This window comes from Rhodococcus sp. NPDC056506 (genome assembly GCF_042794945.1).
Taxonomy (GTDB): domain Bacteria; phylum Actinomycetota; class Actinomycetes; order Mycobacteriales; family Mycobacteriaceae; genus Rhodococcus_F.
On sequence record NZ_JBHTSW010000011.1, the window covers coordinates 1 to 54,817 of the forward strand.

Consider the following 54,817-nt stretch of genomic DNA (forward strand, 5'->3'; position numbering starts at 1 on the left):
GTTTCTCGCCGGCGCGCATTTTCTGTTCCGGTGCTTACTTGCTGGGGTCGCAAACCTTCCACGTGCCGTCCTGGCGTTCGAGGTCGAACGTGCGCCACGACTGCTCGCCGGTGCTCGGCAAACTTGCCTGAACCTGAGCGATCGCGGTGTCGTCGGTGATGCGAACAGCGTCGACGGCTCCGACCCGCGGGATCGTCTTCTGTGCGACGGCATTGTCGTGGACCTGAGCGAACGCCGCGTCGGGAATGGTCCGGTAGTACTCGCCCAGCGCTCCACACGTCGACGTTCGCAGAGTCGCCAGATCGCCGGTTTGCAGAGCGTCGACGTACGTCGAGATGGCGGTCTGAACCTGGGCTTCAGGTGAGCTTTCGCCGCTACCGCTGTTGGACGAGACGAAGACTGCGATGCCGATTGCCGCGAGGACGGCGACGCCGGCCGCAGCCGCCGCGATGTACCAGCCCTTGCCGCTGCGCTTGGTCTTTTCCGGCGCGGCAGGCTCGATGCGAGTCGGCATCGGCTGGGCCGGAGGCGGGGTTGGCGCGACGCCCACCCGTTGAGGCGCGGCGCGCTGCTGCGGTTGAGGCGCGGCGCGCTGCTGCGGTTGAGGCGCGGCGCGCTGCGGCGGTGGTGTGGGGGCCTGCTGCCCTGTCGGGGGCGCCACCTTGGGAATGGCGACGGTTGCCGGCTCCGGCTTGGGCTGGGGTGTCGGTGCCCGTGCCGGTGCCGGTGTTGCCGTGGGTGCCTGAGTTGCCTCGGGGATCGCGACGGTTGGTGCGCTGGTGGCTTTGGCGTCGCCGTCCGCCTTCGAGCCCGTGCCTGCCTTCTGAATCGCCACAGTCGCAGGTTCGACCGGGGCCGACTTCTCCGGCGCACCGTTCGGGGCTGCGCTCTTTTTCGAGTTGTCGTCTTTCGAGTCCGGCACGGGTAACCCTTCGGTCTTATGCGGCAATGACCATGTCAGGGTAACGACCGGTATGTACCCGGCATAACTCCGACCGTCGGCGAGGCGGTCCTGTGGCGGGAAGGCGTAGCGGGCACAATGAGCGCATGACCCAATTCGGTGACCTGCTCGGACCCAAGCCCACTCTGCTTCCCGGCGACGACGACGCGGAATCGGCACTGCTCAACCACGCTGACCCGGCCCAGGTCGCGGCCGACCATCCCACTGCCTCTATTGCGTGGGCCTACCTCGCCGAGGCTGCCCTGGACAAGGGCGAAACCATCACTGCCTACGCCTACGCGCGTACCGGCTACCACCGTGGACTCGACCAACTGCGTCGTAACGGTTGGAAGGGTTTCGGTCCCGTGCCCTACAGCCATGAACCGAACCGTGGCTTCCTGCGTTGCGTCGCAGTCTTGGCGAAGGCTGCGAAGACGATCGGTGAAGCCGACGAGTACGCGCGTTGCCTCGATCTGCTCGAAGACTGCGATCCCAACGCCGCCGAAGCGCTTGGCCTCGGTTAGCAGTTTCCGCCCGAGCCGGGCCGGCATCAAGGACCGGGCTCGCAAATCGGTGCGTCGGCTTCAGACGTCGGCGCTACCGATCATTCAATGTGCCTTGGCGGCCGGATTAGCGTGGTGGGTTGCCACCACGGTGATCGGGCACCATGCGCCGTTCTTCGCGCCGATTGCTGCCGTGGTCTCGCTCGGTCTGTCGCTGGGTGCACGACTACGACGCTCGTTCGAGTTGGTTGCGGGCGTCACGGTCGGCATCGGAATCGGCGATCTGATCATCTCCGGTATCGGGAGCGGACCGTGGCAGATCAGTTTGGTCGTCGTGCTGGCGATGTCCGTCGCGGTGCTTCTCAACAGCGGGCCGATTTTCTCCATGCAGGCGGGAAACTCGGCTGTGCTGGTGGCGACGCTCATCCCGCCGGGTGGCAGCGGCGGTCCGGATCGCATGATCGATGCCCTGGTCGGTGGTCTGGTGGGCATCGCGGTGGTCGCGATCATCCCCACCCACCCGGTACGACGCGCACGCAAGGATGCAGCATCGATCCTCGGAACAGCTTCCGAGGTACTGCAATTGGTGGCAGACGGCCTCGTCGCGAATGACCCGGACCCGATCGTGAAGGCACTGCAGAAGGCGCGCGCAACTCAAGGCGCCATCGACGGGTTGCGCAGTAATCTTCTCGGCGGGCGCGAGATCAGCCGAATCTCCCCGCTGTACTGGAACAGTCGACCTCGCCTCGAAAGGCTCATGGCAACAGCCGATCCCATCGACAACGCGTTGCGCAACATTCGAGTGCTCGCGCGTCGTTCGTTGACGTTGGTCAGAGATGACGAGATTCTCGATCCCCGTTTGGTGGCTCAGGTCGAGCGCTTGTCGAAAGCCGTTGAAGTGCTGAAAGACATGATCCTGGCGGAGCCGGGGGAGCAGCCCGATCAAGCCGAGGCAGCGCGTGTCCTGCGCTCGGTGGCCAAGGAACTGAAACCTGCGATTGTCGAGAACGCGGGCCTGTCCTCGACTGTGGTGTTCGCCCAGATTCGATCGTTGGTGGTCGACCTCCTGCAGGTCGCGGGCATGAAGCGCATCTCGTCGATCGCCACACTGCCGCCGACTGTGCCGCACCCGGCGTACGAGCCGGATCACTGACCTCTGCCCTTTCCCGCTCACTGAGCAACTCATTGTATGTATGCGAATGTATGCATATGCTCTGAGAAGGACTTGGGAGGGAACAGGACAAATGGGAGCAGGGCACGGCCATTCGCATGGCCACTCGGCAGCAGATTCGGTCGGCGTAGGACCGTCACCGCAGCGCATCAGAAAAATGGCGATCGCACTTGCGATCCTCGTCGCGTTCCTCGTGCTCGAAGCCACGGTCGGCATCCTGATCAACTCGTTGGCTCTGCTTGCCGACGCCGGTCACATGCTTACCGACGTGGTGGGTATGGCCATGGGACTGACCGCGTTGCTACTTGCGAAGAAGGGCAGCACCACCGCGGCCAGGACCTTCGGTTGGCATCGCGCCGAAGTGTTGACCGCCATGGCCAACGCGGTGATGCTGCTGGCCGTCGCGGCCTGGGTCTTCTACGAGGCAATCGGTCGGATCGGAAACGAACCCGAGATCCCGGGCGGTGCCCTGATCATCACCGCGGCTGCCGGTTTGGCCGCGAACATCGTCGTGATGCTGATGCTGCGCGGTGACTCCAAGGACAGCCTGGCGGTGCGCGGCGCCTACCTCGAAGTGCTTGCCGACGCCGTCGGTAGCGTCGGTGTTCTGATCGCCGGTGGCCTTGTCCTGCTGTTCAACTGGACGTGGGCGGACGTCGTCGTCGGTGTACTCATCTCGCTCTGGGTGGTGCCGCGCGCGATCAAACTGGCCGCAGCATCGCTGCGCATTCTGACGCAGGCTTCGCCGGCCGACGTCGACGTCGAAGCGGTCGAGGCCGACTTGGCCGCCCTGCCGAGCGTGATGGGTGTTCACGACCTACATGTCTGGACTCTCACCACCGGCATGGATGTCGCCACGGTCCACCTGACCAGTGACGCGAATTCGTCGAACGTTCTGGAATCCGCACGTACCGTCCTCGAGAGTCACGGTCTTTCCCACGCCACCGTCCAGGTGGAATCGTGTGCCAACGGCGAGCACTGCGAGAAGAACGTCACTTGGTGAAGCGGGTGATCTCCTTGCCCGGCTTCCAGAGGTCTACGTACATGTGCTCGTCGTCGACAGTCGTATGCACCACCTCGTTGATGTCGAGAACGAAGAGGTGCAGGGGCTTCGGAACCTCGTAGGTGTAGCTTGCCAGCACGGCTTCGAACTCGTCGCCAGTCACCTCGCGTGCGATTCCGGCGATTTTCGCATCGCCGCCTTCCATCGTGTGCTCGCCGGGATTGCTGTGGAGGGCGTAGCGCCCGTCGCGGATGAGGTCCTTCGCCTTGAGCGCGCCGAACATCGAACCGAGCACCAGACGCCCGTCGAGGATCTCGACTTCGGTGCCGCTGACCCTCGGTGAACCGTCCTTGCGCAGCGTTGCGAGGACGTGATGCTTGTGGGCCTTGAATCGCGCTTGGACCGCGTCGGCGAGGGCGGGAACTTCTTCGGAGAACTGCTTCCAGGTGACCATGACGGTCATTGTGCACCCCTATTCCTGACAACTTCTGTCAGTGATTCTCGGTAATGTTCGCGTCATGAGATCCGCGCGGTTGCTCCAACTCATGTTGCGTTTGCAGGGCAGTCGTGGCGTCGTTGCCGATCAGTTGGCCGACGAGTTCGGTGTATCGGTGCGGACGATCTACCGCGACGTGGCCTCGTTGTCGGCTGCCGGAGTGCCGATCTGGACCGAGAGCGGACCGGGCGGTGGCGTCCGTCTGCTCGACGGTTGGCAGTCCAAACTCTCCGGTATGACGGACGACGAGACGTCCGCGCTCATGCTGTTGGGTGTGCCGTCCATCGCTGCGGATCTCGGGCGATCCGACGCCGTCGGTTCGGCGGGGGCCAAACTGCTCCGCACCCTGCCCGGACCGCTGCGCGAGAGCGCGCGCCTGTGGCAGGACCGAATCCTGGTCGACGTCCCAGGCTGGTTCGGCGGCGTCGACGACATCTCCGCGCTTCCGATCGTCACATCTGCCGTGCTCGACTCGCGTCGGCTGCGGTTCATCTATCGCGATCGGGAGCGGACGGTCGAACCGCTGGGGTTGGTCATCAAAGCCGGCGTTTGGTACCTCGTGGCGGGTTTGAACGGACGTACCCTCTCGTTCCGGGTAGGCCGCATCAAAAACGCCGTGGTAGAAGATGATTCGTTCGCCCGGCCGTTGGATTTCGACCTGGCGTCGTGGTGGGCGGCGTCGATGGCCGAGTTCGACCGGTCGCTGCTCCGTTTCTACTGCCGAGTGCGGGTGTCGCCTGAGGGAAGGCGCCGGCTCCCCGATGTGGTGGGCGAGCTTGCCGCTGCTGTCGAAGTGGGACCAGAGGACAACGACGGATGGGTGAGTGCCGAGCTGAAACTCGAGAGCGAGGATGTCGCGCTCTCACAGTTGATCGGGCTGGGCGTAGACGTCGAGGTGCTCGAACCCTCGTCCTTACGTGAAGGGATGCGCACCGTGGCGGAGCGGATGCTGCTCCGCCACGGTTAGGTGATCAGGCCGTCGCAGAACGCTTTGCAAGCAGACGGGTAATACCTAGTTGAGCTGCAACGATGATCGCACCAACCACCAGGCCAAGCGCTGCCGACGCAAGTGTGTTGACGATCCACGCCAATACACCGCCGACTCCGGCGATGTCACTGACTGCTTCTTCGCCATGATGAACGGCATCGTAGAGCGGGTGGAAGCCCAGTTCGTCGATGCCGACCAACAGGATGTGGCCACCGACCCACAGCATCGCGGCGGTACCCACCACCGAGAGCACTGACATCACGTGAGGCATGCCGCGAACCAGGCCTCGGCCGACCTTGTGGGTGAAGCCCGATGACGTCTCGGCGATTTTCAAGCCGATGTCGTCCATCTTCACGATCAGTCCGACGACGCCGTAGACGACCACGGTGATGACCACGGCGACGACGGCGAGAATTACCAACCGGCTCCAGAAACCTTCGCCCGCGATGGTGTTGAGTGCAATCACCATGATCTCGGCGGACAGGATCAGGTCGGTGCGCACGGCGCCCGAAACCACAGCCTCTTCGTCGCGCGGATGCTCGCCGGCCGTTTCGTGGTGGTCACCGTGGCCGAAGATTGCACCCCAGATCTTGTGCACTGCTTCGTAGCTGAGGTAACAGCCGCCGACCATCAACAGGGGAGTCAGCAGCCAGGGAAGGAACTGACTCAGCAACAGAGCGATCGGCAGAATGATCAGCAGCTTGTTGCGCAGCGATCCGATGGCGATGCGCTTGATGATCGGTAATTCGCGTTCGGCCGCGAGCCCGCGGACATACTGCGGTGTGACGGCTGCGTCGTCGATGACTACGCCCGCAGCTTTGGCGGTCGCCTTACCGGTTGCGGCGGCGACGTCGTCGATCGAGGCGGCTGCCATACGAGCCAGGGCTGCCACGTCGTCGAGCAGGGCGAAGAGTCCGCCGGCCATCACAGACCTCCAGTGGAATCAGTGGAAAAAGGTGGCCGGACCGAACCGGTGACGCAATTACTTGATCGCACGAGGTCTCTATCCATGATCGTCGTAGGTGAGGTCAGGTCACCTGGAACGATACCGGGGGCATCCGTCAGGGACGACCTCGCTCGGTCGATTGCCCTTCGTCACGAAAGGTCTTCCCGACCCGGTGCTCGCATGTAAGACTGCACAGAAGATCGATCGAAACGGGGCACTATGCGTGAACCAGACACTGCACAGGTCGCCAAGACTTTCGACGCAATGGCGGCGCACTACGACCGACAGATCGGGCGCTTCGAACGCTTTGTGCTCGGTGACGCCCGGAAATGGGCTGTGGACCAGGCCCATGGGCGCGTGGTCGAGATCGCCGTGGGAACCGGGCTGAACCTGCCTCTCTACGGGGATGACGTCGATTACGTCATCGGCGTGGATATCTCGAGTGCGATGCTCGACCAGGCCAGGATGAAAGTCTCCGAGGGGGTGAAGACCGAAGTCGACCTACGTCTCGGCGACGTGCAAGCACTCGATGTTCCCGACGAGTGCGTGGACACGTTGGTGTCCACGTACGCCTTTTGCACGATCCCCGATCCGGACCGAGTTGCGAGCGAAGCATTTCGGGTCCTGGTGCCTGGAGGTCGGTTCGTTCTCGCGGAGCACGGGCCGAGCAAGAACATTGTTGCGCGCACATTGATGAAGGCCGTGGAACCGCTTTTCGTACGGTTCGGTGCTGATCACCTCACCCGCGAACCGGTCGGATACCTCGAAAACGCAGGCTTCCTGATCGACGAGGTGCAGCGCAGCGGACGGGGCGGAATCGTGTTTCGGGTGGTGGCGCGGAAGCCGGATCCCGAATGGACGGCGCTCGGTCACTGACGTCCGAGCACCGTCCATGGAGTTTGCTCAGCCCAGGCGCTCCAGGATGGTCGCGTTGGCCAACCCACCTGCCTCACACATGGTCTGGAGCGCGTAGCGCGCGCCGCGCTGTTCCATCGCATTGACCAGGGTGGTCATGATCCGCGTTCCACTGCCGCCCAGCGGGTGACCGAGTGCGATGGCGCCGCCGTGGACGTTCACCTTGGACAGGTCGACGCCGGTGTCCGCTGCCCACGAGAGGACCACTGGGGCAAAGGCCTCGTTGACCTCGAACAGGTCGATGTCCGAAACCGTCAACCCCGCACGGGCCAGGACCTTCTGCGTAGCCGGGATCACCGCGGTGAGCATGTATAGCGGATCGTCGCCGGCGACGGCGAAGCTGTGCAACCGTGCCTTCGGGGTGAGGCCGAGTTTCGCGGCGATCTCACTGGTCGTGATCATCACCGCCGAACTGCCGTCCGAAAGCGGGCTGCTGTTGCCCGCGGTGATGGACCAGTCGATCTGCGGGAATCGCTGTGCGTAGTAGTCGGATTCGAAGGCGGTCCGTAGGCCGCCAAGGGTCTCGACCGTGGTGCCGGGGCGGATCGCTTCGTCGACCGACAGCTGCGGGAGCGTAGCGAGTTCCTTGGTGAAGTACCCACTCTCGGTTGCCAGCGCGGCTTTCCGATGACTCGACGCCGAGAACTCGTCCAGTTGGGTACGGCTCAGTCCCCACTTGGCGGCGATCAATTCGGCGCTGATGCCCTGCGGAACCAGACCGTCCGGGTAACGCTCTTCGAAACCTACCCCGAGTGACTCGCGCCCGACGCTGCTCGAGCCCATCGGCACTCGGCTCATCGACTCGACTCCGGCAGCGACGACGATGTCGTATGCCCCGGCGATGACACCCTGAGCGGCAAAATGAACCGCTTGTTGGCTACTTCCACACTGTCGGTCGACCGTGGTCCCCGGAACCGACTCGGGGTAGCCGGCGGCAAGAAGTGCAGTGCGAGTGACATTCTGGCTTTGCTCGCCGACTTGACTGACCGCACCGCCGATGACGTCGTCGATCAGTGCGGCATCGATTCCGGTTCGCTCGACCACCGCTTTCAGGCTGTGGGCGAGCAGGTCGACGGCATTGATGCCGTGCAGTGCGCCGTTGGCCTTTCCCTTGCCGATCGGAGTGCGAACGGCTTCGACGATAACTGCGTCTCTCATGACAAATTCCTTTCAGGGATGGCGGATTCAGCGGGGACAACTGGGGAGGGTGCAGTAGCCGGGGTCATTCCCAGTGATGCCAGTGCAGAGGCAAGCGCGACAGCGAAGATCACCCACCAGGCCTGACGGAAAGTGTCAGGGGCGACGGAGGAGCCGAGAACCGCGATCAGAACGCTCACGCCGAGAACGGTTCCGATCTGTCGGCTCATGCTGATGATTGCGCTACCGGTGGCTGATCGAGCCGGCGCCAGATCTGCGGTGGCCTGGGACAGAATGGTCGGGAGGGCAAGGCCGACGCCGATTCCGGCGATGATCCAGCCCGGCAAGAGTCCGGTCGCGTAGTTGGGCGTTGAATCGACCGAGACGAGGACCAATACCGTTCCGACAGCCCACAGAATGCTGCCGAGTGCGGCGACGCGTCCGGCCGAGTACTTGCGCGAAAGCGAGCCGCCGGCGATTGCGAACAGTGGAACCAGAAGTGGACCCGGCGAGACGGCGAAGCCGGTTCGCAATGCCGAGTATCCCCAAACTTCCTGCAGCCAAAGGATGTTCGAGAGCAGACCGGCGGCAAATGCCGCACTGAACAAGATGGCGGTGACGTTGGACCAGGCAAATGAGCGGATCTTCAGAAGGTCGGGAGCAATCAACGGAGTGCGATGGCGAGAGTTGCTCCACCAGAACGAGAGTAGGGTGACGGTGGCGACGGCGAAGGCTATCAGAACGCGGCTGTCGGTCCATCCCCAGTCCGGACCCTGGACGAGAGCGAGTGCAAGAGAGCCAATTCCGACTGTGAGCAGGGCGGCGCCGACGAAGTCGATTCCGGCATCGCTGTCTTTGTGTGTCGTGTCGGGGACGAGCCGGACTGCCAAGTAAAGCAATACGATCCCCACCGGAACGTTGATCAGGAAGACCCAGCGCCACGACGCTTCGACGAGAATCCCGCCGACGACAGGCCCGAATGCCGCTGCTGCCGCACCGGCCGCCGCCCAGATGCGCACGCCGGATTGGCGTTTCGCAGCCGGGAGTGCGCTGATCAAGAGGCCGAGGCTGGCCGGGGTGAGCGCTGCGGCGCCGACTGCCTGAACGATGCGGAATGCCACCAGTGCCCACAATGACGGACTGAAAGCGCAGGCGGCGCTGGCGAGGGTGAACAGCGCGAGGCCGGCGATGAAGGCGCGCTTGTGCCCGATCCTGTCCGCCCAGCGTCCGAGGGGTATCAACAGTGCGGCGTAGATGATCGCGTAGCTGTTGAGGATCCAACTGAACTCGCCGAGCGAGTGACCCGGGTAGCTCTTGGCGATGTCGCCGAAGGCCACGTTGACCACGAAAAGATCGAGGCTGGCGACAAACGGCGCCCCCGACAGTATGGCGAGGAGGGGTCCGGTCCGCACCGGCTGGCTATGAAGTTCCATAGTCAGCAATCTAGACTCTGGCTATGGTTATGGCAAGCCAGGGGGTATGGTGAATTGCATGGACGCTGTACGACTGACCGGAGTGCTCGAAGATCGCGACGCCTGGCGGGCCACGCACTGTTCGATCGGGCGGGCCATGGAAGTGGTCGGCACTCGCTCGGCAATGCTGATTCTGCGAGAGGCCTATTACGGCACAACGCGATTCGACGACTTCGCGTCGCGAGTCGGCATCACCGAGGCGGTCGCGTCGGCGAGGCTGAAAGAACTCACTGAGGCGGGCCTCTTCGAGCGTGTGCCGTACAAGGAACCTGGAAAGCGGACGCGGCACGAGTACGTGCTCACTGAGAAGGGTCGTGACCTGCTGCCGGCAGTTCTGGCGCTGATGCAGTGGGGGGACAAGTACCTGCACGGCGGAAAAGGTGGACCGTTGGAGGTGGCGGACGACGCCACCGGCGAGCGCGTTCGCGTCGAGGTGCGCAGTGAGTCGGGACGTGAAGTGCCTTTGGGGGAGTTGCGGATATCTGTCAACAAATCGCGCGGGCGATAGCTTTTGGCGCGCTCGAATATTCATGTACTTCAACGGGTCTCGAGTGTTCTTTGCTTTTGAAGTTGTCCGTTATGTCTCTGGTTATCGAAAGTATGTTCGATTAGACTTTCGGTATGGACAGTCGGGATGCGTGGCAGCTGGATGGTGAGGGCCTCAAGAGTGAGGTTCTGGATCTGGTGCGTGTCCGGCACGAGTTGCAGTCGCGGGTGGTGTTGTTGATCGTGGAGATGTTTTCCCGGGAGACTGTGGTCGGGAAGGGTTTTCGGGCGATCGCGCAATGGCTGCACGGTTCGACGAATTTGGAGCTCGGTGAGTGCAGCCTGCTGGTCAGCTTGGCTCGGTTGCTTCTGCTCGAACCTGTAGTCGCGGATGCTTTTCACCGGGGCGATGTGGATGCGCTGAAAGCCCGTCAGGTCGCGTCGTTTTGTCAGCATCCGCCGAAGAACATGACCCCGGCGGATGTCGACAAGGCCCGCGGGATCCTGTTGGAGTTGGCGTCGAAGAACATTGCCGATTGTGATGCGGTGCGGGCGGCGATCCGGCGGATCGAGAAGCAGTACGGCAAACGTGAGGACGGTGTTACTGTCGGGGAGGATTCGGAGCGCAACGAGTTCTACGCCTCGAAAGGCCTGTATGGGCGCGTGTCGGTGAATGGCGATCTGGATGCCGTGAACGGTGCCCGTCTGATCACGTTGTTGTCGAGCCTGTCGGCGCCGACACCGGAGAAAGACGGCGTCAAGGACACTCGCACTCCGGCGCTGCGACGGGCGGACGGGTTCTGCGAACTGTTGCGCCGGTACGAGCGGGCGGGGTTGGGTCCGATCGAGGGTGGGGTGAAACCGCACATCACGGTGACTGCGTCGGCGAAGGACATGACCGACCTCAAAGCCTTGAAGGATCTACTGCCGTCGACCGAGGAACTGGGATTTGCGTGGACGGATTGGGTGGGGCCGATCAGTATCGACACTGCACGGATGTTGGCGTGCGATTGCACGGTCACTCGGATTCTGTTGGATGAGAATGGTGTTCCGCTCGACTGTGGTAAGGAAGTGCGAACGGCGACGGTTCCGCAGCGGCGGGCGTTGGCGGTGCGTGATGGTGGGTGCGCGTTCCCAGGGTGCGGGACACCATCGGGGTGGTGCGATGCTCACCATATCGTTCACTGGAATGATGGTGGCCCAACGGATCTCGACAACCTGATCTTGTTGTGCGGTCATCATCATCGGACACTGCACCACACGGAATGGCGGGTCGAGATCGGCCCCGATCGGAAGACGGTGTTCTACCCACCGATGTCCGTTGATCCGTATCAGCATCCGATCGGCGGGAACAGTCCACCGACAGCAGCCTGAACCGCGACAAATCAAGACGCGAGCACCGGGGCACAATCATGCCGCGGTGCTCGAGCCTGCGTTCTGGAGCCTTGGTGGCTGGGCCTCAGCTCAGTGACTTCTTGAACCCGACATGGGAGGCGACAAATCCGAGTCGCTCGTAGAAGTCGTGAGCTTCCTTGCGAGTTTGATCCGAGGTGAGCTGCGCCAAGAAGGCGCCGCGCCGGGCACCTTCTTCGCAGGCCCATCGGATCATCGAACTGCCGATGCCCTTGCTGCGGAAGTCCTCCTGCACGCGAACGGCTTCGATCTGCAGGCGAGTCGCGCCCATCCGGCTCATACCCGGAATGAAGGTCAATTGCATTGTGCCGATTACAGCGTCGCCGACCAGAACGGTGACGAGGAGTTGCGCCGGATCCTCGTCGATTCGTTTGAAGGCGTCCTCGTAGATCATCCGGGCCTCGGGGTTGGTCGTCTCCCGGGTGCTCCCGATCGGGTCGTCGGCGAGCAAGTCGATCAGTGCTTCCACGTGTCGAATCTCGGCCCGCGTGAGGGTGTATTCCACTCCGCCGGACTGAAATGACGTCGCAATCATCGATGCTCCCCTGAAGAAGAATGAATGTCTGAAATGTCAGACTCTCACGAGTCTCCTCCAGCGCACTCGATCACGTCCAGAAACGCATGAGGGCGTTACCGAGCATGGCGTAGTAGTCGGACACCCCGCTCAATTCGAAGATCCAGTAGATCGCGTCGAAGAAGACGACATTGATCTGCGGGACAAACAGGAGCGCAACCAACAGGAGCAGCCCGTACGGCTTGAACTGTTCGAGTTGGTGCCGTGTGTTGGGTGCGAGGTACGGCTCCAGCGCGTTGTAACCGTCCAGACCGGGGACGGGGAGCAGGTTCAAGACTGTTGCCATGACCTGTAGGAAGGCAAGAAAACTGAGGCCGGCCCAGAACGTCAGATGTTCGGCCCCTGAGCCGTACGTACGTATGACCACGAGGAGGATCACCGCGGCGACGGCATTCGTGAACGGACCGGCGAGCGATATTCGCGCCTGCACCTTGGGTGGGAACATCCCCGTGCGCAGGTACACGGCGCCGCCGGGAAGCCCGATGCCGCCCAACGCGATGAACAGCACCGGCAGTCCGATCGAGAGCATCGGATGGCTGTACTTAAGCGGGTTGAGCGTCAGGTAGCCACGAGCCTCGACGTCGGTGTCTCCGTGACGCCACGCCAGATACGCATGGGCGAACTCGTGCAAGCACAGCGTGACCACCCAGCCGGCAACCACGAGGACAAAAACACCCGCGCGGCCCGCGATGGAACCCCACGTCGAGTTCCAAGCGACGACTCCGGCGATGACGGTGACGGCAACTACGCCGAGGAAGACGGGGCTGGGTCGAACCGCCGACCGTGCTGCTCCGGTTCTCACCTGACCAACAACCAAGTCTTGTCGTGCCGGTAGAAGGTCGAACGCTTGAGATCGCGCGGGTTGGGCACACCGTCGCGAACCAGGCGAGCTGCGGGCGAGCCCAGCTGTATCGCTCGGCCTTCCAGCCAGCGTCGTCCGCTCCATCGACTCTTACGATCGACAGATGCCTTGATGCCGGGAAGTTTGGGGCTCGGCACGATTCGGATACCGGGGACCGTGCCGGAGAACAGTTTGTTGTCGTCGACGTAGGCCTCGCCGATCAGTTCGGCGGCATCGGCTGGGCCCGTGACGGTTGCTGCGCCGACCAGCGCTATTCCGGCGTCGTCACGAATGAGCGGCACGGTGTGGACTGTGCCTTTCAACGCCGTGCGCGCAGCCCGTGCACCAGTCGCGAGTTTGTACGCGTCGGTCGCATCGGACCTGTTCTCGGTGACGTAGGCGAGTTCGACGTGGAGTCGCTCCAATCGCATCAACCGCGTCAATGCCGCGGCAAACGCGCCGTCGTTGCCCACGACGATCAAGCGCGGCTCCGTCACGACCTGCAGTTGGGACAGTGCCTCGTCGAAGTCTTGCTTCTCCGGAAGCTCGGGGACAGTGAACGACGTGAGTTCACCCAGGGGGAGTGGAACCGGCGAATCGCCACATTTGAGCACCACAGGGGTCAAAGCCACTCCTAGCTCGATCAGACTTCTTCTCGGGTAGTGGGACCTCGCCACCCTTCCCCGAAATGGCCGTCCGAATCACTGCCGACGATCTTAGTGCGAGTGTCTGTGTCGACTCGCAATCGTGATGGTCACCGGCCAAATTCTGGACCGTCAGGTCTGGTCTGGTGCTCTGGGCTAGACTGCTCCTTCGGTCACTGCAACAGTTCGGCGCTGCATCATGTGCGCGGAAGCCAGGCAGTACCAATGCGGCGGGACAACTGCTGCACGTCGACCGTAGGAGACAACGTCATGCCGGCAATCGTCCTGATCGGCGCCCAGTGGGGCGACGAAGGTAAGGGCAAAGCTACAGATCTACTGGGCGAGCAGCTTCAGTGGGTCGTGCGATACCAGGGCGGTAACAACGCCGGACACACCGTGGTTCTGCCGAACGGTGACAAGTTCGCACTGCACCTCATCCCGTCCGGAATCCTCACCCCCGCCGTCAACAACGTCATCGGTAACGGTGTCGTCGTCGACCCGGGTGTGTTGTTGACCGAATTGGCAGGCCTGGAAGAGCGCGGCGTGGACACGTCCCGCCTGCTGCTTTCTGCTGATGCGCACCTGATCATGCCGTACCACGTGGCCATCGACAAGGTCACCGAACGCTTCCTGGGAGCGAAGAAGATCGGCACGACCGGCCGCGGTATCGGCCCGTGCTACCAGGACAAGATCGCCCGTGTCGGTGTCCGCGCCGCGGACGTCCTGGACGAGAAGATCCTGACCCAGAAGGTCGAGGCAGCACTCGAATTCAAGAACCAGGTGCTGGTCAAGATCTACAACCGCAAGGCACTCGACCCGCAGCAGGTCGTCGAAGAGGTACTGACGCAGGCCGAGGGCTTCAAGCACCGCATCTCGGACACGCGCCTGGAACTCAACCTCGCCCTCGAGCGCGGTGAGACCGTTCTGCTCGAAGGTTCGCAGGGCACTCTGCTGGACGTCGACCACGGCACGTACCCGTACGTGACCTCGTCCAACCCCACTTCGGGTGGCGCGGCAGTCGGTTCGGGAATCGGTCCCACCAAGATCACCACGGTCCTCGGAATTCTGAAGGCGTACACGACGCGTGTCGGTTCCGGTCCGTTCCCGACGGAGCTGTTCGACGATCACGGCGCATACCTGGCCAAGCAGGGCGGCGAGGTCGGCGTCACCACCGGACGCGCTCGTCGCACGGGATGGTTCGACGCTGTCATCGCGCGTTACGCGACGCGCGTCAACGGCATCACCGACTACTTCCTCACCAAGCTGGACGTGCTGAGCAGCCTCGACACCGTGCCGATTTGTGTCGCATACGAGGTGGACGGTGTCCGTCACGACGAAATGCCGATGTCGCAGAGCGACATTCACCACGCCAAGCCCATCTACGAAGAGATGCCTGGCTGGTGGGAAGACATCTCGGAGGCTCGCACCTTCGAGGAACTGCCGCAGAATGCGCAGAACTACGTGCTTCGGCTCGAAGAGCTTTCGGGTGCGTTCATTTCCTGCATCGGTGTCGGCCCCGGCCGCGACGAGACGATCGTCCGGCGCGAGATCGTCCGCTAGTTCGCTTCGTCGAAATCCCCGTTCCTGCAAGCAGGAGCGGGGATTTCGTGTTTCACGCCAACTTCGACAGGTGTGCGGTGACGGTCTTCCAGTCGGGAAACTCGGTGCTGCCGAACTTGATCCACTCACCCTCGAATCGGTCTGCGCCGTTTGCTCCGCGGTCGTCGACGAGGAAGTCGCCTCGGTTGAGGTGCTTGTGGTGCGAGAGGATCAGTCGTTTGTATGCGACGCTGCCCTCCTCCATTCCGAGGTGCTCTTGGACCCACAGAACCTTGTCGTGCCAGGCTGTGGCGTTCTTCCACGGCGCCGTCGAGAGGATGTAGGTGTCGAACTGCTGCGCCAATTGGTGGTAGGCGTCGATGGCACCGTCGAGTGGGTCCATCCGAGAGAAGATATGCGGCGCCTCGTCGAGGTCGTTCTTGTACTTCTCTCGGACGCTGTCGGTCAGGCGATCGATGCCCGACTGGAAGTCGACCAGGGTGTTGTCGAGATCGATGTAGAGAATCTTCTTGGAAGCCGGCATGGAAACCCTCTCTGGAGACACTCTGGGTACGCAAAGAGTCCAGTTTTATGGAACTGGACTGAGATCAGTGAATTCTTCCCCTTGATCACAATCGCATAGAGGTCTGACAGGGATGTTCTCGCAGTCTGCAGTCGCGTCGTGGAAGATACCGCCGAGGGGTGCTGCCAGGCGAAACTGCTCGACGCGAATGTAGGTACCTTCACCTTCAGCGGGCGCGAAGAAGTAGACGAGTGCCACGAAGAGTCCGATGCCGATGAGGGTTGCGAAGGTAGTCATGGACATATGATCAACTCGACTGGTATTGAAATACATAGCCAAGTTGTCGATACTGGACTGCATGATGACCCGAGTTCTTGGTGCCCGTTCGCTCGCGCGTGATCTCGGATCCTGGCAGGAGGAGTCCGGACGCAGGCCGGCGTACCGTGCGCTTGCCGACGGTATCCGCCTGCTCGTGCACGACGGTCGCGTTCCGCTCGGCGTCGCGCTGCCCAGTGAGCGCGAACTTGCGACGGTGCTCGAACTTAGCCGAACCACGATCACGTCGTCCTACTCGGTGTTGCGCGACGAGGGGTACCTGATCAGCCGGCAGGGTTCGCGGAGCACGGTGGCCTTACCGGCCGGTGCTCAGCCCAACGGGCTGATGTTCCGCTCCCATCAACCGGGGCCCAGTGGACCCGTCGTCGACCTCAGCTATGCCGCAATGGCAGCTCCCGCGGCTCAAGTCGAACTTGCGTATGCGTCTGCGCTGCGGGAACTTCCGAATTTCCTACCCACGCACGGGATGGAACCGGTCGGAATCGGCGACTTGCGTGACGTGATCGCGCAGCGTTACACAGCGCGAGGTCTGCCCACCACCGCCGAACAGATCATGGTGACCTCGGGCGCGCAGCACGCGCTTCGGTTGTTGCTCTCGGTGCTCACCTCGCCCGGCGAGCGAGTGCTGGTCGATCATCCGACGTATCCCAATGCGCTGGAAGCAATTCGGCGAAACGGTGCTCGACCGGTCCCGGTGCCGGTGCGGCCGGAATTCGCGGCAGCCGGAGCCTGGGATCTCGACGGGATTCGAAGTGCAGCAAGGCAAACCGCTGCCAGAATGGCGTACCTGATTCCCGATTTCCACAACCCGACCGGACTCTGCATGGATTCTGCCGGGCGCGCCGAACTTGCGAAGATCGCGCACGAAACGCGGATGACTCTGGTCGTCGACGAGACGATGGTGGACCTGTGGCTCGACGCACCACCGCCGGCGCCGGTCGCCTCGCACGGGCGAGGCTCCGCGAAAACCGAAGTGGTGACGCTCGGTTCGACGGCGAAGTCGCTGTGGGGTGGACTGCGTGTCGGCTGGATTCGCGCCGACGCCGCCCTCATCACACAGTTGGTCGGAGCGCGTGCCGCGATCGATCTCGGTACTCCCGTCATGGATCAGCTTGCGGCCGCCTACCTGCTCGCCGACGATCGCTCGCTCCTCGAACAGCGTCGCGAAGTTCTGCGTGAACAGCGCGCAGTACTCCTCGGTGCAGTGGCGGAGCGTCTGCCGGACTGGCTCCCCACCATCGGCTCCGGCGGAATGTCGGTCTGGATGCGTATGTCTGCGCCCGTCTCGACGGCGTTGGCGGCGGTGGCACCTAACTTCGGAGTGCTCCTCGCTGCCGGCCCCCGCTTCGGCGTCGAAGGCGCGTTCGAACGATTCATCCGCGTGCCGTACGCGCGTTCCCCTGAGGACCTCGTTCGCGGCGTTGCATCCATCGCCGCTGCATACGACACTCTCGCGACGGATCGCGACACGGCCGACCAACGAATGGTCGTCGTCTGAGAACTGGGTACACACACTGAAAGAGGTGTGAAACCAGGAGGTCAGGCATGACGGTCGTAGACGGTACAGGCGCAGCGGGAACCAGTGCGGCGGAGGCGCTGGCAGAACGATTGTTCGCGGCTACACTCGGCGCGTCGGAGCTGCAGGCTGTGTATCTGGGCGACCGGCTGGGCTGGTACCGCGCGCTGAGTGATTACGGCCCGCTCACGTCGACGGAGCTGGCGGACCGGACGGGGACCGTCGAAAGGTATGCGCGGGAGTGGCTCGAGCAGCAGGCCGTGGCCGGATATGTGGACGTCAATTCGGATGCCAATCGTCGGTACAGCCTGTCGCCGGCCCACGCCGAAGTGTTGGTCGATGATGAAAACCTGCTGTTCCTGACACCGTTGGCGAGGCTGTTCGTCGCGACGACGGGGTCGATGCCACGTCTACTGGATGCCTATCGCCACGGCGGCGGAGTGACGTGGGAATCGATGGGACCCGACGCTCGCGAGGGTCAGGCACTGCTGAACCGGCCGATGTATCTGCAGCAGCTCTGTCAGCAATTCCTGCCGGTAGTCACCGACTTGCATGCCGTTCTTTCGGACGGCGGGCAGGTTGCTGATCTCGGAATGGGGGAGGGCTGGTCGTCGATCGCGCTCGCCCTCGGCTACCCGAAGATCGAGGTGCACGGCTTCGACGTCGACGCGGCCTCGGTGAACGCCGCCCGTCGTAACGCCCACGATCGTGGGGTCGACGACCGCGTGCATTTCTCTTTGGTCGACGTTGCCGGCCAAGCTCCCGAGACGGGCCGAGCCGATGCCGGGACCTACGATGCCGTCTTCGCTTTCGAGTGCCTGCACGACGTACCGGATCCGGTGGGATTTCTGTCCACGGCTCGGGCGATCGCCCAGCCGGGCGCTCCGGTGATCGTGATGGACGAACGAACGGCGGATGCGTTCGATCCCGAGGCGGGCCCGATCGAGCAATTGCTGTACGGCTTTTCGCTGACCTGTTGCTTGCCGGACAGTCTTTCGCATCCGGGGAGCATTGGCACCGGGACGGTCATGAGGCACTCGACACTCGAAAGCTATGCCAAGGCAGCAGGTTTCGAGCGGGTGGACGTGCTGCCGATCGAGCACGAGATGTTCAGGTTCTACCGGTTGGGCTGACGCCCCGTGCGCGGTTAGGGAGCCTGGGGACTCCTTAACCGCGCACGGGGCCGAAGGCCCTAGGTCCAGACCGTGTCGATATCCGTCGCCTCACGCGCCGGGGCGGCGGGCGTCGTGGTGGGCGTGCGCGAGAAGCGCGGTGCCGGTGCGTGCTGGGTGACGCCGTCGAGTTCGATGAGCGAACCACGAGCCGCGATGTGTTCGTTGGACGGTGCCTCGGCGAATGTCAGGACCGGCGAGACGCAGGCGTCCGTGCCGAGGAAGATCTTGGCCCACTCGTCGCGAGTCTTGGACAGGAACTTTTCGGTGAAGAGCTTCTTCATGTCGTCCCACTTGGACGTGTCCATCTGGTGGGGGAGCGTCGAGGGATCGAGTTCGAGGCCATCGAGCAGCAGTGCGTAGAACTGCGGTTCGATGGATCCGACGGCCATGTACTTACCGTCGGATGTCTCGTAGGTGTCGTAGAACGGGGCGCCGGTGTCGAGGAGGTTGACGCCGCGCTCGTCGGACCAGACGCCGCGACCTCGGAATGCCCACATCATGTGCGAGAGCGCCAGGGTGCCGTCGACCATCGCCGCGTCGACGACCTGGCCCTTACCGGACGTCGAGCGCTCGACGAGAGCCGACAGAATGCCGAAGATCAGGAACATGGAACCGCCGCCGAAATCGCCGACCATGTTGAGCGGCGGAACGGGGCGCTCACCCTTGCGTCCGATGGCGTTGAGGACACCGGTCAGTGAGATGTAGTTGATGTCGTGACCGGCGGCGTTGGCGAGCGGGCCTTCCTGGCCCCAGCCCGTCATGCGGCCGTAGACGAGACGCGGATTGCGCTCCGACACCACATCGGGTCCGAGTCCCATACGTTCCATGACGCCGGGGCGGAAGCCTTCGATCAACACGTCGGCGCGGCCCAGGAGATCGAGCACCTTGGCGACGTCTGCCGGGTCCTTCAGGTTGGCCTCGACGATGCGGCGGCCGCGCTTGATCTGGTCGGTTGCGTTCGAGTCCTGCGGGATCTGCCCTGCGCGCTGCACGATGACGATGTCGGCGCCCATGTCCGCCAACAGCGTCGCGGCGTGCGGGCCCGGTCCCAGTCCAGCGAATTCAACGATCCGAATGCCCGCGAGCGGGCCCTTCTTCTCCACAGCTTCTGCAGACACACGCACTCCCAATTCAGACGGTGACAACACTTCTGACCCGACGGTAACCTGTCGGATCGATCAGGTGTGCTCCGGGGCACTGTGTCCGCCGAGGGAGGCGCCGATCACTAGACGGCGGCACCCTCGAACTGGGCGTTGTAGAGACGGAAGTACGCGCCCGCTGCTGCGATGAGTTCGTCGTGTGTGCCCTGCTCGACGATCTTGCCCGCCTCCATCACGACGATCAGATCGGCGTTGCGGATGGTGGACAGTCGGTGCGCGATGATGAAGCTGGTACGCCCGACGCGCAATGCGGACATTGCTTGCTGCACAAGTTGTTCCGTACGTGTGTCGACCGAGCTGGTCGCCTCGTCGAGGATCAGCAGCGACGGCTCCGACAGGAAGGCTCGGGCAATCGTGATGAGCTGCTTCTCGCCGGAACTGATGTTCGACGCTTCCTCGTCCAGCACGGTGTCGTACCCGTCCGGGAGCGTGTGGATGAAGCGGTCGACGAAGGCAGCACGTGCAGCTTCGTGGATCTCGTATTCGCTGGCGTCGAGTCGGCCGTACGCGATGTTGTCGCGGATCGTGCCGCCGAAGAGCCACGTGTCCTGCAGAACCATGCCGACGTGCTTGCGCAGGTCTGCGCGACGCATGTGCGAGATGTCGACGTCGTCGAGAGTGATTCGGCCCGAGTCGACTTCGTAGAAGCGCATGAGCAGATTGACCAGGGTGGTCTTGCCGGCGCCGGTAGGTCCGACGATGGCGACCATCTGCCCTGGCCGAGCCGTCAGGTACACGTTCTCGATCAGCGGCTTGTCCGGCTCGTAACGGAACGAGACGTTCTCGAACTCGATGTGACCGACGTTGCGATGGCGTCCGGCAGGCTCGGGGAGTAGCGGCACGTCGATGTCGGGTGACTGCTCGGGCTCGTCGAGCAGTTCGAAGACCCGCTCGGCCGAGGCTGCTCCGGACTGCAGACTCGTCGACATGGACGCGATCTGCGTGAGCGGCTGACTGAACTGACGTGAGTAGACGATGAACGCCTGAACGTCGCCGAGCGACATGTTGCCGCTGGCGACCTTGAGCGCGCCGACCACCGCGAGCAGCACGTAGGTGATGTTTCCGACGAAGTTCATGACCGGCATGATCAGGCTGGAGAGGAACTGTGCGCCGAACGACGCGTCGAGCAGTTTCTTGTTCTGCTCGGCGAATTCACGCTCGGCTTCGGCCTGGTGTCCGTACACGCGAACCAGATCGCGACCGCTGTAGTTCTCCTCGATCTGTGCGTTGATCTTGCCCGTCTCGGTCCACTGAGCCTTGTACAAGACCTGTGCGCGCTTGGCGACCCTGGCGACGAGCAGTACCGATATCGGCACGGCGATCAGCGCGATCAGGGCGAGCATCGGAGAAATGACGAACATCATCGTCAGGACACCGAGGACGGTGAGCACCGACGTCAGGAGCGAGGTCAACGTCGACGACAATGTCGACGAGATGTTGTCGATGTCATTGGTGACGCGGCTGAGGATCTCGCCGCGGGGCGTCTTGTCGAAGTACGGGAGGGGGAGACGGTGAAGCTTCGCCTCGACCGAGGCGCGCAGGTTGTAGATGGTCTTCTGGACGATGATGTTGAGGAGGAATGCTTCCAACCAGGCCAGTAGCGACGAGAGCAAATACACGCCGATCGCGAGCATGACGACGTTGCCGATGGCGTCGAAGTTAAGACCTACACCGGGAACGACGTCGGTCGAGTTGGCGACGAGGTCGGCGAACGTCGAATTTCCCGATGCCCGGATCGCCTCTGCTGCCTGATCGCGGGTCAGTCCGGCGGGCAGGCTCTTGCCGATGAACCCGGCGAAGATGAGGTCCGTAGCGTGACCGAGGATCTTCGGCACTGCGACGGAAAGTGCGATGCTGGCGATCGTCGCAACGACGACACAGAAGACCGCAAACTTGTGCGGCTGCAGAAGTGAGAGAAGCCGCTTCATCGTCGCCTTGAAGTGGCGTGGCTTGGTGTCCGTCGCGGTCAGCGCGGGCTTCGGCTCTTTGTCGGGATTCTCAGGGTTGCTCGACTTCGCCTCGCCGTCTGTGGATTCCGGTTCGCTCGGGATCTTGGCGAACACCACCGTCGGCGCATCGTCGAAGTACTGGCTGTTGGGACTACCCCATGTCGGGTCCTGCGGGCTGGTCATGCGCTCATCTCCGCGGGAATCTGGGAAGCCACGATCTCCTGGTACGTCGGACAGTTGGCCAAGAGGAACTGATGGTCGCCGAGCCCGACCGGGGCGCCGTCCTCTAGAACCATGATCTGGTCGGCATCGATGATGGACGCGACGCGTTGCGCGACGATGATGACCGTCGAATGAGTCGACACCGTGCGAAGTTCGCGCCGGACTGCAGCGTCGGTGTGCATGTCGAGTGCGGAGAACGAATCGTCGAACACGAAGATCCGGGGTCTGCGGACCACAGCTCTGGCGATGGCGAGACGTTGGCGTTGTCCGCCCGAGAGATTGCCGCCGCCCTGGGCGATCGGAGACTCGAGGCCGTCGGAAAGTTCCCGGACGAAGTCGTCCGCTTGGGCTATGGCGAGGGCTGCCCAGATGTCTTCGTCGGTGGCGGTCGGGTTTCCGTAACGGATATTGCTCGCGATCGTGCCGGCGAACAGGTAGGCCTTCTGCGGCACGTATCCGAAGTTTGCGAAGAGTTCGTCCTGGTCCCAGCCGCGGACGTCCAAGCCGTCGACCAGGACAGCGCCGGCCGTGACGTCGAAGAGCCGGGGGATGAGTGAGACAAGGGTCGATTTGCCACTGCCGGTACTGCCCACGATCGCGGTGACCGTGCCTGGCATGCATCGCATCGAAACATTCGACAGGACCGGCGTTTCTGCTCCCGGATACGTGAATCCGGCTCCACCGAACTCGACAACACCATAGGGACTGGTGGGGCGCAGAGGCTGGGCGGGCGCAGGCACGGTCGGCTCGGTGTCGAGCACCTCCGTGATGCGGTCGGCGCACACGGCCGCGCGCGGAATCACGACGGCCAACATGGTTGCCATGATCACGGACATCAGGATCTGCATGACGTAGGCGAGGAAGGCGCTGATCTGCCCGATCTGCATGTCTCCGGTGTCGACCAGGTGCGCGCCGAACCACAGCACCGCGACGCTCGACAGGTTAGCGATCAACATGACGGTGGGCAGCAGAACCGCCTGGTATCGACCGATGAGGAGCGAGGTGTCGGTCAGTTCTTTGTTGGCTTTGTCGAAGCGGATCGTCTCGTCAGGTTCGCGTACGAAAGCGCGAATGACACGCATACCGGTGAGCTGTTCACGCAGTGATCGATTGATGTTGTCGATCCGCGTCTGCATCGTCCGGAAGTGCGGGATCAGCTTGGCGACCACGACCGAGACGGTGATGCCGAGCAGTGGGACCGAAATCGTCAGGAGCCAGGACATCTGCAGGTTCTCGCGCAGCGCCATGATGATGCCGCCGATACACATCAGTGGGGCACTGACGAGCATCGACGACGTCAGCATGACCAGGGCCTGGATCTGCAGGACGTCGTTGGTGTTTCGTGTGATCAGCGTCGGCGCACCGAAGCTGTTGAATTCGCGATCCGAGAAACTGCCGACGGCCTTGTAGAAGGCGCCTCGAACGTCGTGGCCGAAGCCCATCGACGATTTTGCGGCCAGATAGGTCGACGCGACCGACGCGATGATCGACGCAAGCGAGACCAGAAGCATGATCCCGCCGGTGGACATGATGAATCCGGTATCGCCGCGGGCGACGCCGTCGTCGATGATCCGCGCGTTGAGCGTGGGGAGGACCAACGACGCGATGGCCCCGAAGAGTTGAAGTGCGAGGACTCCGGCAAGCAACCAGCGGTACGGCGGTAGGTACGCCTTGAGGAGTTTTGCTAACACGACGGTTCCCGGTGAGTTGCGTGGGTTGCCGCTCGTTCGCGATTGATCACACGCACACGGTATGACAGATCGCGGTCGAGGTCGGCACCGACTCTGACGATTGCATCCTTTTGTCCTAATTGACTGTGATGTCGAACACACTTGAGTTCGAGATTGGATTCAGGTCACATCGCCTGAACTGCGGATTTACATACTGGCCCAATGTGTCACGTTCTTGTTTGAACAGAAACAAACTGGACGTACGTATTTAGCTTCGCTAAAAAGGGGCGGAGCGAACAAAATGTGCGCCGCGTCATAGATATTCATGCAAGGAGTCACACATGGGATCCCTCGGAAACCTTCTCAAGGCCAACGGCATGGGCTGGGGCCTTCTCCAGCTTCTTCCCCTGGTCAACATGCTCAAGACCATCCAGGGTCTGGATTCGGCCAGTTCGAACTCCTGACGTTCGACTATCTGACGTTCGAACACCGGCATCTTCGAAACAAGCACAGGAGTAATCGCATGACCTCGATCCAGAATCTCGACGCCTTCCTCAAAAGCGTCCTCGCGTTCGTGACCAAGCTCAATGCGGGATCGGCAGATTCCTCAGGCTCGGCCGGTTCTGCCGCCGAGTAGTTCTCGGTCCCCAACCCCTTTCAACTGCATCCCGAGAAAAGGAGACCCGACATGGGTTCACTCGAAGACTTCAGCGGCGTCGTCAAGACGTTCATTCCGGTACTCAAGGACCTGTTCACGGCTCTCGGTGGTGGCTCACTCACCCCCGGGACCGGATCGGCAGCTGACAAGTAAGTCCCGTTTGTCCGAAAGTGTGGCTCGTAGTTGTCTGCGGGCCACACTTTTTCCGTAAGTAATGTGAGCTAGATCACATTTCGAATCGATCTGATTTGCTGATTTGCCTGCTGAACTGCACTTATATCGAAAGGTGTTACGGAGAGTTTACGAGAGTAGCTATCGGATAGCTAGACAAGCGCGAGTAGGCCGTCTATAAATGCACACAGCGCCAAGGTAGTGCGCTACATCACAGCTCGGGATGTTGTTCGGGGGCGGTTCCGCTTTCCGTGCGGCAGGAGTTCCCGAATCATTCCGGTCACCGCCTGCGGCCGGTCTGGCGCTGGAACATCACACCACCTCACATACAGGAGAAACTCCTATGTTCGGATCACTCAGCACCCTCGGACCCCTGCTCACCGCGCTCGGAGCTTTCCTCAAGTCCGTTCCCACCGAATCGCTGTCCGGCGAGGGCAAGGGCTCGGGCTCGTCCACCGGTTCGCTTTCGGGTCTCTCCAGCGGATCCGCCGAATAGTCGTCCCTTTCCGGCAGGTCCAATCGGCTCTGCACTCCGGATTGCATTGCAGGTGCCCTCTGTCCACTCTCGTGGTCGGAGGGCACCCGTATTTGCGGTGGCTTTCGTAGTTGGTGTTTCGGCGATTGAACGAAGGCCAGCGGGTGAGGGCACCTGCGTACGATGGTTCGACGACATACAGACATACCGTCGACGGCATGCAAACGTGTCGCGACGTCCAGTGCTCCTGTCTTTCGAGGTAGCCGACCGCGAGGTGACGCATGGCAAGGAAAAGTCGCTTTCTGCGCCTGCTCCTCGTGCTGGCCGTCGTGCTTGTGGCTTCGTTGATCGGCATCCTCACACGCCCACCGGGTTTGCTCGCGACGTTCTGGTGCGCGAACGCCATTCTGCTGGGGATGATGGTCAGGTGGCCGGTTTTGATCGAGTGGCCGACGTGGATCGCCGCGGCAGTCGGATACGTCTGCGCTGACCTGGTAACCGGCAACTCCCTGTCGCTCGCACTGCAGTTGAACGGGGCGAATCTTGCCGGAGTCACGGTCGGAGTCCTTGTTCTGCATTACCTGAAACGCACTCCGTTCCGCTTGGTCGATTCGCAGTCGCTGGTGTGGATGGTTTTCGTCTCGTTCGCGGCGGCGACTACAACCGCAGCCACAGCGGGCGCCTTGGGCCAAGTGCTGGGTGGGCAGTCGTTCACCTACACCTTTGTGCACTGGGGCAGTACGGAGGTGATGGCGTACCTGCTCGTTCTTCCACTCATCCTCACTTTCACGATCCCCGCGAGCCTTGCCGAGTTCCGCCGCACACTGACTGTCGAAACCGTGGCCACGATGAGCGTTCCCCTGCTGGCCACCGCTGCCTGCGTGCCGATCGCACTCAACATCGAAGGACCGATCGCGCTGGTCCTGCCTATCCCAGCTCTACTTTGGTGCGCGACCCGTATCTCGGTTCCGAGCACGGCGTTCGTTTCCGTGGTCTGGTCGGTGTGGTCGCTGATGATGGCGGGTAGCGGTCGACTCGACATCGGCGACCAAGCCACCTCGAGCTGGAACGAGGACGTCATCACGTCCATTGCGGTCACCTTGATCGCGTTGGGGCCGATCGCGGTGGCCTGCGCGACCGAGGAACGTCGTGCTGCCGAGCGCGAACTATTTCTCGCGGTCGAATTCGACCATTTGACCGGGGTGCTCTCGCGGGGTGCCTTTCTCGGACATGCGGAATCGGAACTTGCCGATGCGGCCCGCACACAGTCTCCGGTCGGCCTGCTGATGCTTGACCTGGACCACTTCAAGAGCATCAACGACACTCACGGACATATGACCGGTGACAGCGTTCTCGCGAACTTCGCCGAACGGGCCGCTGCCCGATTGTCCGACGGAGATCTGATCGGAAGGCTCGGCGGCGAGGAGTTCGCCATTCTGCTTCCGAACTGCAGCTTCACGCGAGCAGTCGAAGTCGCCGAGGCCGTCCGCGGCGCGCAAGTCGAGTACTCGGCCGAATCAGACGTGACGAGCACCGTCAGTGTCGGAGTCGCGTGGGTCGATCATGCGACGCCGACGTTGACCACCCTCATGAGCGTCGCGGACGAGGCTCTGTACGACGCCAAGCGTGGCGGGCGCAACCTCGTGAAAGTGCGCCAGGTCGGCAACGACGCGTTGCCGCAACAGAATTCCGAGCCGGACACGGTCACCCGCACCTATCGCAAACCTGCCGTACCACGAACGATCAGGCAAGGTTTTCACCGCGAAGGTGTGGTGGACGGCCGATAACTGCGCTGACCTGCATCGGGATTGGCATATAGTCGCACCCATGCAGCTTGATTCGACGCCTTCGCACCTGCCGACACTTCCACTCCGATTCGGGACTCCACTGACCGAGAACTCCATCCGCGTGATGATGTTGGGATCAGGCGAGTTGGGCAAGGAAGTTGTCATCGCGTTGCAGCGTCTGGGCGTCGAAGTGATTGCGGTGGATCGGTATCCCGACGCCCCTGGGCACCAGGTGGCTCATCGCGCGCATACCGTCGACATGACCGATCCGGAAGCGCTGCTTGCCGTCATCGAGTTGGAAAAGCCTCACTTCGTCGTTCCCGAGATCGAGGCCATCGCGACGGATGCGCTTGCACTTGTCGAACAGCGTGGAGGCGCAGTGGTCATTCCCACTGCGAGGGCCACTCAGCTCACGATGAATCGTGAGGGGATTCGCCGGCTCGCAGCCGAGGAGCTGGGCCTGCCCACTTCGCCGTACGCTTTCGCGGACTCGCTTGCCGAAGTACAGGCAGCGACAGACCGAATCGGTTTCCCGTGCGTCGTCAAGCCCGTCATGTCCTCGTCAGGGAAGGGGCAGTCGACTGTTCGATCCGCCGAAGATCTCGGCGCGGCCTGGGATTACGCGATGGCCGGAGGCCGTGTTAATCACGGCCGGGTGATCGTCGAAGGTTTTGTCGATTTCGATTACGAGATAACCCAATTGACGGTTCGTGCCGTCGGCGACAGCGGTGAGGTCGAGACGTCGTTCTGCGAGCCTATCGGGCACCTGCAGGAGGCCGGCGACTACATCGAATCGTGGCAGCCGCAGCAGATGTCCGCGGTTGCCCTCACCTCGGCCCGAGACGTCGCCGAGAAGGTGACCACAGCGTTGGGCGGGCGAGGTATCTTCGGCGTCGAACTTTTCGTGAAGGGCGACGACGTCTTCTTCTCCGAAGTGAGCCCACGGCCGCATGACACCGGATTGGTGACTCTGCGTACGCAGCGACTTTCCGAGTTCGAACTGCACGCCCGCGCGATCCTGGGCCTGCCGGTCGACACGACACTCACGGCTCCGGGAGCGTCGGCGGTGATCTACGGCGGTGTGGAGGCAAAGGGGATCGGATTCGACGGTGTCGCAGAGGCTCTCGCGGTTCCCGAGACGGACCTGCGGCTCTTCGGCAAGCCGGAGAGCTTTACGCGTCGTCGCATGGGTGTTGCGGTGTCGACGGCCGCTGATGTCCCGACCGCACGCGCCCGTGCCCGCGAAGCCGCGTCGAAAGTGCGTCCCGTCGGATGAGTCCAGTGGCCGAGGTCCTCGTCGGGCTGGTCATCCTGGTCGGCCTGATCGGAGTCGTCGTTCCGATCCTCCCGGGGACACTCCTCGTTTTCGGCGCAATTCTGGTGTGGGCGATCATGACCGGTGGCGCGACGGCGTGGACGGTGTTCGCATTGGCCACGCTGGCGCTGGTGGTCACCGGGATCGTGAAGTACACGTGGCCCGGCAAGCGGATGAAGTCCGGGGGAGTGCCCAACCTGTCGGTGGTGGTCGGCGGCGTCGTCGGCATCATCGGGTTCTTCGTGATCCCGGTGGTGGGGTTGTTCCTCGGATTCATCGTCGGAACGTATTTCGCGGAACTAGCGCGGCTGCGCCGCTACGACATCGCTTGGTCGTCGACGCTTCACGCGGTGAAGGCAGTCGGATTGTCCATGCTGGTGGAACTGTTCGGAGCACTGATCGCCGCGGGGCTGTGGCTGGGCGCCGTCGCGTTCACCTGACCGCAGCGGTACCAGGAGCGGGCGTTGTCGCACATGACCGCGGACAGGTCGTCGCCGACAGCGTCGGCGATCACGTCCAGGTCATGAACCTCGAACGCTCGACGTGCCCGTGTGCCGGGTAGGTCGGTGCCGAACATCAGCGCAGCGGGGTTGACCGCGTGGATCTGGCGCAGCACGTCGCTGACGTCCGAGATAGTGGTGCGGCCGAACCCGGTGGCTTTGACGCGTACGCCTCGGTCGACGAGGTTGAGGAGATACGGTAGTCCCCGGGTGGACATTCCCAAGTGGTCGATGCTCACCGCGGGCAATTTGGCGAAAACAGGTTCCAACGACAGCAACAGTGTGGCATCGACGTAGAACTCGGCGTGCCAGCCGACCAGATCGAATGCGCGGTTGGCAAGATCGGCGAGCAGACGCAGGTCGGTGGCGCCGCGGCGCAGGTTGAACCGGACGGCGCGCACCCCCAGTGCGTCCAGGGCGACGATGTCTTCGTCCGTCGCATCGAGTGGTAAAGCAGTGACGCCCACCCAGCCTTCGCCCAGTTCGGACAGTGCGGCCTTCAGGTATTCCTGGTCATTACCCTGGTACGACGCCGTCACGACAGCCCCGCCGTCCACACTCAGACCCTTCAGAGAGGCAACTCGTGCCCGGTAATCGGCCACGGTGAAGGGCTCAGGCAGGTACCCGTGATTCTCGACCAGCGGGAAGCGCGGGTCGATGATATGCACATGGGCGTCAAACACGGAGTCTATTTTGCCCTGTTGTCTTGGGTCCCTGCACACACCACCGGCCCGATGTGACCTGGGTCGCGTCGGGCCGGTGGATGGCTTGTGTTCAGTTACTTCTGTGCACTCAGTTGGTGCGGTCGGGCTCGGAAGCCTTCAGCATGTCGTGACGCTCGACGACCTTGATGCGCTCACGGCCCTCGGGCTCACCCAGGCTGCGCTCATGGGCGTCGAGGCGGTACCAGCCCTGCCACGTCGTGTACGGCACCTGCTTGCCTTCGAGGAACTCGATGACTGCGTTCTCGTCGGGGTTCGCGGCGCCGGCGAAGTTGACGGAATCCTCGAGGAGGTTCGCGACGGTTTCGTTGGCGTCACCCTTGGTGTGGCCGATGAGGCCGACGGGGCCGCGCTTGATCCAGCCGGTGACGTACGTGGCCGGCATGAACCGGGCGGCGCCTTCGGCGTTGTCGTCGGCGACGACGCGGCCGGCGTCGTTGGGAACGGTGCCTGCCTGATCGTCGAACGGCAACTGTGTGACGTTCTGTGAGAGGTAACCGACGGCGCGGTACACGGCCTGGACGTCCCAGTCCTTGTACGTGCCGGTGCCCTTGACGTTGCCGGTGCCGTCGAGCTGGGTGCGCTCGGTGCGCAGGCCTACGACCTTGCCGTCTTCGCCGAGGATCTCGGTCGGAGATTCGAAGAAGTGCAGGAACAGCTTGTGGGGGCGGGCTCCGACGTCGCGAATTGCCCAGTCCTGCAGGGTGTTCGCAACCATGTCGACCTGCTTGGAGTTGCGGCGAGCCTGCTCGGAACCCTCGTCGTAGTCGATGTCCTCGGGGTCGACGATGACCTCGATGGTCGGCGAGTGGTCGAGTTCGCGCAGTTCGAGAGGAGTGAACTTGGCCTGGGCCGGGCCGCGGCGTCCGAAGACGTGAACCTCGACGGCCTTGTTGTTCTTGAGGCCCTCGTAGACGTTCGCGGGGATCTCAGTGGGCAGCAGTTCGTCGCCGGTCTTGGCGAGGACGCGGGCGATGTCGAGTGCAACGTTGCCGACGCCGAGGACGGCGACCTTCTCGGCTTCGAGCGGCCACGTACGCGGTACGTCGGGGTGGCCGTCGTACCAGGAGACGAAGTCGGCCGCGCCGTAGCTGCCGTCGAGTTCGATACCCGGGATGCCGAGTGCGCGGTCGGCGTTGGCGCCGGTGGAGAAGATGACTGCGTCGTAGAACGACTGCAGGTCGTCGAGGGTGATGTCGGTGCCGTAGTCGATGTTGCCGAGCAGGCGTACCTGAGGCTTGTCGAGCACCTTGTGCAGGGCGGTGATGATGCCCTTGATGCGCGGATGATCGGGCGCAACGCCGTAACGAATCAGGCCGAAGGGCGCGGGCATGCGCTCGAAGAGGTCGATGCTGACGCCGCGGCCGGAGACTGCGGTGTCGGATTTCATGAGGGCGTCGGCGGCGTAGATGCCGGCGGGGCCGGCGCCGACGATCGCGACCCGGAGTGGGCGGTTGGAGTCAGTCATCGTGAGGACAGCTACCTTCTTCGAAGTTCGGACAACATATCGACAAGTATCCAATTTAGCCGAACCTAAGCACAGTGCCTCGGTTGCGGCCGAACGGATCCACACTCTCACTCGATCGGTTGTGGGTAAACCTATTCTTTCTTCCCATTCTCCCGTTGTCTCGGGTATTCGGGGTAGGGGCCTGATCCTTGGCGGGCCACAATTCCAAGTTGTGGGGGAGTATTGGCACTATGAGTGACGAGCTTCGCGAATCCGACAACATCGATGGCAAGAAGGCGTCTGCGGGGCCATTTCTCTTGGCTGTCGCCATCGTCGCCTTGATTCTGGGTGGCATCTTTGTCGCGTCGTGGATTTCGCCGGCGGAGGAGAACGTCACCGAGTCCGACCGTGTCAGCCGTTCCGTCACCGACTACGTCGATGCCGAGAACCGAGATGATGCGGAAACGATCAAGACCCTGACCTGCGCGAGCTTCAATTCGAGCACTGGTCCGCTGGCCGGCGTGGACGGGACCGTCGAACTCAAAGGTGTGGACAAGGTCGAGGTCAACGGCGATCGCGGCAGGGCCGACGTGACAATCACCGGTGGCGGAGCGGGCGATCGAGTCTCGACTTGGGCACTGACCCGTGACGGCAACCGCTGGGTCGTCTGTAACTGACGGCCCACTCAGGCGCTCACGGCAGTCTTGTGAAAACATGGACTACGTGAGTTACGCAGGCGATCTGACGCCGGAGCAAGCCTGGGAGCTGCTCCGCGAAAACCCCGACGCCGTGCTGGTCGACGTGCGGACCGATGCGGAGTGGAAGTACGTCGGTGTCCCCGATGTTTCCTCCCTCGGCAAGCAGGCCGCACTGATCGAATGGGTGAGCCACCCGACCGGCGCGCGCAATGACAACTTCGTCGACCAGTTGAAGGAAGCCGGCATCACCGCCGATTCCTCCGGGTCGGAGCGTCCGGTGATCTTCCTGTGTCGATCCGGACAGCGTTCCATCGGTGCGGCGGAAGCTGCGACTGCGGCGGGCATCGGCCCGTCGTTCAACGTGCTCGACGGGTTCGAAGGCGCATTGGGTGCCGACGGACATCGCGGACTTGTAGGTTGGCGGGCCATCGGTCTGCCGTGGAGGCAGCAGTGAGCGGAATTCCCCAGGGTGGCGCATTTCAACGAGCGCTGCCGGACGACGTCGGTCTCGGCACTCTCGGTGTTCGCGGCGGACTGATGCGTACCGGGTTCGAGGAGACGTCCGAAGCGCTGTTCCTCAACTCCGGATTCGTTTACGAGAGTGCAGAAGCCGCCGAACAAGCCTTCACCGGCGAGGTGGATCACTTTGTCTACTCCCGCTACGGCAACCCGACGGTCAAGATGTTCGAAGAACGTCTGCGTCTGATCGAAGGCGCGGAAGCCTGCTTTGCGACGGCCAGCGGAATGTCGGCCGTCTTCACGGCGTTGGGTGCGCTGTTGGGCAACGGCGACCGACTGGTTGCCGCGCGCAGCCTTTTCGGATCCTGCTTCGTGGTGTGCAACGAGATCCTCCCGCGCTGGGGCGTCGAGGTCGTTTTTGTCGACGGCGAGGACAACGCGCAGTGGGAAGAGGCGCTGTCCGTGCCCACCACGGCGGTGTTCTTCGAGACGCCGTCCAACCCGATGCAGTCCCTCGTCGACGTTCGGCGGGTGTCGGAGCTTGCTCATGCAGCCGGGGCAAAGGTAGTGCTGGACAACGTCTTCGCCACACCGCTGCTGCAGCGTAGCCTCGATTTGGGCGCCGACGTCGTTGTGTACTCCGGTACCAAGCACATCGACGGTCAGGGCCGCGTGCTCGGCGGCGCGATCCTCGGAACCGAGGAGTACATCAGCGGTCCCGTTCGAGAACTGATGCGGCACACCGGACCTGCGCTCAGCCCGTTCAACGCCTGGACGCTACTCAAGGGTCTCGAGACGATGCCGGTCCGCATTCGGCACTCCGTGGCTTCGGCCCTCGAGATCGCAGAATTCCTCGAAGGGCACTCCGGCGTCAAGTGGGTCAAGTACCCGTACCTGACTTCGCACCCACAGCACGAGCTCGCGAAGTCTCAAATGAGCGGCGGTGGAACCGTTGTCACGTTCGAGCTCAACGCCCCCGACTGTGAGGGCAAGAAGCGGGCATTCGAGGTTCTCAACGGCCTGCGCGTCATCGACATCTCCAACAACCTCGGTGACTCCAAGTCCTTGATCACCCATCCAGCCACGACGACGCACCGGGCCATGGGGCCGGAAGGCCGCGCAGCAGTGGGTATTACGGATGGCGTCGTGCGCTTGTCCGTGGGGCTCGAGGACACTGCCGATCTGTTGGCTGATCTGAAGCGGGCCCTCGGCTGAAGCCGTAGAACGCAACCCGTGGAACGCCTTCCTCGATCTTAGTTGGCGAGGCGTTCTACGGCGCGGGCGTGAGTCCCAATTGTTTGACGTCGATTGTCAACGCTGTCGTATTCAGTGTGAGTCCTGAGCTCGTGGTATCGCTCGGGTAGATCGTGAACAGCACCTGCGCCGTCAGGTTGGTGTTGTTCAATGCCGACGTGACTGGGATGAGGTTCGGCGTCGGCGCTGTGCTGTCGTACAGCAGATTGTTGCTCTGATCGGTGACGTAGGTGCGGAGATCGACACTGGCGGTCGCGAGCCCGCCACTCAACTTGGTCTTGTCGACCGTCACATTGGCTCTCAACCGGGGACCGGTGGCCAAGACCTTCGAATCGCAGAAATACGTGTAGTTGAATCCGGGTTTGAGCCGGTAGGTAGTGATGTTCGGGATAGGCACGAGTGGATTCGGGTTAGTGGGCGCGTTGACGTAGATCTGTGAATACCAGCCACCGCCGCTCGTGGTCACGCATGCACCTAGATCGAGAGTCCCGGACTGCACAGCGGCGCTGGTCAGCGTTGCACTGTCCGTCCATTTCGCCAATGTCCCCGAACCACCGAGCAGTACAGCACCGGCCGCGGCGACTGCCATGGCAGCTTTCGTCGTCTTTTTCATCAGGGCACCAGCGCCTTGATCTCGTCCGGAAGTTCGCTCGGGGCAGGAGATTCGGCCCAGACTCCCGTTGAACTGTCGATGACGGAGACTCCGGACGTGGTGATCACGTACAACTGATCGGTACCGGTGAGCCAATGCAGGACAGCGTCGCTGTCGACGGTACCTCGATAGACTTCAGTGCCTGATGAATTCGACACGGACACAACGGTTCCACTGGTAGTCGAGAGCTTCTGTGCACTGAGACCGGGAGTAGTCACCGGGGCGCCGACGGGGACCTCGCTCGGAGTGGTCGTGATTGGTGGCACGGTCGTCGTTGTCGTTGTCGTTGTCGTTGTCGACGGAGTAGTTATGGGCGGTGACGAGGTGATTGTCGAGGGCGCAGTCGAGCCGGTAGGTGTTGCAGTTCGTGAGGTTGGCGATGCGCTCGGCTCAGTCGTGACGGTTGGAGCCGGTGAGGTTACGGATGTTGTAGCCGTGCCAGACGGCGTTGTGGTTTCTGGCGCCGGGGGCGATGCGGCGATGCGGGCTGCAGCGGCACCCGCTGTGTACGGGATCGCTTGGTTGCACGAATAGAGCAATGTCAAAAGAATGCCGAACTGGAATCCTGCGTAGTCGGTGGTGACGTTGCTTCCGCTCAAGCCGTGGACTTCGACATTGTACAGGCCGGCGATGAGATTGAAAGGAACCGTCATACCATTGGGTGAGCCGTACCGCACTGTGCCCACTGTCGATGATGCCGTGTAGTCGTTCGATCCGAGAATCGCATTGGTAGTGGGATTTCGCACGATCAGCCGATACGAATTCCCGCTGACGGCAGGCCAGGAGATATCGACTCCCGTGGCAACCAGAAATCCTACGGTCGCGCACGACACCGATGCGGGAGCGACCGCTGGCGCGGGGAACGTTGCCGCGGTTTGGAATTGAGCCGCACCTGCAGTCGCCATGCCGGTGAATGCGGCTTGCGTACCGCCGACGTTGGTCGCGCCAGCTACGCTGAGCCCGACTGTCGCCAACACGACTATCGACTTGAGAGCATGAGAGTCGCCCCGCGCATTCCTCGGGTGTTTCGCCAAGGTCCCCTCAGTTGCAGTGTCCGGGGCATCGTCGCCGGATCGTGGGCCCGTTCTCTGGGGACGAAAGGCAACATAGACAAGACCGCATATTGCGATCGTGCCCAGAACAAAGCCGCTGGGACCTGACAACCACACGGCGACGTAGCCGAGTCGGTTCACGCTGAAGAGGACTCGATCGGCCTCAGTGATCACATAGGGGTCCGGATCCGAGACAGAATTCGCGTCACCGCGCAGTTCTGCGATTGCAAGGTTGTTGCCTTGCTGATCGATCGTTTCGACGCGATGGGTGATGCGCGTGCCTTGACTGTCGTACACGCTGACGATGTCACCGACCTGAACTTCGGACGCGGGCACGGTACGCGCGAATGCCAATGCACCGGTATCGATCGTGGGAGACATCGATCCGCTCTTGAAGATCAAAGGAGTGATACCAAAAGCCAGACCGGCGACGAAGAAGACTATCGATACCAGTCCGGCGAGGGCACCGAGCGTAAGCAAGACCTCCTGAACGCGGCGGGGCTTTGAAGTGTTCGAGGGTGACTTCGTGTGTTGGGCCACTGTGCTCACACCTTTGCCGTGAAGGTCAGGACGATGCTCGAAGAACTGCTCTTCGGCGGCATGGGGCTCGCGGGAAGCTGAACGGAGACACACAAATTCTCGGTAGCCCCGGCCGCCAGCGGGCGGTCGGCGGTGCCGACAGCCTGATTCGAAGTCAGTGTCAGGGGTAAGGAGGACACCACATTGGTTCCGTCGGCACACTTGTTTGCCACAGTTCCGTTCGACGACACCGTCATCCGCAAAAAGGTCGTCAACGCACCGTTGCTCGTGGATGTGATCGTGTACTTCAGCGGAAGGGTCGCCCCAGCACCGACATTGTTGACCTTGAGGATCGCGGTGTTCGAATCTCCCGGAATCATCCCGGTTTTGCCGAGTTGGCTGAAGTTCAGTGTTGTGGTCAGCTCGGGTTGCGTTGTGGTGTTCAAGTTCAGATTGATCGACCCGGTCGTGATGTTGCCCGAGGTTGCCGTGGCGGAGGATGTCCATGCGGCGAGTGTGGTCACGCCACCGACACCCAGCACCATCCCCAAAGCGAGCAGCGCGCGAAAGCGCGTGCTGGTCAACAAGTGACGAATCCGGTGAGCCGGACGGTCAGGGCGCGAGGGCATCGTGCTGGCCTTTCTCGATCTGGGCGGCGTCTGTGGGCGCGAAAGTTGCAGGGTCAGGAGCCAATCGGGCTCGAGCACGCTCCTTCCGGCCGTCACGGATGCCGCTGATCATCATGTAGGCCGCATACAGCAGTAGTGCCGTCACGACTATCACCACGATCACGGTGCGCTGCTCTCCGGTGAGCCAAGTGTTGACGTAGCCGAGATACGGAAGGCTGTACCAGACCTTTCCCCGGATCTGTACTGGCCGTACTTCCTTCTCGTCAGGTTCACCGTTCGCGTCACCCTGGGTGATGAAAGTTCTTTCACCCTTCTGGTTTTCACTTGTGGCGATGATCCGGTGCGTGACGACGGTCGGCTGACCCGATTCCAGCTGGTACGTAATAGGTGTACCGATCCCCAGTTCGGACGGATCGACAGGTTTGACGACTACCAGTGATCCAGGGTTGTACGTCGGGCGCATCGAACCGGTCAGGATCGTGAAGCGCTGCGCTCCGGCAAAGAAGGGGACGACGATCGTCGCGACGATAACCGCCGAAATTGCCAGCAGCAGTGTCCAACTGACGATCGAGGTGATCCACCAGAGCGGGCCGGTATGTTCGCGCTTCGTGGAGTGCTTTGTCATACCGGACCTGCCTGGAACGTCAAGGTAGCGGTGTTTGTTGCTCCGGAGACCGACTGAGTTCCTACTGTGAGCCGTAAACACAGGACGTAAGTTGCGTTCGAGGCCAGCGGACTCGGCATGTACGCCGGTGAAACCGGGTATTGCAGCGATGCGTTCATCGAACCCGACATCAGCGAGGCGACTGCCGGGGCCGCTGTGTTCACTCCAGCCGGGCAGGCGCCTTCGTTGGCGACTCCGTATGTGGTCAGGGTGAATTCGGTCAGTAGTGTCGTCGCCTGCATTCGCCATTGCAAGGGGTCGGTTCCCGAGTTTTTGACTGTCAGCGGCGCTTGCACCGTATTACCAGGAACTACCAGAGTCGTTCCGGTCGTCAGCGTTGACAATGGGTACGCCGCACTGGTTCCGGTAGAGGTACCAACCGTGAGGTTGACGCTGGCGGCAGTTGCCGTGCCGCCATTCGCGCTCGCCGAATCGGACCACAGCGCGAGCGACTGCTGCGACGATGCGAACACCGCTACAGCAGCCACCGCGACTGCGATCGCTCCCCAGACCTTTTTCCTCATGAAATTACGGGGCCGGTGTCAGTGCTGTCTGAGTGACGACCAGCTTCAGTGCCGACAAGTTCAGCGACTGGTTCTGCGCGACCTGGTTGGCCACATCGGTGAAGTTGAGACGGACCCCGACGTGGACGACGGTATTGTTCTGCACCTTGGTGATCTGGGAGATCGGGTTGCCACCTGCATCCTTGATCGTGGTAACCGGTTGCACCGCCGCGGCAAGTTCGGCGCTGTTGGCACCTGGAACGATTCCGGCTGTGTCGGCGGTCAGAACAGCGGCGAGGCGATCTCCGACTGCAGTCACCGTGACGTCGCAGGTGTATTCGATGCTCTCAGTGGTGACGATGCGGTAGGCCGAAATATTGGTGATCGCGGTCTTCGTCGGGTTGAGGGAGTTCCAACCGCCGCCGACCGGTGCGCAAGCGCTCAGGTCGAGGGCGCCGGACGTGACGGGCCCGCCGCCACTGACGTCGGCCGAGTCGCTCCAGACTGCGAGCGAGCCCGCACCGCCGAGGAGGAGGGCGCCGGCCGCCGCAGCAGCGATCGCGCCCTTGGTCTGCTTCTTCATGAAAATCTCATTTCATGTCTGGGACCCGAAATGGGTCGTTCAGACATGAGTATCAGCCACGGCAAACGATTCGTTACTACTTTTCCAAAATTTCTTTTTCGACTGTGATCCACATTGTCCGGGGAATTGAAAGTGGCTCTGACCTGCGGATAACTATCAGTATGTAATTTTGGTGCGAAGAAAACCGTTTGTTTGTCCAGTTGGACAAACGGGACGAGTCGGATCCTGGCAAACTCGTTGTTTTTTACCAGTTAATTACCAACTTTCCATTCTTTTGACAATTCCTTCAATTGTTTGCGTTGCTACGGAATGGATCGGTTGTCATTCCGACCAAATCCGCGACCGACTCGAGGACGATGGTCGGGCGGTACGGGTAGAGCTCCACCGACGCGCGGGTCGAGATTCCGGTCATCACCAGAATCGTCTGCAGTCCGGCTTCGAGGCCGCAGACGATGTCGGTGTCCATGCGGTCGCCGATCATCAACGTGTTGGCCGAATGTGCGCCGATGGACCGCAGGGCGGACCGCATCATCAAGGCGTTGGGCTTGCCGACGTAGTAGGGATCGCGCCCGGTTGCCTTGGTGATGAGGGCAGCGACCGAGCCGGTGGCCGGGAGAGAGCCGTCGCGCGACGGTCCGGTGGCGTCGGGGTTGGTGGCGATGAACCGCGATCCACGCTCGACCAGGCGAATGGCCGTGGTGATCGCCTCGAAGGAGTACGTACGCGTCTCGCCGAGGACGACGTAGTCGGGGTCGCTGTCCGTCAGGACGTAGCCGATGTCGTGCAGTGCAGTGGTCAGGCCCGATTCACCGACCACGTAGGCGCTGCCGCCCGGACGCTGGTTGGCCAGGAAGGTCGCGGTAGCGAGCGCTGACGTCCAGATCGACTTCTCCGGGATGTCGAGTCCCGAATTGAGGAGGCGTGCTCGCAGGTCACGCGGGGTGCGGATGGAGTTGTTGGTGAGCACCATGTACGGAATGTCGTTCGACGCCAGTTCTGCCAGGAACGTGTCTGCTCCGGGTATCAAGTGCTCCTCGTGGACGAGAACCCCGTCCATGTCCATGAGGTAGGTCCAACCGGTCTGATCGTCTGTTCTGGTCATATCTCCAGTATGTGCGGGTGCCGCCCGATGTGGGCGGTCAAGCGAGAAGACGCCACAAGCCGATCAGGCCGACGACGACAATCGTGTATCGCAGTGCAGTGGGGGACAGGCGTCGTCCGTAGCGGGCGCCCAAAACGCCGCCACCGAGTGAGCCGACACCAATCAAACCGGCTGCTGCCCAATTGATCTGGTCGAAGGCCAGAGTGATGTACATTCCGGCTGCGACGATGTTGACGAGCAGTGAGAGCAGGTTCTTCGCGCCGTTCATGCGCTGGAGGGTTTCCGGGAGGATGGCACCCATCACACCGATGAGGAGGATGCCCTGCGCGGCGGTGAAGTAGCCGCCGTAGATGCCGACGGCAAAGGTGCCCGCGGTCAGGAGCATCAGCCTCTTGGTGGACAGCGTCGTCTCTTCGGTGGAACGCTTCTTCGCCCACGCCTGGATACGTGGCTGGAGGAGGACAAGTGCGAGAGCTAGGATCAGCAGCACCGGAACGATGGTCTCGAACAGTTTCTCGGGTAGGTGCATGAGCAACCACGAACCAAGGAGTGCGCCGGCGAGCGACGCGGGAATCTGCCACTTCAAACGATCCCACTGCCCGGACAACTCACGCCGGTATCCCCACGTGCCCGAGACCCCGCCGGCGACGAGCCCGACCGCGTTGGACATCGTCGCGGTCACCGGCGGCATGCCGAAGGCGACCAGGGTGGGAAACGTGATCAGCGTTCCACTGCCGACGACGGCATTGATCGCGCCCGCACCGATGCCGGCCAACAAGATGAAGAAAGCGTCGATTCCACTCACTCCGCAGACGGTACGGCAGAGGAAAAGTCAGTCCGGACGGCGGTCCCGGTCTCGATTCGAACACTCCATTGAACACGGCGACCAAGGTTTCGGACACCGTTGAAATCAGTGCGATTTCAACATGAAGCGACCTTCATTTCCCTTGCAGTGCAGGGAAATACAACATTTGACGACTCGGGATTTCGCGTCTAGTCTTTGCTCACCATCCAGAGCGACCGAGAGACCTGGCTCGTCGACGTCGCAGCAACCCCCCGAGTGATCGGGAGCGGGTGCTACCGCCAGGACCGATGGAAGGCATCACATGGGTTCCACTTCGCACGCTGCGCACAGGCGTCGTCACATCGATCTGTGCCGCACCGCTTCGTGTCACTGTCTCTGACCTCACTGTCACCGACCGAACTGTCGTCGTCTTCGCAACTCGAGTACGCCACCTCGAGAACACAGCTGCGTTCCCATTCCCCGAAAGGTCTATTCGTGATGTCCACTCCGTCAGGTAGTGCGCCGTGAGCGCGCCCACCGATGTCCGCCCCGAAAAGTCGGTGGCCGAGCCGCAACTTCCCGACTCGGAACTTGTCGTTGCTCGCACCTGGCACCCGCTGCGCTGGGTGATCAGCGCGGTCGTGCTGGTTTTGCTTGCTCAGTTCATTCACGGACTCGTTGTCAATCCCGGCTGGGACTGGCCGACGTTCGCGCAGTACTTCACCGCGAAATCAGTGCTTGCCGCGTTGTGGATGACGATCAAACTGACCCTGTGGGGGACGATCCTCGGATTCGGTCTCGGTGTTTTCCTCGCACTCGGCCGGTTGTCGAAGAATCCGGTCCTGCAGGTGATCGCCTGGACCTACATCTGGGCCTTCCGCTCGATTCCGCTCATCGTGCAGCTGCTCTTCTGGTTCAACATCACGTACCTGTACCAGACCCTTTCTCTTGGAATACCTTTCGGGCCGGAGTTCTTCACCTTCCAGGTCAGCGGTGTGATCGGCGGATTCACTGCAGCAGTCATCGGTTTGGCACTGCACCAGGCCGCGTACTCGGCCGAGATCATCCGCTCCGGAATTATCTCGGTGGATCACGGTCAGATCGAAGCAGCTCACTCGCTCGGTATTCCGCGCAGTCGCCAGTTCTTCAAGATCATTCTCCCGCAGGCGATGCGGGCGATCCTCCCCAATGCCGCCAACGAGGTCATCGGACTCTTCAAGGGAACGTCCATCGTCTCCACCATGGCGATCGCCGAACTGTTCTACCAGGTGCAGGTCATCTTCGGCCGCAACGGACGAGTTGTGCCCCTGCTGATGGTCGCCACAATCTGGTACATCATCCTCACGACGTTGCTCTCGATCGGTCAGTACTACGTTGAGCGCCACTACGCACGTGGATCCGCCCGCGCCCTTCCGTTGACTCCGATCCAGAAGGCGCGCAAGAAGTTCGAAGAGATTCGTGATGCGCGTCTCGATATTCCGAGAGGTGCGACCCGATGACCGCAGAATTGGCCGAAGAGACGGTGTACGCCGTCGAAGCGCGCGGAATCCACAAGTCATTCGGCACGCTGGAAGTACTTGCCGGCGTTGATCTCCTGGTTCGCAAGGGCGAAGTGACCGTCATTCTCGGACCGTCCGGTTCCGGTAAGTCCACCTTGCTGCGCACCCTCAATCACCTCGAGAAGGTCGACCGCGGGACCGTACGGATCGACGGAGAACTGATCGGATACCGGCGCAAGGGAAATCGACTTCACGAACTGCGTGACCGCGAGATCCTGAAGCAGCGTTCACATATCGGATTCGTGTTCCAGAACTTCAACCTGTTTCCGCACCTGACCGCGTTGGAGAACGTGGTGGAAGCACCGCTCTCGGCCCAGAAACGAGACCGTGACGAGGTCTACCGCGAAGCCCGCGCTCTGCTCGAGCGAGTGGGAGTGGGAGACAAGGCCGACGAGTACCCCCGCCAACTCTCCGGTGGCCAGCAACAGCGCGTAGCGATAGCGCGAGCGTTGGCACTGCGTCCGGCTGTGATTCTCTTCGACGAGCCGACGTCGGCGCTCGATCCCGAGTTGGTCGGCGAAGTCCTCGAAGTTCTTGCCCAGCTTGCCCGCGACGGCGCCACCTTGGTGATCGTCACGCACGAGGTCGGATTTGCTCGGGAGGTGGCGGACACCGCGGTCTTCATGGACGGCGGCGTCATCGTCGAACAGGGCCCGCCGTCGCAGGTGATCGACAATCCGGTCCACGAACGGACCAAAGCGTTTCTCTCCCGCGTCCTCTGACGCGACCCAGACTCATTCCCGGAAGGAAAAATTGATGTTCTCCCCATCCCGTCGCGCGACTTTTCTGATCTCGGCTCTTGCCACCGTCGGACTGCTCAGCGCTGCGTGCAGCAGTGCTGACGCCGAGTCCGACGGCGCCCAGGTCACCGCGGCCGCGGGTTACAACCTCACCGCCGACCAGAATCGCATCACCACCGACAAGGTGGATGCCATCGCCGCCGAGGTTCCTCAGGACATTCGTGATCGCGGCACGCTGCGAGTCACCGGTAGCGCGGGTTCCGCTCCGCCGCTTCGCTTCTACGCCGACGACGACACCACCCTCATCGGCTCCGAGACCGACTTCGCCTACCTGATCGGTGACGTTCTCGGTTTGAAGGTCGATCTGCAGACAGCGGACTGGGCACAGAACTTCGTCCGCATCGACTCCGGGGAAGCCGACGCTTTCCTTTCCAACGTGACTGTCACAGAGGAGCGTAAGGAGAAGTACGACTTCGCCACCTACCGACTCGACACCCTGGCCTTCGAAGCGAAGAAGGGCGCCGGGATCTCCATCAAGGAACCCAAGGACGTCGCCGGCAAGAAGATCGCCGTCTCCTCTGGTACCAATCAGGAAGCGCTGCTGGTCAAGTGGAGTGAGCAGAACGTCGCGGCCGGCCTGGCGCCCACCGACATCTCCTACTACCAGAACACCACCGACTACTACCTCCCCTTGCAGTCCGGCCGAATCGACGCCTACTTCGGCCCGAACCCGTCGTCGCAGTTCCACGCCAAGCAGTCGGGTGAAACCGAGGTTGTCGGTGAGTTCTCCGGTGCCGGCGACACTTTGCAAGGACAGATCGCGGTGCTGGTGAAGAAGGACAACGGGTTGATCAAGGCCGTCAACGACGCGATCAACCACACGATCGAGAACGGTACGTACCAGCAGATCCTCGAGCGTTGGAACATCACCAGCGAAGCCGTCGACAAGTCTCTGATCAACCCGCCCGGCCTTCCCAAGACCAAGTGAGCTCTCGTCCATGAGTGAGATTCTCGATGTGATCGTCATCGGCGGAGGACTCGTCGGGTCCTCCGCCGCATGGCGGCTCGCGGCGCGCGGACACAGCGTCGTACAGCTGGAACAGTTCGGGCCGGGGCACAAGCACGGTGCATCGCACGGTACTTCGCGCATCTACCGTCAGGCCTACGACAATCACCTGTACACAGGATTGGCGGCCGACGCGCTGCCACTGTGGCGGGAGTTGGAGTCCACCACGGACATCGGGTTCCTGGAACTGACCGGTGCCGTCGATCACGGTCTGCCGCAGGCAGTGCAGTCCAAGGCGCAGATATTGGTCGAGGCCGGCATCAAGGGTGAGATCCTCACTCCTGCCGAGGCGTCCGCCCGCTGGCCGGGGTTGCGATTCGACACCACCGTGCTCCATCACCCCGATGCAGGCCGGTTGCACGCGGACCGCGCCGTGACCGCGCTGAAAGCGGGAGCGGTGTTCGCCGGTGCCGAGGTCCGTCACGACGTTCGGGTATTGGCACTCGCGCGAGCGTCGTACGGCGTGGACGTGGTGACGGACGGCGGAACGCTCGCGGCTCGTCAGGTCGTGATCGCGGCTGGGGCGTGGACTGTGGACCTGATCGCAGACAGCGGACTCGGTTCCGAGATCGTGCTCCCGACGCTGCGCACGACGCAAGAACAACCGGCCCACTTTGCACCGCTGGACCCGGGAGTCGAGTGGCCGAGTTTCGTTCACCACCCGGGTGCGCAGTTGGAGACCGCGGGGATCTACGGACTCGGTTCCGAGGACGGCATCAAGATCGGCGAACACGCGACCGGGCCGGTCGTGACTCCACAGACCCGCGACTACACCCCTGATGTCGACGGAGAGCAACGACTGGTCGAGTACGCCGAGTCGTGGTTGCCCGGCGTTGATTCCACCCAGGTCGAGTCGATCACGTGCCTGTACACGAGCACGCCGGACAGTAACTTCGTCATCGACCGAGTCGGCGCCGTCACGGTCGCGGCGGGATTCTCGGGTCATGGATTCAAATTCGGTCCGGCCCTGGGTGAACTTGTATCGAACCTCGTCGAGGGAACCGCTCTCGCTCCGGAAGTTTTTCGGCTGGGGGAGCGTTGACCAGATTCATGGAGGAAAGTGTTGTGGCACTGGAGCTCGGGACCCGGCAGGTCGAGGGCATCGGCGCGGTAGAGGTCTACTCGGTATCGCAGGACGATCCCTTGGCGGCTCCACTGATCGCGGAATTGGCGCTCGAATACAGCTCGCGATACGGCGGAACTCGCGAAGCGATGCTCGCGGATCTCACCACGTACCCGGCAGAAGAATTTGCGTACCCGCAGGGGGCGCTCCTGGTGCTCACCCACGAGGATGTGCCGATTGCCGGTGGTGCATTTCGCCAATTCGATTCCACCACTGCGGAATTGAAGAGAATCTGGACATCGGTCGACTATCGGAAGCGTGGTCTCGGCAAGGTCGTCGTTCGCGAGTTGGAACGAGAGATCGAGCTTCGCGGATACAACCGGGTGTTCCTGACGACGGGCCCTCGGCAACCGGAGGCTGTCGCGCTGTACCTGTCCAGTGGATACACACCGCTCTACGACGCTTCACTCTCGCCCGAAGAAGTGGGCGTCCACCCGTTCGAGAAACAACTTCGGGTGCTCGAAAATGTGACCCGAGCAGCAATTCCTACCGACCGGGTTGACAACACCCGGGTTTAACCTCGTACACTTGCGAACGACCATCCAGAGCGACCGAGAGACCTGGCTCATTGAAGTCGCAGCAACCCCCCGAGTGATCGGGTGCGGGTGCTACCGCCAGGACCGATGGAGGAACACGAAATGAAGGCAGTTGAAGGCGGTTTCGATACCGCCTGGTCGCGTCGTCACGTAGACCTGTGCCGCACCGCGGGATCTTTCTGTACCAACTGACCTCGGTCAGTCATTCACACTCAGGCGAGTCGTCGACAAGTCTGTTTTCTCTTCTCTGCACAAGTGATTCGCGCTCGATCGCCTTCTTGGAGCTTCTTGCTTCACGGCGACGGGTGCGCTCTTCGGCATGCCTCTTTAGGAGTTCTTGGTGTCTTCGCCCTCATTCGGTGCCCGCAAACGCGCGACCGTCATTGCCGGTATCGGTGCTGTCTCGGTTCTCGGAACCGTCCTCGCCGGCTGCAGCAGCGACGGAAGCGGCAGCGGCGCCGACGCGGGTCCCGCGCAGTCCGGCGGAACCCTTCGTTACGGTCTCTCGCAGGCGCCGACGTGCGCCGATCCGGCCCAGGCCGGCAGCAACCAGACCGTGTATGTCACTCGCACCGTGGTGGATTCGCTGACCGATCAAAATCCCGACTCCGGCGAGATCACCCCGTGGCTCGCCAAGAGTTGGGAGATCAGCCCCGACGCCGCGAGCTTCACGTTCGTCCTTCGTGACGATGCCACTTTCAGTGACGGCACACCGGTGACGGCGGATTCGGTCAAGAAGACCTTCGACTCGGTCAAGAACCTCGGACCGAACGCGTCGTTGGCGAAGAGCTACCTGTCCTCCTACACGGGTACTGACGTCGTCGACGCCCACACGGCGAAGATCAATTTCTCCGGGCCCAATGTTCAGTTCCTGCAGGCAACTTCGACGCCGCAGCTCGGAATCCTCGCCGATTCCACCACCGCACTGGCATCCGAGCAGCGCTGCCCCGGTGCAGCGGTGATCGCCTCCGGTCCATTCGTGTACACCGACTGGCAGCAGGACAAGAGCGTCAAGATCGCCAAGCGTGCGGGATACAACTGGGCATCGGACGCAGTCGCGCATCAGGGCGAGGCCTACCTCGACGGCGTCGATTTCACCGTGGTCCCCGAATCCGGTGTGCGCGCGGGCAGTGTGGCTTCCGGCCAGCTCGATGCGGTCAGCGACGCGCTTCCACAGGACGCACCGCAGATCGAGGGCGCCGGTGGACGCATCCTCACCCGGCCCAACCCGGGCGTGAGCTTCTTCTTCCAGCCCAACGTCAGTCGTGGAGTACTCGCTGATCAGGCCGTCCGCCAGGCCATCATCCCGGCGATCAACCGCCAAGAACTCGTCGACACCGTTCTTGATCCGTCGTTCTTCCCGGCAACGAGCCCGTTGGCTCACACCACTCCGCTCTACACCGACGAATCCAGTGTCGTGACCTACGACGCGGACAAGTCGGCGAAGCTTCTCGACGCAGCCGGTTGGAAGGCCGGAAGCGACGGTATCCGCGAGAAGGACGGGCAGAAGCTCACGTTCAGCGTCACGTTCAGCCCGGTGTTCTCGGGTAATCAGGCCATTCTCGAGCTCGTGCAGCAGCAGCTCAAGAAGGTCGGCGTCGACCTGCAGCTCAATCTGGTCTCGAACGGTGAATGGACCGAGAAGGGGGTGTCGGGTGATTACGATTCGCTGTACTACAACAGCACTCGGGCCGACGCCGACATCCTGCGGGCGTCGTTCAGCACCGAGGGCCGCAACCTCAATCGTCGCGGCGCAGATCCGGAGCTCGACAAGGTTCTCACCGACCAGCTCGCAGCCACGGACAACGGTCAGCGCGGCGAACTGGTCTCCACCGCTCAGGAATTGATCCTCGACCGTGGGCTCTCCATCCCCACGATCGAGCTCTCGCAGGCCATCGGCGCCGGATCGAGTGTTCAGGATCTGAACTTCGAAGCCTCGTCACGCCTGCAGTTCTACGACGCATGGTTGTCGGGTAAGTAATCATGACTCGATACGTACTCACCCGACTGGGCCAGGCCGCGGTTGTCCTGTGGGCCGCCTTCACCATCTCGTTCGTGATTCTGTTCCTCCTGCCGAGTGATCCGGTCAGCATGGCTGCGGACTCGTCCGGGCAGGGCGTTGCAGTGGATCAGGCTGCGCTCGATCAGCTTCGGGCACGATACGGCTTGGACCAGTCGGTGTGGGTGCAGTACTGGACGTCGCTGACCAACGCTCTTCGCGGCGATTTCGGTACGTCGATCTCCACCGGCCAGTCGGTGACGGATGCCATCTTCTCGGCGCTGCCCAGCACACTGGTACTGGCAACCACCGCTTTGGTTCTGGCCGTGCTGTTCGGAGTGGCGATCGCGTTCTTCGCTACCTACACCCGCAAGCGGTGGCTGGCGAACCTGTTGTTCTCGCTGCCGCCTCTGGGAGTGGCTGTGCCCACCTTCTGGGTGGGTCTGATCCTCCTGCAACTCTTCTCGTTCCGTCTGCACGTCTTCCCGGCATTCGGGGACAAGGGATTCGCAACGGTAGTTCTCCCGGCGTTCACGCTGGCGATCCCGACCGGCGCGGTGATCGCGCAGGTCCTCACGACCAGCCTGCAGTCGACGCTGCGTTCGCCGCACGTGGAGACCGCCTATGCCAAGGGAGCCAGCCGTTGGCGCGTGCAGACCCGTCACGCGTTGCGACTGGCGAGCATTCCGGCATTCACCATTGCCGGAGTGCTGGTCGGAACTTTGCTGGCTGGTTCGGTGGTCGTGGAAACGGTGTTCTCCCGCGCGGGCGTCGGCCGTCTGACCCAGACGTCGGTGATGGCGCAGGACATCCCGGTGGTGCAGGGCGTCGTTGTGTTCGCCTCCCTGGTCTTCGTGCTCGTCAACCTCGCGGTCGACCTCTTCTACCCCCTGATCGATCCACGAATCATTCAGGCGAAGAAGGCACATGCCGAAAACTCGAATACCGAAAGCTCGACCGATCTGGAGCCGGCCCATGTCTGACACATTGATCGAACCCTTACTCCTCGATCCACGCGTCGAGGCCAAGGCACCAGTCGTTTCGCGCCGAAGGTCGACTGCCATCGGTTTGATCCGTAAGCCCGGTCTGGTCATTCCGGTGCTGATCGTGCTGCTTGCCATCGGCTTTGCCGTCGCGCCTGGGTTTTTCGCCAGCGGTGATCCGTTGTCCGGCGTCCCGGCGGACAAACTGCAGGGACCGAGCTTGGCTCACTGGTTCGGAACCGACAACCTTGGGCGTGACCTGTACACACGCTTCGTGCACGGCGCCGCACTGTCCCTGACCGCGACTTTGGTAGCGGTGGGAATCGCGTTGGTGGCAGGATCGATCATCGGTTTGCTCGCGGGATTTGTCGGCGGAGTCGTCGACGCAGTTCTGATGCGCATCGTCGATGTCCTGCTGTCCATTCCGGCGCTACTGCTCTCGTTGGCATTGGTGACCGCACTCGGCTTCGGCACCATCAACGTCGCCATCGCTGTCGGCGTCAGCATGGTCGCCAATTTTGCCCGAGTGATGCGTGCCGAAGTGATGCGGGTGCGCGGCGCTCAGTACGTCGAAGCCGCGTTCAGTTCGGGTGTGCAGTGGCTCGGTGTCCTGCGTCGGCACGTGCTGCCCAACTCGTACGCGCCCGTGGTCGCGCTGTCCGCAGTCGAGTTCGGGCAGGCAGTTCTTGCAGTGTCGGCACTGAGCTTCTTGGGATTCGGCGCGGTTCCGCCTACCCCGGAATGGGGATCGCTGGTGTCCGAGGGGCGCAACTTCCTCGCCAATGCCTGGTGGATGACAACACTTCCCGGTCTCGCGATTGTCGCCGTGGTCATCTCGGCGCACCGTATCGGCCACGAGATCGAAAGGAGCAACCGGCGATGAGCACGACCGAGGAACAGTTGCTTTCCGTCACCGACCTGCAGATCTCCTACGGCAACGAGCCCGCGGTATCCGGTGTGAGTTTCACCGTCGGCCGCGGCGAAGTGGTTGCGGTGGTGGGGGAGTCGGGTTCGGGAAAGTCGACGACGGCCCACGCGATACTGGGCCTGCTCGCCGGTAGCGGCCACGTCACGGGCGGAAGCGTCGAGTTCGAAGGCGACAGAATCGATTCGTACTCCGACCGCGCGTGGCAGAGAATCCGCGGCGCTCGTATCGGTCTGGTGCCGCAGGATCCGACGACCTCGCTCAACCCGGTGACTCGGATCGGCGACCAGGTTGCAGAAGTCCTGCGGATCCACGGCCTCGCCGACCGGCGCACAGCGCGGTTGGACGCCGTCGCCGTGCTCGAGCGCGCGGGTATCGACCGCCCGGAGATCCGGGCACGCCAGTATCCACACGAGCTGTCCGGCGGTATGCGGCAACGAGTTCTGATCGGTATCGCTCTTGTGGCGAACCCGGCCCTCATCATCGCCGACGAGCCGACCAGTGCTCTGGACGTCACGGTCCAACGACGCATTCTCGACCATCTCGACGAGCGAATCGCCGAATCCGGTGCCGCCGTGCTTCTGATCACGCACGACCTGGGTGTGGCCGCAGACCGCGCGGACCGGATCCTGGTGATGCAGGGGGGCAGAATCGTCGAATCCGGCCGCACCGCAGATATTCTGGGAGACCCGCGAGACGAGTACACGAAGAAGCTGCTGAACTCTGCGCCGAGCCTGTCCTCGGGACCGGTCGATCGCCCGGTCCGTCAGGACACGAGCCCGCTGCTGACGCTGACCGGAATCACCAAGCGTTTCAACGTCGGCCGCGGTAGTTCGATCACCGCGGTGAACGAAGTATCGCTGACTGTTCCGAGGGGCCAGACGGTGTCACTGGTGGGGGAGTCAGGTTCCGGCAAGTCGACCACCGCCCGCATTGCCGTGCGATTGGAGCAGGCGGACGCCGGCACCATCACCTTCGACGGACAGGACATCACGAAGGTCAAGGGCAGCGGCCTGCGCGAGCTGCGTCGAAAGATTCAGCTCGTGTACCAGAACCCCTATGCATCGCTCGACCCGAAACTGTCCGTCCAAGACATCGTGGCAGAGCCGCTGCGGGCCTTCAAGGTTGGTGGACGTACCCAGCAGCAGAGCCGGGCCGCCGAGCTGCTCGATCAGGTTGCGCTGCCCGAGCAGTTCCTGAGCCGCAAGCCGGCCGAACTCTCGGGCGGCCAGCGTCAGCGGGTGGCGATTGCTCGCGCGCTCGCTCTGAAGCCGGATCTACTCGTTCTCGACGAGCCGGTATCCGCTCTCGACGTCTCGGTTCAAGCGCAGATCCTGGCGCTACTCGACGAGTTGCAGCGAGAGCTGGGACTGACCTATCTCTTCATCTCCCACGATCTGGCGGTTGTTCGCCAGATCAGTGACGTAGTCGGCGTCATGCAAGCTGGTCGATTGCTCGAAATCGGCACTACCGCCGAGATTTTCGACAATCCCCGAAACGAGTACACACGCACACTTCTCGACGCGATCCCCGGGCGGGATCATTCGACAGGAAAGGCCGAATATGTCCGAGCGTAGTTCCGGAGCATTCCTGGTCGGCCTCGAATTCGAGGGCACCGGAGCTCATCCGTACTCCTGGCGACGCGAGGATTCGCGTGCCGAATATCTGTTCACGCCGTCGTACTGGGTGGACCTGGTGACCGCCGCGGATCGGGGTGGGGTGGATCTGGCGTTCCTCCCCGATTCTTTCGGGCTCCAATCCGAAGGTCAGCACGCTGTGCGGGGGAGGTTGGAGGCCGTGGCAACTGCGGCGAGGCTGAGTGCTGTCACCTCGCGCATCGGCCTGATCCCCACTGCGTCGGTCACGCACACCGAACCGTTCCACATTTCCAAGGCCATTGCGAGCATCGACTACTCGTCTGCTGGGCGGGCCGGTTGGCAGGTCGCGGTGTCCGACACCACCGAGCAGGCAGCGTTGTTCGGCCGAAAGGCAGTGCAGGGTCCGGAGTCCGCGTGGGAGGAAGCGTCCGAGGCGGTCAAGGTGATCAGTCGGCTGTGGGACAGCTGGGAGGACGACGCCGAGATACGTGATGCTGCGAGCGGACGATTCATCGATCGGGACAAGCTGCACTACATCGATTTCGAGGGAAAGAACTTTTCCGTCAAGGGCCCGTCCATCACCCCGCGCTCGCCTCAGGGGCAGCCGCTGATCTCCGTCGACGCGAGTCGACCGGAGGCCCGCGAACTCGCCGTTGCGCGCGGAGATCTGATTCGGATCTCGGCATCCGACCTCGGCGAGGCCAAAGCTACGGCCAAGCTGGTCCACACGAGTGCAGCTGCCCTCGGGCGCACCGTCAGAGTGCTCCTTGATGTCGACGTGCTTCTCGGAGCCGATCGCGGTGCCGCCGACGACGCTTTGGCAGAACTCGAGGAATGGGCGGGAGTGCCGTATGTACCGCACTCGCTGTTCTATCGCGGTGACAGTGCGGGTTTGACTGCGTTGCTGCGTGAGATCGGTGGGCTTGCCGGGATCGACGGTGTGGTTCTGCGTCCCCTGGCGCTGGCCGCCGGAGTGGACAAGATCGCGACGGACGTGGTGCCAATTCTCAATCCGCGACCGAGTACGGCCCCGACTCTGCGCGAGCGGTTGGGCTTCGAGTTGCCCGTCAATCAGTTCGCGTAGCGCGAGTAGAGAACAGGAACACCGATGACACAGAACAGGATTCGCAAGCAAGTTCACCTGGGCGCTCATTTCCCCGGCGTGAACAACACCACGGTGTGGACCGATCCGGCGTCGAAGAGCCAGATCGAGTTCAGCTCCTTCGAGCATCTCGCACGCAGTGCCGAACGCGGATTGTTCGACTTCTTCTTCCTCGCAGAGGGTTTGCGCCTACGCGAGCATCAGGGCAAAATTCACGACCTCGACGTGGTCGGTCGCCCGGACACCTTCAGTATTCTCAATGCGGTTGCCGGTGTGACAACGCATCTCGGCCTGGCCGGGACTATCAACACCACGTTCAACGAACCGTACGAGTTGGCCAAGCAGTTCTCGACGCTCGATCATCTCTCCGACGGCCGCGCCGCCTGGAACCTGGTCACCTCCTCGGACGCTTTCACCGGCGAGAACTTCCGCCGCGGCGGGTATCTGGAGCATTCCGAGCGGTATGCACGCGCCAACGAGTTGGTCGACGCAGTACGGACGCTGTGGGACAGTTGGAGCATCGACCGTCCGATCGTCGACCGTGAACGCGGTGTTTTTGCCACCGACCAGCAGGTCGGCCAGTTCCAGCACTCCGGCAAGCAGTTCGACATCGCCGGACGCTTCGAAGTGCCGCGGAGTCCGCAAGGGCACCCAGTTCTGTTGCAGGCCGGTGACTCCGACGAAGGACGCGAGTTCGGCGCCGCCAAGGCCGATGCCATCTTCACCGGGCACGGAACCCTCGAAGCGGGCAAGGCCTTCTACGCAGACGTGAAGGGGCGCCTGGCCAAGTACGGACGCACGCACGCAGACCTCAAGATTCTCCCCGCCGCCACCTTTGTCCTCGGTGACAACGCAGCGGATGCACAGGAGAAGGCGTATCACATCCGGCGGCAGCAGGTCGGACCTCAGACTGCCATCGCTTTTCTCGAACAGGTTTGGGGCAGAGACCTTTCGCAGTACGACGCCGACGGCCCGTTGCCGAAGGAAGATCCGTCGGACGACGTCAACATCACTCGCGGACGCGTCCGTCACGTCAAGGATCCGCGAGCGGTCGCCGATCAGTGGCGAGCGAAGGCAGAGGCCGAAAACCTCAGCATCCGTGAACTCATCATCGAAGTGACTGCCCGCCAACAGTTCGTGGGCAGTGCCGCCGAGGTGGCTGCCGAGATCGACAGCTACGTCCAGGGCGACGCGAGCGACGGCTTCATCCTCGTTCCCCACCTCACCCCCGCGGGACTGGACGAGTTCATCGACACCGTCGTACCGGAACTGCAGGACCGCGGCAGTTTCCGGACCGAATACTCAGGAACCACTCTGCGCAGCCATCTCGGGCTGCGCCACCCGCACGAGCAGGCTGAAGGAGTCCGCGCATCATGACCGTTACCGACACGTCCACCAGCACCTTCACCGGCGATTGGAATGCCTGGCACGCCTCGCGCGACGCGACCTTCAGTGAACCACTCGGCTGGCTGAGCCTGACTGCGTTGCATTGGCTGGTGGACACCGATTCCACGTTCGCAGACCTTCCGGGTGCATGGCGCGCCGACGCGAATGCCGTGGTCGTCACCGCAACGGCGGCAGACGATCTCTCGATCGACTGTGTCGCAGTGGACGGTTCGTCCACCCTGAATCCGATCGAGGGGGCGCCGGGCCTGATCGTCAAGCAGGGCGAACGTCTGGTCGAGGTCATCCGCCGCACCGGCGAGGTAGCCCTGCGGATCCACGATTCGGCAGCCCCGGCATTGGCGCAGTTCAGTGGTATCCCGACCTTCGAGCCGAACCTGCAGTGGCGCATCGACGGTATCTTCACAGCTTTCGAGGAGGCTCGCACGGTGACGACCGGTGCGGTCGTCGAGCGCCTCGAACATCATCACGACGCTCGCGGAACCATCAGCTTCGAACACGACGGAGAAACTCGGACTCTGATTGCGTTCGCGGGCAAGGACAACGGCTTTCACATCCTGTTCACCGACGCGACCAGCGGGGTGTCCACCTACCCGGCCGCCCGCTCGCTGCACGTGAGTGCACCTGAACCCGGTGGCGCGGTAGTCCTCGATTTCAATCGGGCGTCGAACCTGCCCTGCGCGTTCACCGATTACGCGACGTGCCCGGTGGCCCCCGCCGAGAACCGCCTGGCGTTCGCGGTGGAAGCCGGCGAGAAGACACCGGACACCCGCTCCGAAAGCGGACCGAGGTGAGCGCGCCGCTGTCCGTACTCGACCTCTCGCCGATCAGTGAGGGCGGAACGGCCCGCCAGGCTTTGCGGAACTCGCTGGACCTCGCTCGTTCTGCCGAAGCGTGGGGATACAAGCGTTACTGGGTCGCCGAACACCACTTCGTCGGTGTTGCCTCTTCGTCGCCAGCAGTGCTTGTCGGGCTGATCGCGGCCGCCACCAACACCATTCGCGTCGGCTCGGCCGCCGTGCTGCTGGGCAACAACACGGCGGCTCAGGTGGTCGAGGCCTTCGGTACCGTCGAAGCGTTGTATCCGGGTCGTATCGATCTCGGCATCGGGCGCAGCGGACAGCGTCGGGTGGAGGCACTTCGCGCGGTCGCTGCCGGGACGACTGCCCCCGCAGAATCGAAGCGGGAGAACGTCGTACGTGAGGGTGTGGTGATCCCGGCGCCCTTCGATCCGACCGGGCTCCTCACGTCACCGAGATTGCAGGCGTCGTTCGAGGCCTTGGCGTTTCCGGGAGCGCAGGCGCCCGATTTCGAGCAGCAGGTCGACGACATACGCTCGCTTCTGAACGGAACCAACCGCACCCGCGACGGTATCGAATTGCACGCCAGTCCCGGCGAGAATGCCGACGTCGAACTGTGGGTGTTCGGAAGCAGCGCGGGCCCCAGTGCCGAACTCGCCGGACGACTCGGATTGCCGTTCGGTGCGAATTACCATGTGGCGCCGTCGAGTACGCTCGACGCGGTCGAGGCTTACCGTGCGGCATTCCGGCCGTCGGCAGTTCTCTCCGAGCCGTACGTCGTCGTGTCCGCGGATGTTGTTGCCGCGGAGGACGATGCGACGGCCAGGGAGTTGGCGTCGACGTTCGGGCACTGGACGCACAGCATCCGCAGCGGGCACGGAGCAATCCCGTATCCCGATCCGGAGACGGCGCTCCCACTTTCCGACGCCGACAAAGCAGTGGTGGAGGATCGGCTGATCACGCAGTTCGTCGGTTCGCCCACCACCGTCGCCGACAGGCTCGACAGTCTGCAGAAGCTCACCGGGGCGGACGAATTGGTGATCACCGGAGTGACCTATCGACACGAGGATCGTCTGCGCTCGTACGAACTGCTCGCCAAGGAATGGGGACTACCCGCACTACTGGCAGCGTGAGGTTGCCTTGGTCCATTAGTGTCGAGTGATGTTTGCACCTCGAGATGCGCTTGCGGTTGCTCTTGACGTAGCGCGTGAGGGCATGGAGCTCGGGGAGATGCCGATCGGCGCAGTCGTGTTCGACGACGACCGTGTGCTCGGGCGGGCGTATACGCAAGAACGGGCACTCGGCCGACGGGTAGTCCATGCGGACCTTCAAGCGCTCTTGCAGGCCGACGAGGCTCTCGGGTTCGCTCGAGCGTCGGGTGAATTGACA

58 protein-coding genes and 2 riboswitches (1 of these 60 cut by a window edge) are annotated in these 54,817 nt (G+C 62.6%); of the genes, 35 read left to right on the top strand and 23 right to left on the bottom strand.

Annotated elements, in window-relative coordinates; translation table 11 throughout:
• Nucleotides 1–34 precede the first annotated feature (34 nt).
• The gene (locus ACFQ6H_RS12090) at nucleotides 35–922 is read right to left on the bottom strand and encodes a nuclear transport factor 2 family protein (RefSeq protein ID WP_378646277.1); all 888 of its coding nucleotides are present in this window, start codon (nucleotides 920–922) and stop codon (nucleotides 35–37) included.
• A gap of 125 nt (nucleotides 923–1,047) precedes the next feature.
• Between ACFQ6H_RS12090 and ACFQ6H_RS12095 the strand changes: the two genes are divergently transcribed.
• The 3 genes from ACFQ6H_RS12095 (at nucleotide 1,048) to ACFQ6H_RS12105 (ending at nucleotide 3,617) form a co-directional block, all read left to right on the top strand.
• A complete protein-coding gene (locus ACFQ6H_RS12095) occupies nucleotides 1,048–1,464 on the top strand; it encodes a DUF3151 domain-containing protein (protein ID WP_042452165.1) in 417 nt (138 codons plus the stop codon).
• Nucleotides 1,451–2,596 carry an aromatic acid exporter family protein gene (locus ACFQ6H_RS12100; protein WP_378536122.1) on the top strand — a complete coding sequence of 382 codons (1,146 nt, stop codon included), beginning with the start codon at nucleotides 1,451–1,453 and terminating at the stop codon, nucleotides 2,594–2,596. Before ACFQ6H_RS12095 ends, ACFQ6H_RS12100 begins: the two co-directional genes overlap by 14 nt.
• A 91-nt stretch (nucleotides 2,597–2,687) precedes the next feature.
• A complete protein-coding gene (locus tag ACFQ6H_RS12105; protein WP_003944295.1) occupies nucleotides 2,688–3,617 on the top strand; it encodes a cation diffusion facilitator family transporter in 930 nt (309 codons plus the stop codon).
• On the opposite strand, the gene ACFQ6H_RS12110 is transcribed toward ACFQ6H_RS12105, so the two are convergent.
• Nucleotides 3,607–4,071 carry a pyridoxamine 5'-phosphate oxidase family protein gene (locus ACFQ6H_RS12110; RefSeq protein ID WP_378549208.1) on the bottom strand — a complete coding sequence of 155 codons (465 nt, stop codon included), beginning with the start codon at nucleotides 4,069–4,071 and terminating at the stop codon, nucleotides 3,607–3,609. The genes ACFQ6H_RS12105 and ACFQ6H_RS12110 overlap by 11 nt on opposite strands.
• A gap of 64 nt (nucleotides 4,072–4,135) precedes the next feature.
• Between ACFQ6H_RS12110 and ACFQ6H_RS12115 the strand changes: the two genes are divergently transcribed.
• Nucleotides 4,136–5,080: a helix-turn-helix transcriptional regulator gene (locus ACFQ6H_RS12115; RefSeq protein WP_378646279.1), complete on the top strand. Its 945-nt coding sequence runs from the start codon at nucleotides 4,136–4,138 to the stop codon at nucleotides 5,078–5,080.
• 4 nt (nucleotides 5,081–5,084) lie between these two features.
• On the opposite strand, the gene ACFQ6H_RS12120 is transcribed toward ACFQ6H_RS12115, so the two are convergent.
• Nucleotides 5,085–6,026: a DUF808 domain-containing protein gene (locus tag ACFQ6H_RS12120; protein ID WP_378536126.1), complete on the bottom strand. Its 942-nt coding sequence runs from the start codon at nucleotides 6,024–6,026 to the stop codon at nucleotides 5,085–5,087.
• A 240-nt stretch (nucleotides 6,027–6,266) separates the two neighbouring features.
• Between ACFQ6H_RS12120 and ACFQ6H_RS12125 the strand changes: the two genes are divergently transcribed.
• Nucleotides 6,267–6,923: a class I SAM-dependent methyltransferase gene (locus ACFQ6H_RS12125; protein WP_378536128.1), complete on the top strand. Its 657-nt coding sequence runs from the start codon at nucleotides 6,267–6,269 to the stop codon at nucleotides 6,921–6,923.
• Between the two features lie 27 nt (nucleotides 6,924–6,950).
• Here the strand turns inward: ACFQ6H_RS12125 and ACFQ6H_RS12130 are convergent, their stop codons facing one another.
• Nucleotides 6,951–8,120, bottom strand: a complete 1,170-nt coding sequence (locus tag ACFQ6H_RS12130; protein WP_378646281.1) for a thiolase family protein — start codon at nucleotides 8,118–8,120, stop codon at nucleotides 6,951–6,953.
• Nucleotides 8,117–9,532 (bottom strand): MFS transporter, encoded by a 1,416-nt coding sequence (locus ACFQ6H_RS12135; protein ID WP_378548869.1) that lies wholly within the window; start codon nucleotides 9,530–9,532, stop codon nucleotides 8,117–8,119. Before ACFQ6H_RS12135 ends, ACFQ6H_RS12130 begins: the two co-directional genes overlap by 4 nt.
• 58 nt (nucleotides 9,533–9,590) lie before the next feature.
• Between ACFQ6H_RS12135 and ACFQ6H_RS12140 the strand changes: the two genes are divergently transcribed.
• Both ACFQ6H_RS12140 and ACFQ6H_RS12145 read left to right on the top strand, forming a co-directional pair.
• The gene (locus ACFQ6H_RS12140) at nucleotides 9,591–10,079 is read left to right on the top strand and encodes a winged helix-turn-helix transcriptional regulator (RefSeq protein ID WP_378646283.1); all 489 of its coding nucleotides are present in this window, start codon (nucleotides 9,591–9,593) and stop codon (nucleotides 10,077–10,079) included.
• A gap of 113 nt (nucleotides 10,080–10,192) precedes the next feature.
• Nucleotides 10,193–11,431 (top strand): DUF222 domain-containing protein, encoded by a 1,239-nt coding sequence (locus ACFQ6H_RS12145; protein ID WP_378646285.1) that lies wholly within the window; start codon nucleotides 10,193–10,195, stop codon nucleotides 11,429–11,431.
• A gap of 85 nt (nucleotides 11,432–11,516) precedes the next feature.
• On the opposite strand, the gene ACFQ6H_RS12150 is transcribed toward ACFQ6H_RS12145, so the two are convergent.
• From ACFQ6H_RS12150 to ACFQ6H_RS12160, 3 genes are all read right to left on the bottom strand, one after another.
• Nucleotides 11,517–12,005, bottom strand: a complete 489-nt coding sequence (locus ACFQ6H_RS12150) for a GNAT family N-acetyltransferase (protein WP_378646287.1) — start codon at nucleotides 12,003–12,005, stop codon at nucleotides 11,517–11,519.
• 70 nt (nucleotides 12,006–12,075) lie between these two features.
• Complete coding sequence (locus ACFQ6H_RS12155) at nucleotides 12,076–12,846, bottom strand: site-2 protease family protein (RefSeq protein ID WP_378446987.1); 771 nt, start codon at nucleotides 12,844–12,846, stop codon at nucleotides 12,076–12,078.
• Complete coding sequence (locus tag ACFQ6H_RS12160) at nucleotides 12,843–13,517, bottom strand: hypothetical protein (RefSeq protein WP_230816302.1); 675 nt, start codon at nucleotides 13,515–13,517, stop codon at nucleotides 12,843–12,845. Before ACFQ6H_RS12160 ends, ACFQ6H_RS12155 begins: the two co-directional genes overlap by 4 nt.
• Before the next feature lie 282 nt (nucleotides 13,518–13,799).
• Here ACFQ6H_RS12160 and ACFQ6H_RS12165 point away from each other — a divergent pair, with 282 nt between their 5' ends.
• A complete protein-coding gene (locus ACFQ6H_RS12165; RefSeq protein WP_003944351.1) occupies nucleotides 13,800–15,089 on the top strand; it encodes an adenylosuccinate synthase in 1,290 nt (429 codons plus the stop codon).
• Between the two features lie 52 nt (nucleotides 15,090–15,141).
• On the opposite strand, the gene ACFQ6H_RS12170 is transcribed toward ACFQ6H_RS12165, so the two are convergent.
• Nucleotides 15,142–15,612: a hypothetical protein gene (locus tag ACFQ6H_RS12170; RefSeq protein WP_378646289.1), complete on the bottom strand. Its 471-nt coding sequence runs from the start codon at nucleotides 15,610–15,612 to the stop codon at nucleotides 15,142–15,144.
• 45 nt (nucleotides 15,613–15,657) lie between these two features.
• On the bottom strand, nucleotides 15,658–15,888 hold the full coding sequence (locus ACFQ6H_RS12175) for a hypothetical protein (protein WP_378537205.1): 231 nt from the start codon (nucleotides 15,886–15,888) through the stop codon (nucleotides 15,658–15,660).
• A gap of 61 nt (nucleotides 15,889–15,949) precedes the next feature.
• On the opposite strand from ACFQ6H_RS12175, the gene ACFQ6H_RS12180 reads away from it, so the two are divergent.
• Together ACFQ6H_RS12180 and ACFQ6H_RS12185 are read left to right on the top strand one after the other, a co-directional pair.
• Nucleotides 15,950–17,425 (top strand): PLP-dependent aminotransferase family protein, encoded by a 1,476-nt coding sequence (locus ACFQ6H_RS12180; RefSeq protein ID WP_378548884.1) that lies wholly within the window; start codon nucleotides 15,950–15,952, stop codon nucleotides 17,423–17,425.
• Between the two features lie 47 nt (nucleotides 17,426–17,472).
• Nucleotides 17,473–18,576, top strand: a complete 1,104-nt coding sequence (locus ACFQ6H_RS12185; RefSeq protein ID WP_378548887.1) for a class I SAM-dependent methyltransferase — start codon at nucleotides 17,473–17,475, stop codon at nucleotides 18,574–18,576.
• A 59-nt stretch (nucleotides 18,577–18,635) separates the two neighbouring features.
• Here the strand turns inward: ACFQ6H_RS12185 and ACFQ6H_RS12190 are convergent, their stop codons facing one another.
• The 3 genes from ACFQ6H_RS12190 to ACFQ6H_RS12200 form a co-directional block, all read right to left on the bottom strand.
• Nucleotides 18,636–19,736, bottom strand: a complete 1,101-nt coding sequence (locus ACFQ6H_RS12190) for a CaiB/BaiF CoA transferase family protein (protein WP_378646291.1) — start codon at nucleotides 19,734–19,736, stop codon at nucleotides 18,636–18,638.
• Between the two features lie 107 nt (nucleotides 19,737–19,843).
• Nucleotides 19,844–21,910, bottom strand: coding sequence for an ABC transporter ATP-binding protein (locus tag ACFQ6H_RS12195; protein WP_378637752.1), 2,067 nt, complete (start codon nucleotides 21,908–21,910; stop codon nucleotides 19,844–19,846).
• A complete protein-coding gene (locus tag ACFQ6H_RS12200) occupies nucleotides 21,907–23,640 on the bottom strand; it encodes an ABC transporter ATP-binding protein (RefSeq protein ID WP_378548893.1) in 1,734 nt (577 codons plus the stop codon). Before ACFQ6H_RS12200 ends, ACFQ6H_RS12195 begins: the two co-directional genes overlap by 4 nt.
• Before the next feature lie 320 nt (nucleotides 23,641–23,960).
• Between ACFQ6H_RS12200 and ACFQ6H_RS12205 the strand changes: the two genes are divergently transcribed.
• The 6 genes from ACFQ6H_RS12205 to ACFQ6H_RS12230 all read left to right on the top strand — a co-directional run bounded on the left by ACFQ6H_RS12205 (nucleotide 23,961) and on the right by ACFQ6H_RS12230 (nucleotide 28,465).
• The gene (locus ACFQ6H_RS12205) at nucleotides 23,961–24,083 is read left to right on the top strand and encodes a hypothetical protein (RefSeq protein ID WP_378537223.1); all 123 of its coding nucleotides are present in this window, start codon (nucleotides 23,961–23,963) and stop codon (nucleotides 24,081–24,083) included.
• A gap of 224 nt (nucleotides 24,084–24,307) precedes the next feature.
• Nucleotides 24,308–24,430 (top strand): hypothetical protein, encoded by a 123-nt coding sequence (locus ACFQ6H_RS12210; protein WP_378537226.1) that lies wholly within the window; start codon nucleotides 24,308–24,310, stop codon nucleotides 24,428–24,430.
• Nucleotides 24,431–24,791: 361 nt separating this feature from the next.
• The gene (locus tag ACFQ6H_RS12215) at nucleotides 24,792–24,944 is read left to right on the top strand and encodes a hypothetical protein (RefSeq protein ID WP_378537228.1); all 153 of its coding nucleotides are present in this window, start codon (nucleotides 24,792–24,794) and stop codon (nucleotides 24,942–24,944) included.
• Nucleotides 24,945–25,204: 260 nt separating this feature from the next.
• Nucleotides 25,205–26,710: a diguanylate cyclase gene (locus tag ACFQ6H_RS12220; protein ID WP_378646293.1), complete on the top strand. Its 1,506-nt coding sequence runs from the start codon at nucleotides 25,205–25,207 to the stop codon at nucleotides 26,708–26,710.
• A gap of 40 nt (nucleotides 26,711–26,750) precedes the next feature.
• On the top strand, nucleotides 26,751–27,986 hold the full coding sequence (purT, locus tag ACFQ6H_RS12225; protein WP_378646295.1) for a formate-dependent phosphoribosylglycinamide formyltransferase: 1,236 nt from the start codon (nucleotides 26,751–26,753) through the stop codon (nucleotides 27,984–27,986).
• Nucleotides 27,983–28,465, top strand: coding sequence for a DUF456 domain-containing protein (locus tag ACFQ6H_RS12230; RefSeq protein WP_378537237.1), 483 nt, complete (start codon nucleotides 27,983–27,985; stop codon nucleotides 28,463–28,465). The genes purT and ACFQ6H_RS12230 overlap by 4 nt, the downstream gene beginning before the upstream one ends.
• On the opposite strand, the gene ACFQ6H_RS12235 is transcribed toward ACFQ6H_RS12230, so the two are convergent.
• Nucleotides 28,369–29,208: an amidohydrolase family protein gene (locus ACFQ6H_RS12235; RefSeq protein ID WP_378548906.1), complete on the bottom strand. Its 840-nt coding sequence runs from the start codon at nucleotides 29,206–29,208 to the stop codon at nucleotides 28,369–28,371. The genes ACFQ6H_RS12230 and ACFQ6H_RS12235 overlap by 97 nt on opposite strands.
• Nucleotides 29,209–29,317: 109 nt before the next feature.
• Complete coding sequence (locus ACFQ6H_RS12240) at nucleotides 29,318–30,715, bottom strand: FAD-dependent oxidoreductase (protein ID WP_230816290.1); 1,398 nt, start codon at nucleotides 30,713–30,715, stop codon at nucleotides 29,318–29,320.
• A 230-nt stretch (nucleotides 30,716–30,945) separates the two neighbouring features.
• On the opposite strand from ACFQ6H_RS12240, the gene ACFQ6H_RS12245 reads away from it, so the two are divergent.
• The 3 genes from ACFQ6H_RS12245 to ACFQ6H_RS12255 are packed head-to-tail and all read left to right on the top strand — an operon-like array spanning nucleotide 30,946 to nucleotide 33,066.
• Nucleotides 30,946–31,371: a hypothetical protein gene (locus ACFQ6H_RS12245; RefSeq protein ID WP_378537244.1), complete on the top strand. Its 426-nt coding sequence runs from the start codon at nucleotides 30,946–30,948 to the stop codon at nucleotides 31,369–31,371.
• 46 nt (nucleotides 31,372–31,417) lie between these two features.
• Nucleotides 31,418–31,846: a rhodanese-like domain-containing protein gene (locus tag ACFQ6H_RS12250; protein ID WP_230816478.1), complete on the top strand. Its 429-nt coding sequence runs from the start codon at nucleotides 31,418–31,420 to the stop codon at nucleotides 31,844–31,846.
• Nucleotides 31,843–33,066: an O-succinylhomoserine sulfhydrylase gene (locus ACFQ6H_RS12255; RefSeq protein ID WP_378637768.1), complete on the top strand. Its 1,224-nt coding sequence runs from the start codon at nucleotides 31,843–31,845 to the stop codon at nucleotides 33,064–33,066. Before ACFQ6H_RS12250 ends, ACFQ6H_RS12255 begins: the two co-directional genes overlap by 4 nt.
• 55 nt (nucleotides 33,067–33,121) lie before the next feature.
• Here ACFQ6H_RS12255 and ACFQ6H_RS12260 read toward each other — a convergent pair whose 3' ends face one another.
• From ACFQ6H_RS12260 to ACFQ6H_RS12295, 8 genes are all read right to left on the bottom strand, one after another.
• Entirely contained in the window at nucleotides 33,122–33,718 is a 597-nt protein-coding gene (locus ACFQ6H_RS12260) for an alternate-type signal peptide domain-containing protein (protein WP_378537248.1), read from the bottom strand.
• Nucleotides 33,718–35,289 (bottom strand): signal peptidase I, encoded by a 1,572-nt coding sequence (locus ACFQ6H_RS12265; protein ID WP_378646297.1) that lies wholly within the window; start codon nucleotides 35,287–35,289, stop codon nucleotides 33,718–33,720. The genes ACFQ6H_RS12260 and ACFQ6H_RS12265 overlap by 1 nt, the downstream gene beginning before the upstream one ends.
• Nucleotides 35,290–35,354: 65 nt before the next feature.
• Entirely contained in the window at nucleotides 35,355–35,957 is a 603-nt protein-coding gene (locus ACFQ6H_RS12270; protein ID WP_378646299.1) for a SipW-dependent-type signal peptide-containing protein, read from the bottom strand.
• Entirely contained in the window at nucleotides 35,941–36,582 is a 642-nt protein-coding gene (locus ACFQ6H_RS12275) for a signal peptidase I (protein ID WP_378646301.1), read from the bottom strand. The genes ACFQ6H_RS12270 and ACFQ6H_RS12275 overlap by 17 nt, the downstream gene beginning before the upstream one ends.
• Nucleotides 36,579–37,145 carry a hypothetical protein gene (locus ACFQ6H_RS12280; protein WP_378646303.1) on the bottom strand — a complete coding sequence of 189 codons (567 nt, stop codon included), beginning with the start codon at nucleotides 37,143–37,145 and terminating at the stop codon, nucleotides 36,579–36,581. Before ACFQ6H_RS12280 ends, ACFQ6H_RS12275 begins: the two co-directional genes overlap by 4 nt.
• Before the next feature lie 4 nt (nucleotides 37,146–37,149).
• Nucleotides 37,150–37,707, bottom strand: a complete 558-nt coding sequence (locus tag ACFQ6H_RS12285) for an alternate-type signal peptide domain-containing protein (protein WP_378548927.1) — start codon at nucleotides 37,705–37,707, stop codon at nucleotides 37,150–37,152.
• A 286-nt stretch (nucleotides 37,708–37,993) separates the two neighbouring features.
• Nucleotides 37,994–38,809, bottom strand: a complete 816-nt coding sequence (locus tag ACFQ6H_RS12290) for an HAD-IIA family hydrolase (protein ID WP_378537262.1) — start codon at nucleotides 38,807–38,809, stop codon at nucleotides 37,994–37,996.
• A 37-nt stretch (nucleotides 38,810–38,846) separates the two neighbouring features.
• Entirely contained in the window at nucleotides 38,847–39,614 is a 768-nt protein-coding gene (locus ACFQ6H_RS12295; RefSeq protein WP_378646305.1) for a sulfite exporter TauE/SafE family protein, read from the bottom strand.
• A 199-nt stretch (nucleotides 39,615–39,813) separates the two neighbouring features.
• Nucleotides 39,814–39,908: riboswitch (SAM riboswitch) on the top strand.
• A 7-nt stretch (nucleotides 39,909–39,915) separates the two neighbouring features.
• On the opposite strand from ACFQ6H_RS12295, the gene ACFQ6H_RS12300 reads away from it, so the two are divergent.
• From ACFQ6H_RS12300 to ACFQ6H_RS12375, 16 genes are all read left to right on the top strand, one after another.
• A complete protein-coding gene (locus tag ACFQ6H_RS12300; protein WP_378537806.1) occupies nucleotides 39,916–39,993 on the top strand; it encodes a putative leader peptide in 78 nt (25 codons plus the stop codon).
• A 124-nt stretch (nucleotides 39,994–40,117) separates the two neighbouring features.
• A complete protein-coding gene (locus ACFQ6H_RS12305; RefSeq protein ID WP_378537264.1) occupies nucleotides 40,118–41,092 on the top strand; it encodes an amino acid ABC transporter permease in 975 nt (324 codons plus the stop codon).
• A complete protein-coding gene (locus ACFQ6H_RS12310) occupies nucleotides 41,089–41,874 on the top strand; it encodes an amino acid ABC transporter ATP-binding protein (protein ID WP_020968833.1) in 786 nt (261 codons plus the stop codon). Before ACFQ6H_RS12305 ends, ACFQ6H_RS12310 begins: the two co-directional genes overlap by 4 nt.
• Nucleotides 41,875–41,908: 34 nt before the next feature.
• Nucleotides 41,909–42,880, top strand: a complete 972-nt coding sequence (locus ACFQ6H_RS12315) for an ABC transporter substrate-binding protein (RefSeq protein ID WP_378637787.1) — start codon at nucleotides 41,909–41,911, stop codon at nucleotides 42,878–42,880.
• A gap of 10 nt (nucleotides 42,881–42,890) precedes the next feature.
• The gene (locus ACFQ6H_RS12320; protein WP_378646307.1) at nucleotides 42,891–44,000 is read left to right on the top strand and encodes an FAD-dependent oxidoreductase; all 1,110 of its coding nucleotides are present in this window, start codon (nucleotides 42,891–42,893) and stop codon (nucleotides 43,998–44,000) included.
• 8 nt (nucleotides 44,001–44,008) lie between these two features.
• Nucleotides 44,009–44,599, top strand: a complete 591-nt coding sequence (locus ACFQ6H_RS12325) for a GNAT family N-acetyltransferase (protein ID WP_378637793.1) — start codon at nucleotides 44,009–44,011, stop codon at nucleotides 44,597–44,599.
• Nucleotides 44,600–44,616: 17 nt separating this feature from the next.
• Nucleotides 44,617–44,711, top strand: a riboswitch (SAM riboswitch).
• Between the two features lie 8 nt (nucleotides 44,712–44,719).
• Nucleotides 44,720–44,809 carry a putative leader peptide gene (locus ACFQ6H_RS12330; protein WP_310504006.1) on the top strand — a complete coding sequence of 30 codons (90 nt, stop codon included), beginning with the start codon at nucleotides 44,720–44,722 and terminating at the stop codon, nucleotides 44,807–44,809.
• A 148-nt stretch (nucleotides 44,810–44,957) separates the two neighbouring features.
• On the top strand, nucleotides 44,958–46,598 hold the full coding sequence (locus tag ACFQ6H_RS12335) for an ABC transporter substrate-binding protein (RefSeq protein ID WP_378646309.1): 1,641 nt from the start codon (nucleotides 44,958–44,960) through the stop codon (nucleotides 46,596–46,598).
• A gap of 2 nt (nucleotides 46,599–46,600) precedes the next feature.
• Nucleotides 46,601–47,599 (top strand): ABC transporter permease, encoded by a 999-nt coding sequence (locus ACFQ6H_RS12340; RefSeq protein WP_378646311.1) that lies wholly within the window; start codon nucleotides 46,601–46,603, stop codon nucleotides 47,597–47,599.
• Nucleotides 47,592–48,482, top strand: a complete 891-nt coding sequence (locus ACFQ6H_RS12345) for an ABC transporter permease (RefSeq protein ID WP_378537276.1) — start codon at nucleotides 47,592–47,594, stop codon at nucleotides 48,480–48,482. Before ACFQ6H_RS12340 ends, ACFQ6H_RS12345 begins: the two co-directional genes overlap by 8 nt.
• A complete protein-coding gene (locus ACFQ6H_RS12350; protein ID WP_378646313.1) occupies nucleotides 48,479–50,101 on the top strand; it encodes a dipeptide ABC transporter ATP-binding protein in 1,623 nt (540 codons plus the stop codon). The genes ACFQ6H_RS12345 and ACFQ6H_RS12350 overlap by 4 nt, the downstream gene beginning before the upstream one ends.
• Nucleotides 50,088–51,206 (top strand): LLM class flavin-dependent oxidoreductase, encoded by a 1,119-nt coding sequence (locus ACFQ6H_RS12355; RefSeq protein WP_378646315.1) that lies wholly within the window; start codon nucleotides 50,088–50,090, stop codon nucleotides 51,204–51,206. Before ACFQ6H_RS12350 ends, ACFQ6H_RS12355 begins: the two co-directional genes overlap by 14 nt.
• 24 nt (nucleotides 51,207–51,230) lie before the next feature.
• Nucleotides 51,231–52,601: an NtaA/DmoA family FMN-dependent monooxygenase gene (locus ACFQ6H_RS12360; protein ID WP_378646317.1), complete on the top strand. Its 1,371-nt coding sequence runs from the start codon at nucleotides 51,231–51,233 to the stop codon at nucleotides 52,599–52,601.
• Complete coding sequence (locus tag ACFQ6H_RS12365) at nucleotides 52,598–53,422, top strand: DUF1684 domain-containing protein (RefSeq protein ID WP_378646319.1); 825 nt, start codon at nucleotides 52,598–52,600, stop codon at nucleotides 53,420–53,422. Before ACFQ6H_RS12360 ends, ACFQ6H_RS12365 begins: the two co-directional genes overlap by 4 nt.
• Nucleotides 53,419–54,561 (top strand): LLM class flavin-dependent oxidoreductase, encoded by a 1,143-nt coding sequence (locus ACFQ6H_RS12370; RefSeq protein WP_378646321.1) that lies wholly within the window; start codon nucleotides 53,419–53,421, stop codon nucleotides 54,559–54,561. The genes ACFQ6H_RS12365 and ACFQ6H_RS12370 overlap by 4 nt, the downstream gene beginning before the upstream one ends.
• Before the next feature lie 28 nt (nucleotides 54,562–54,589).
• On the top strand, nucleotides 54,590–54,817 hold the 5' end (the start) of the coding sequence (locus ACFQ6H_RS12375) for a nucleoside deaminase (RefSeq protein ID WP_378537292.1). Its footprint extends 270 nt past the window's final position; the window shows 228 of its 498 coding nt (coding positions 1–228); its start codon is at nucleotides 54,590–54,592; the stop codon falls past the right edge of the window.

What these genes read in the sequence shown, in the direction of transcription:
- ACFQ6H_RS12135 (WP_378548869.1), bottom strand. Translation starts at nt 9,532, where the DNA reads ATGGAACTTCATAGCCAGCCGGTGCGGACCGGACCCCTCCTCGCCATA.
- ACFQ6H_RS12290 (WP_378537262.1), bottom strand. Translation starts at nt 38,809, where the DNA reads ATGACCAGAACAGACGATCAGACCGGTTGGACCTACCTCATGGACATG.
- ACFQ6H_RS12245 (WP_378537244.1), top strand. Translation starts at nt 30,946, where the DNA reads ATGAGTGACGAGCTTCGCGAATCCGACAACATCGATGGCAAGAAGGCG.
- ACFQ6H_RS12205 (WP_378537223.1), top strand. Translation starts at nt 23,961, where the DNA reads ATGGGATCCCTCGGAAACCTTCTCAAGGCCAACGGCATGGGCTGGGGC.
- ACFQ6H_RS12270 (WP_378646299.1), bottom strand. Translation starts at nt 35,957, where the DNA reads ATGCCCTCGCGCCCTGACCGTCCGGCTCACCGGATTCGTCACTTGTTG.
- ACFQ6H_RS12260 (WP_378537248.1), bottom strand. Translation starts at nt 33,718, where the DNA reads ATGAAAAAGACGACGAAAGCTGCCATGGCAGTCGCCGCGGCCGGTGCT.
- ACFQ6H_RS12365 (WP_378646319.1), top strand. Translation starts at nt 52,598, where the DNA reads ATGACCGTTACCGACACGTCCACCAGCACCTTCACCGGCGATTGGAAT.
- ACFQ6H_RS12105 (WP_003944295.1), top strand. Translation starts at nt 2,688, where the DNA reads ATGGGAGCAGGGCACGGCCATTCGCATGGCCACTCGGCAGCAGATTCG.
- ACFQ6H_RS12120 (WP_378536126.1), bottom strand. Translation starts at nt 6,026, where the DNA reads ATGGCCGGCGGACTCTTCGCCCTGCTCGACGACGTGGCAGCCCTGGCT.
- ACFQ6H_RS12340 (WP_378646311.1), top strand. Translation starts at nt 46,601, where the DNA reads ATGACTCGATACGTACTCACCCGACTGGGCCAGGCCGCGGTTGTCCTG.
- ACFQ6H_RS12320 (WP_378646307.1), top strand. Translation starts at nt 42,891, where the DNA reads ATGAGTGAGATTCTCGATGTGATCGTCATCGGCGGAGGACTCGTCGGG.
- ACFQ6H_RS12275 (WP_378646301.1), bottom strand. Translation starts at nt 36,582, where the DNA reads ATGACAAAGCACTCCACGAAGCGCGAACATACCGGCCCGCTCTGGTGG.
- ACFQ6H_RS12165 (WP_003944351.1), top strand. Translation starts at nt 13,800, where the DNA reads ATGCCGGCAATCGTCCTGATCGGCGCCCAGTGGGGCGACGAAGGTAAG.
- ACFQ6H_RS12240 (WP_230816290.1), bottom strand. Translation starts at nt 30,715, where the DNA reads ATGACTGACTCCAACCGCCCACTCCGGGTCGCGATCGTCGGCGCCGGC.
- ACFQ6H_RS12220 (WP_378646293.1), top strand. Translation starts at nt 25,205, where the DNA reads ATGGCAAGGAAAAGTCGCTTTCTGCGCCTGCTCCTCGTGCTGGCCGTC.
- ACFQ6H_RS12180 (WP_378548884.1), top strand. Translation starts at nt 15,950, where the DNA reads ATGATGACCCGAGTTCTTGGTGCCCGTTCGCTCGCGCGTGATCTCGGA.
- ACFQ6H_RS12125 (WP_378536128.1), top strand. Translation starts at nt 6,267, where the DNA reads ATGCGTGAACCAGACACTGCACAGGTCGCCAAGACTTTCGACGCAATG.
- ACFQ6H_RS12355 (WP_378646315.1), top strand. Translation starts at nt 50,088, where the DNA reads ATGTCCGAGCGTAGTTCCGGAGCATTCCTGGTCGGCCTCGAATTCGAG.
- ACFQ6H_RS12095 (WP_042452165.1), top strand. Translation starts at nt 1,048, where the DNA reads ATGACCCAATTCGGTGACCTGCTCGGACCCAAGCCCACTCTGCTTCCC.
- ACFQ6H_RS12195 (WP_378637752.1), bottom strand. Translation starts at nt 21,910, where the DNA reads ATGACCAGCCCGCAGGACCCGACATGGGGTAGTCCCAACAGCCAGTAC.
- ACFQ6H_RS12310 (WP_020968833.1), top strand. Translation starts at nt 41,089, where the DNA reads ATGACCGCAGAATTGGCCGAAGAGACGGTGTACGCCGTCGAAGCGCGC.
- ACFQ6H_RS12130 (WP_378646281.1), bottom strand. Translation starts at nt 8,120, where the DNA reads ATGAGAGACGCAGTTATCGTCGAAGCCGTTCGCACTCCGATCGGCAAG.
- ACFQ6H_RS12330 (WP_310504006.1), top strand. Translation starts at nt 44,720, where the DNA reads ATGAAGGCAGTTGAAGGCGGTTTCGATACCGCCTGGTCGCGTCGTCAC.
- ACFQ6H_RS12140 (WP_378646283.1), top strand. Translation starts at nt 9,591, where the DNA reads ATGGACGCTGTACGACTGACCGGAGTGCTCGAAGATCGCGACGCCTGG.
- ACFQ6H_RS12360 (WP_378646317.1), top strand. Translation starts at nt 51,231, where the DNA reads ATGACACAGAACAGGATTCGCAAGCAAGTTCACCTGGGCGCTCATTTC.
- ACFQ6H_RS12345 (WP_378537276.1), top strand. Translation starts at nt 47,592, where the DNA reads ATGTCTGACACATTGATCGAACCCTTACTCCTCGATCCACGCGTCGAG.
- ACFQ6H_RS12170 (WP_378646289.1), bottom strand. Translation starts at nt 15,612, where the DNA reads ATGCCGGCTTCCAAGAAGATTCTCTACATCGATCTCGACAACACCCTG.
- ACFQ6H_RS12145 (WP_378646285.1), top strand. Translation starts at nt 10,193, where the DNA reads ATGGACAGTCGGGATGCGTGGCAGCTGGATGGTGAGGGCCTCAAGAGT.
- ACFQ6H_RS12175 (WP_378537205.1), bottom strand. Translation starts at nt 15,888, where the DNA reads ATGACTACCTTCGCAACCCTCATCGGCATCGGACTCTTCGTGGCACTC.
- ACFQ6H_RS12210 (WP_378537226.1), top strand. Translation starts at nt 24,308, where the DNA reads ATGGGTTCACTCGAAGACTTCAGCGGCGTCGTCAAGACGTTCATTCCG.
- ACFQ6H_RS12110 (WP_378549208.1), bottom strand. Translation starts at nt 4,071, where the DNA reads ATGGTCACCTGGAAGCAGTTCTCCGAAGAAGTTCCCGCCCTCGCCGAC.
- ACFQ6H_RS12325 (WP_378637793.1), top strand. Translation starts at nt 44,009, where the DNA reads ATGGAGGAAAGTGTTGTGGCACTGGAGCTCGGGACCCGGCAGGTCGAG.
- ACFQ6H_RS12215 (WP_378537228.1), top strand. Translation starts at nt 24,792, where the DNA reads ATGTTCGGATCACTCAGCACCCTCGGACCCCTGCTCACCGCGCTCGGA.
- ACFQ6H_RS12185 (WP_378548887.1), top strand. Translation starts at nt 17,473, where the DNA reads ATGACGGTCGTAGACGGTACAGGCGCAGCGGGAACCAGTGCGGCGGAG.
- ACFQ6H_RS12315 (WP_378637787.1), top strand. Translation starts at nt 41,909, where the DNA reads ATGTTCTCCCCATCCCGTCGCGCGACTTTTCTGATCTCGGCTCTTGCC.
- ACFQ6H_RS12300 (WP_378537806.1), top strand. Translation starts at nt 39,916, where the DNA reads ATGGGTTCCACTTCGCACGCTGCGCACAGGCGTCGTCACATCGATCTG.
- ACFQ6H_RS12230 (WP_378537237.1), top strand. Translation starts at nt 27,983, where the DNA reads ATGAGTCCAGTGGCCGAGGTCCTCGTCGGGCTGGTCATCCTGGTCGGC.
- ACFQ6H_RS12150 (WP_378646287.1), bottom strand. Translation starts at nt 12,005, where the DNA reads ATGATTGCGACGTCATTTCAGTCCGGCGGAGTGGAATACACCCTCACG.
- purT (WP_378646295.1), top strand. Translation starts at nt 26,751, where the DNA reads ATGCAGCTTGATTCGACGCCTTCGCACCTGCCGACACTTCCACTCCGA.
- ACFQ6H_RS12350 (WP_378646313.1), top strand. Translation starts at nt 48,479, where the DNA reads ATGAGCACGACCGAGGAACAGTTGCTTTCCGTCACCGACCTGCAGATC.
- ACFQ6H_RS12115 (WP_378646279.1), top strand. Translation starts at nt 4,136, where the DNA reads ATGAGATCCGCGCGGTTGCTCCAACTCATGTTGCGTTTGCAGGGCAGT.
- ACFQ6H_RS12285 (WP_378548927.1), bottom strand. Translation starts at nt 37,707, where the DNA reads ATGAAGAAGCAGACCAAGGGCGCGATCGCTGCTGCGGCGGCCGGCGCC.
- ACFQ6H_RS12280 (WP_378646303.1), bottom strand. Translation starts at nt 37,145, where the DNA reads ATGAGGAAAAAGGTCTGGGGAGCGATCGCAGTCGCGGTGGCTGCTGTA.